Origin of the sequence: Virgibacillus litoralis (genome assembly GCF_017873675.1) — a bacterium.
Classification (GTDB): Bacteria; Bacillota; Bacilli; order Bacillales; family Amphibacillaceae; genus Lentibacillus; species Lentibacillus litoralis.
Genome location: NZ_JAGGKK010000005.1, coordinates 115,343 through 173,013 on the forward strand (window position 1 = coordinate 115,343; position 57,671 = coordinate 173,013).

Genomic DNA, 57,671 nt, shown 5'->3' on the forward strand with positions numbered 1-57,671 from the left:
GGGTCCTCGTTAGGCAAAATACGGTCAGCCATTTCGACGATTTCTACCTTCGTATCGAGGCTGTTAAAAATACAAGCAATTTCCAGACCGATAACGCCACCACCAACAATTACCATATGGGATGGAACTTCACTTATATCGAAAATGGTATCACTCGTATAATAGTCAACAGTTTCCAGGTCAGGCAGCGGTGGGACAAAAGGCTTCGAACCATTTGCTAAAATAACATTATTAGCCTGAAGTTTCTCGCTGCCATTACCAGTCTCAACTGTCACCGTTTTGCTGTCATCAACATATCCAAATCCTTCTAATACAGTGATCTTATTTTGCTTCATTAAGCCTTTGATTCCATTTTTCAGCTGGTTAACGACTTTATTTTTCCGGTTGACCATTTCTTCTATTGAATAGGAAAAATCATTCACCGTGATTCCATATGTCCTGGAATCTTTTATATCTTCAATTAGTTCAGCATGCTTTAATAACGTCTTGGAAGGAATGCAGCCGCGATTCAAGCATGTGCCACCAAGGTCACGTCCTTCAACAAGCGCAACAGACAGACCTTCTTTTGCAGCGCGGATAGCTGCTACATAGCCCCCGGGGCCGCCGCCAATTATTGCTAGATCAAATGTCTTCATGGATTCCACCTCCTATACTAACAGACCATATGGATTTTCTAAGCGATCTTTTAGTTCTGTTAAGAATGCAGCTGCTGGTGCGCCGTCAATTGCTCGATGATCAAATGACAGACTGAGTACCATCATTGGTCTTACTTCAACCGACCCATCGACAATAACTGGTTTTTCAACGATTCGTCCGACGCCAAGAATTGCTGTTTCAGGCGGATTAATAATAGGTGTAAACCCATCAACAGCATACATGCCTAAGTTACTGATGCTGAAGGTGCTGCCTGACATTTCATCTGGTGATAATTTACCATCACGTGCCTTCAAGCCTAGAGTTTTACTTGCTTCAGTTAATTCAGCAAGTCCTTTTTTGTCAGCGTTAGGAACAGATGGAACGATCAAACCATTCTCGACCGCTACAGCCAATCCAATATTCACATCTTTATTCATTACGATTTCATCACCAACGAGCGAAGCATTCACTTTCGGGTGATTTCCTAATACGTGTGCTGTTGCTTTAATAATAATTTCAGTATAGGAAAGTCGATAGCCTGTCTGTTTTTCGATAACTGGCAGTAATGATTTACGAACGTCAATTACTTGTGACATGTCAATTTCACTTGTCAGCGTCACATGCGGAATACTCTGCGTGCTTTCCAGCATCTTATCTGCAACTGCTTTACGCAAGCCTTTCAGCTTAACGCGCTCAGGCTCTTCCCTTGGTTCCGTTTGAGCAGCAGCATATCCTGTGACATCTGCTTTTTCTACCTTCCCTCGAGCTCCAGAACCTTGTATCTGACTAAGATCCACACCTTTGTCAGCAGCAATTTTTTCAGCAAGCGGAGTGGCACGGTTTGTATCGATCGCTTTGATAACATCTTGTTCGTGTACACGGCTCTTAGGACCTGAACCCGATACACTGGACAATTCGATATTATTTTCCCAGGCAACGCGCCTTGCTGCTGGCGTAGCACGTACTTTATCAGTTGCAGATTCTACAGGCTGTTCAGCTGCTGGCTGCTCATCTTCCTTAGCAGATTCACCAGCCTCAGAAGGCTCTTCCTCATCCGCTAATTCTGGCGGTTCGTTCGGTACCTCTTCGTTTTCCTCGCCGACATAGCCAATAACCGCATTTACAGGTATCTCATCATCCACTTGATAATATTTTTTTAAAAAGACGCCTTCTTCATATGACTCAACTTCAATATTGATCTTATCAGTCATGATTTCAAATAAAGGCTCACCGATTTCAACAGGATCGCCTTCTTCTTTCAACCATTGAAGCAACGTACCAACTTCCATTGTACTGCTTAGCTTTGGCATGAAAACTTCTTTAGCCATTACGATCCCCCCTTACGCCTTATTTAACGTTTTCTTAACGGATTGAACAATATCTGGAACCTGTGGAACCGATGCTTTTTCCAAATCTGGATTATATGGAACCGGCACAGGTAGTGCTCCCAGGCGCTGAATTGGTGCATCAAGGTAATCGAATGCATCACTTTCCGCTATCATACTGGCGATCTCACCGCCGACTCCACCGCGTTTAACTGCCTCATGGACAACGACAACGCGTCCTGTTTTTGAGACGGATTGAACAATTGTTTCTTCATCTAATGGCACGATTGTTCGCGGATCTACCACTTCGACACTAATACCTTCTTTTTCAAGTTCTTCAGCTGCTTCCAGTGCACGATGCACCATAACCGCTGTAGCAACGATTGTCACATCAGTACCTTCACGTTTAATATCTGCTTCTCCTAAAGGAATGCTGTATTGATCCTCAGGAACATCGGATTTTGTTTTGTATAAAACTTTATGCTCGTAAAATACAACTGGGTTATCGTCATCCATCGCCGCTTTTAACAAGCCTTTTGCATCATATGCTGTTGATGGCTGTACAACCTTAAGACCTGGAACATGTGCTACCCAAGCTTCCAGACTTTGTGAGTGCTGTGCGGCTGCACCAGTTCCAGAACCACTCGGCGTACGCAATACCATTGGCACTGTAGCCTTACCACCGTACATATAGCGCATTTTGGCCGCCTGATTAACCATTTGGTCCATTGCGATGGTAATAAAATCGGAGAACTGCAACTCCACAATCGGACGCATTCCGGTTAATGCCGAACCAACAGCCGCTCCGGAGATCCCTGATTCACTGATCGGTGTGTTTCGAACACGTTCAGGACCGAATTCCTCAATCATGCCGCGAGTTACACCAAAGGCACCACCATAAACTCCAATATCTTCACCAAGTATAAATACATCATCATTCTTTCTCATTTCTTGTTCCATTGCTTCACGAACTGCTTCTGAATAGGTTATCTCTCTCATGATTATTCCCTCCTATGCGTAAACGTCATTTAATAGGTCTTCGTGTGCTGGCATTGGCCCTTCTTTTGCGAAATCTACTGAATCCTCAACAGCCTGTTTTGCTTCACTTCTTAGCGATTTTGATTCTTCTTCCGTGAAAATTCCCGCTTCAATCAACACACCAGCAAAGCGTTTGATCGGATCTTTGTCTTTCCATTCTTTCTCTTCTTCACGTGTGCGATATTTCTTCGCGTCACTCTTGGAATGACCTTTCCAGCGGTAAGTCTTCGCCTCGATTAACGTTGGGCCATTTCCGCTTCTGGCGTTTTCAACTGCTTCATGTGTTGTATTCATCATTTCAACGATATCGTTTCCATCAACCTTAACACCAGGGAAACCGTATGACTGTGCACGTTCTGAAATATCCTTCACATTAACCATATCTTTAACGGGACCTGACATGCCATATTGATTATTTTCACAAATAAACACAATAGGCAGGTTCCAGATTGAAGCAAGATTCAATGCTTCATGAAAGCTTCCCTCGTTTGATGCACCGTCACCAAAGAAACACATTGTCACATAATCCTGTTTTTTCATGTGGGCTGTTAATGCTGAACCGACTGCCAATGGAATGCCACCGCCAACAATTCCGTTTGCACCTAGATTTCCTTTTTCAACATCGGCGATATGCATTGATCCGCCTTTACCTTTACAGTAGCCAGTTGTACGACCAAACAGTTCTGCCATCATTTTGTTCACATCGGCACCTTTGGCGATACAATGTCCATGGCCGCGGTGAGTACTTGTAATTTTGTCCTGCTCCTGAATAACAGCACATGCACCGGATGCACTAGCTTCTTGCCCTACACATAGATGTGTCGTACCATGAATTTCACCTTTTGCAAAAAATTCATCAACCTTCTCTTCAAAAAATCGTATTGTCCACATTTGTTTATATAAATCTACCAATTTGTCCTTGCCAACATCAGGTACTAATTTCACGTTATTTAATTCCATTTATTTCACTCCTTTTACATTTGTTCATTATAATTACGTTTGTAACAATGATAAAATTTTCTGGCTGTTTCGTCAAGTGATTTGCTAGAAAATCTGGCTTATCGCCAAGCTTTTATGGTGAAAGTATTAGTTGCTCGTATGCAGGTATTTATACTTGCTTAATTGTTTTAAAAAAACCTCCCCACATGAAGAGTGAAGAGGTATTTATTAAGTTAGGCTGTTTTTAGAGATTATTGTTTGATGCAAAAGATATAAACTGTTACACAGTAATATTTAGTTCAGCTCTCTTACCATGCAGTTGGAATATACTCGCTTTCCGTGGGCTCACCACGAGCCTCCGACGCATAGGATGTGCTAGTGCAGACGTTGCCACAGGACGTGGCGTACATAGTCTGCCTCGCTCGCAAAGAACGCTCCCTGTGGTGTCTCTTAGGATCGCTGTCCCACAGGAGTCTCGCATATTCCAACTGCTGGTTTAGGTACAAAATCTTGTTTTATCATATCTCCAGAAGTGAACAATACCCAGCGTAGGAAATACACGGAGACTCCTGCGGGAGGACAGGCCTAGGCGAGACCCCGCAGTGCGCAGCACGAGGAGGCTCGCCAGCCGCCCGCGGAAAGCGTAGTGTATTTCCGAAGCGGTATCATAGCACTATTTATCCACATTACATCGCAGTTTACGTCACCTAAGAGCAACTTTTGTTTGCTATCCCTTATCCTGCATTGAGCGCAATTTCCAGATAGTAGATTCATCCGTTTGTACAATGTCATCGTACGTAATTATACCGCCTTTTTTAATCGCACTCTTCAGCTTCACGTTTTTATCAACCAAACCAATCGGCAACGCACCTTGTTCTTTTGCCTCATCCGCTTTCAAAAGTTTCCCGTAAACAGTAAATCCGCCAATACTATCGAGGAACTCACCTGCATCCAAGTCTTTTTTAGCTACTGCAACCGTTTCGCCTTGTCCCCCGAAATATGGCGTGATCGTAGGCTCATTGTCAAAGTAAGCTTTAGCAATCGATAGCGGGGTCTCAAGACTTGTTAAATGGTATGGGCGATATAAGACATAGTTTGGTCCGTCTCCCATTTTCAGGTATTTCATTTCCGCATTTACCTCTTCTTTATCAGAAGTAATAATGGCAAATACTCCTGGGGCAACACCGTTAACAAAATCTACTATTCTTCTTCCATTAAGCTTTCCGCCTTGTGATTTATCTTTAAAAATATTTGGAAGCTCTGCTACTGATCCTTCAAAGCCATGCATGCCTGGCTGATCCGGTGCAAAACCAATTGCATTAGCAACAGCGTTCATTTCTACCATCGTTTTTGTACCATCCTGGAATGAGGCAAGCATTTTTGGACTTGACCCTTTTGCTTTTGCTTCATCTGCTGCTGTGTCAGGATTTGCTTCCAAATTCAGTGGGTTATTCTTTCCTTTTCCAACTGCAACAATTTCAAAGCCCATTGCATCGGCAAAATCATATAATTCCATAATTGCACCTGGTTCGTCACCAGCAGTACCTGTATAAACAACACCAGCGGAATCCGCCATTTTCTTCAATAGTGGTCCAACAGTGACGTCCGCTTCCACGTTAAGCATAACGATGTGTTTCTTATTCAGAATGGTATCCCAGGCAATTTCAGCTCCAAGATTCGGAATGCCTGTAGCGTCAACCACTACATCAACATCAGGTAACGATGTAACAAGTTTTACATTTGTTGTAGCTACCACCTGATTCTGATTTACCGCTGATTCAGCTTTTGTTAAATCATCAGTCACAGCAATAGTTGAAGCACTGATTCCAGCATTTTTATAAGCATTTTCCACGTTTTCTATAGCAAGGTCTGCCGTGGCAACCACACGCATTCCTTTCATACCTTCAATCTGAGAGATCATGCCTCTTCCCATTTGTCCTGCACCTACAAGACCTACCTTAATATAAGAACCTTCATTTTCTAATTTCTGCAGTTTTCTATTAATATTAAGCATTTGCTTCACTCCATTTCTGCGTTGTAATTATCTTCTGAATGATATAATCATTTTTTCATTTACTTCAGGTATTTGTTTTTGCTCCAAGCACACAGTCCCTGGTAATTCTGAATGTGAATCGCCATTAAAATTAAATGTAGCGTGACCAAGCTCTTTCATTGTTTCGTTAGCTTTATCACCAACAAACAAAATTTTAAAAGGTTCATCGTTAATGACCATTTCGTCTCCTGCTTTTATATCTTCAGTCAACTTGTCGCCAGTATGAATAACTGAAATACTTTTCAAATCTGCTGGAACTGTATCATTAAAAAGAATCATCATTTTTTCTTCAAACATTAGTGGAGCATCTTCTCCAACTTCAACAACCTTTACTTCATAAAAAGAATTAGCCATGTTAATACATCTCCTCACCTGTGTTAAAATCATTTCTATGATGAATGTTACACGAAACAAATATGATATTCAATAACTTTTTTACAATTGTAACAATAACTTACATTTGTAAAAACACAATCATTTTTATACCCTCCTTCATTGGAAAAGAGGGTATAAATTTGTTTTCTTAGCTGTATAGGCCAAAGCTTGCAAAGTATGCAATTACAACTGCAGCTGGTCCTGTAATTAATCTGGAGAAGAGTACGGCTGGTACACCGACTTCAATCGTTTCTGGCTCAGCCTCTCCAAGTGTTAAGCCAACCGGAACAAAGTCTGTCCCTACTTGTGGGTTGATGGCAAATAATGCCGGTAATGTCATCTGTGGCGGGATATTCCCTTTACCAACTTCAACCCCGATTAGAACACCTACAACTTGTGCAATTACAGCGCCTGGTGCAAGTAATGGTGAAATGATTGGTATGGAACAAATAAGGGAAAGTATTAACATCCCCAGTAATGACGTTGCTAATGGTGTTACGGTATTAGCGATAAAATCACCAATTCCTGTATAGTTGATAATCCCCATTAACACACTGACAAAGGCCATGAATGGCAGAATGTTCTTAATAACTGTATCTATTGTATCTCTACCAGCTTGGAAGAATGTGCTGACAACGTTCCCAACCTTGTCACCGAGTACTTCAATTACCCGATTGATTATATTTTTCTTCTTACCTTGACTTTCCTCTTGTGCTGCAACTTTTCCTTTCGCTTCTTCTTTCTTCTGTTTTGCAACATTTTTATCCAATAATGACTCATCATTTCCTGATTCCTGGTCGTTGCTTTCTTCTTGCTGATTTCCTTCTGTAGAACCATCAGCTTGGCCAATATTTTCTGTGGTAACACCTGACACAAAATTTTCTTCATTAATGAATTTGGCAAGCGGCCCTGAAGGTGAATTACTGAATACATTTATCGTCTTAATCCCCATCTTCGGGTACACACCACTTCTGGCAGTCCCTCCACAGTTGATAACGGCACAGACCATTTCTTCTTTTGCTACTGACTTTTGGAAACCGTCAATCGCAATACCGCCTGTCCGATCTGCTATTTCCTGTGCAACTGGGTGAATTCCGCCACCAGTTACAGATATAATATATTTTTTATCGTCAGTCGGATGGATAACAAGTGGACCTCCCCATCCGGATGAACCTTTCGACACTTTTACTGCTTTATATTCACTCATTGATTATCCTCCTCGCCATTATTGCTATGCAGCAATATTTTCAGATTCCTGTTGTCTGTTTTTAATCATTCGATTCGTAATAAGCTCCGTAACAAAGCCTCTCAATAACATTACTACTATTCCGACAAGTAAAAACCGAAGTGCTAGTGGACCAGTAGATAGTCCAAGCTGTGTTATACCAGCTGCTACCCCTGTATAAACAAACAATTCTGCCGGATTCGCATGTGGAAAAAGTCCGGTAATTGGATGAACAAATGAAACCGCAGAGTCATAAAAAGCTGGTTTTTGTTTTTCAGGCAAGAAACGACCGAACGTATAGCACATTGGATTTGTCAGGAAAAACACTGCTAAAAATGGGAAGATCGTATACCGTAAAATAAAATATTTCGTACAATATTGGGCGAATTTAAATACCCTTTCTTCCCCGATAAATTTAATTAAAGCGTTTACAGCTGTAATCAAAACAATTAACAATGGAATGATGTCCGTTACCAGGCCCATAAATGTATCTCCGCCAGCCTGGAACATTCCAATAAAACCTTCTGCAAGCTTGATTAAGAAATCCATGCTTCATTCCCCTTTCCTTTGTTTAATTCTTTTTTAATCATATCAACGGCATTGGAAAGAGCGTGAAATTCTTTTTTAGATAAGAAATCTACAAATTTCGTCTCCTCCAACTTCATGCCTACTAATTGTTTAATATCCTTGAATCTAGCAAAAACTGTTATCCCTTTCATAACTTTTGCATCAATGATATGCGACTTTTCATCACAGACAAGTACAATGATTGCGCCATTACCTAATCTTTTCTTATAATAGCCTGTCCCTAAATATCCAGAGTCTCTTCTGCTCAGTTTTTTAATTTCAGACTTATAGTGCTTCACTTGAAAATGGGTCATTAAAAACTGCAATCCCCAAATAAAGGCAAATATGAAAATAAAAGTTCCCCACATTGTATCGCCCCCTCTTTTTACATTTGTATTCATGTGAAACTTTTGTAAATACAATGTTAAAACGCTTTCATCTCCATGTCAATATTTTTTTTAAGTTTTTTGTTTTTTCATAACACTAACTGTATTCCAGCAATGATTCCGCGGTTTTGTCATCTGTTACCAGTACATCCAGGTATTTACTTTTAAGGGCAACATGAAGTCCTTCAACCTTATATGCTCCTTCAGCAATAGCTAAAACTTCTGGTATTTCTTTTATTTCTTCCAAATCTAATCCTATTACTCTATCATTTATTGGATGCTGGACAAGTTGACCATCCCTATTATAAAAACAGGAATTAATATCGCCAACTGCTCCTGAGTCATTTAATGTTCCAATATCCTGTTCATTTAAATAGCCCATTCTAACCATTGTTGATTCACTCGATGGGCTGCTGACGCCAACGACTGCTATATCGACTTTTCTTCCCTCTTCCAGCACCGCAGCTACATCCTTAGAATTTTTAATAGCGTTTTTCAAATCAGCAGTTTCAGCCACTGCGGGAGCATACAAATAGGAAGAACTAGTATTTAACTGTTGCGCAAGCTGAAACGATAAATGATTGGAGTGATATTGCACAAACCCCTGCCCCATTCCTCCGATCAACGGGACTAAATGAATATGACTCTGCTGCTGACTTTGAAATTCTTCTACAAAAGTAGAAATAGATTTACCCCAGGAAACTCCAATTGTGTTAAATTGATTTATTTTTTTAGATAGATAGGCAGTTGCAGCTTGACCCATACGGCGTCTCACCATTTCCGGACCCTTATTAGAGACGGAAACTACTACAGCTTCATGCAGGCCATACTTTTTTTCCAGCTTTCGTTCCAGTTCCACGGTATGAACCGTTTCATCCTTCATATAAACTTCTACAATTTTTTTCTCTCTAGCTTGCTGAAGTAATTTAGAAATAATAGGTCTGGACAAGCCTACTTTCTTGCAAATTTCGTTTTGTGTCCAGCCCTCCAAATAATATAATTTTGAGACCTTTGCAATTAAATTCCGCTCTTTTGCATCCAATCTATAATCCCCCTTGTTACATTCGTAAAATTCGATGTCTTTAATATTAACAACAAATTAAGAAATCAGAAAGCGATTTCATACCTTTATTGACTAAGGATAATAAAAAAGATATACTAAATTCAAATTAGTTTACAATTGAAGTTATATAGAACATATGTAAAAAACAGCTTGATTGGAGGACCTACTATGAGCACTAAAACTTTTTCTGCATTGGACCGGAATTCCACCATTAAACAAATGGAGAACGAGCATTTTGACCTGCTGGTTATTGGTGGAGGCATAACGGGAAGTGGTATCGCATTAGATGCAATAAATCGCGGATTAAAAGTTGGATTGATTGAAAGAAATGATTTTGCATCTGGAACAAGCAGCCGCTCAGGTAAATTGATACACGGGGGTCTAAAATATTTACAGAAATTGGACTTTAACGTTATCAAAGAAATCGGAAGCGAACGTGATTTTGTCTACAACAACGCCCGTCATTTGGTTTATCCGATTAAGATGAATTTTCCATTGATCAAAAAGGAATCTTATAATCTATTAACATTAAAAGCTGGACTATCATTATATGATCGCCTGGCTGGCGTAAAGAAGGACGAGCGTCATGTGATTTACGGCAGGAAAAAAACATTGCAATATGAGCCATTGTTTAATGAGAAAACCGTTACTGGCAGCGGTGCGTATGTTGAATATCGTACAGATGACAGCCGTCTAACATTAGAAGTAGCAAAAACAGCATCTGAAAAAGGGGCAACTGTCCTGAATTATGCTGAGATGACAGACTTTCTTCAGGATGAGAATAATCATGTCAAAGGTGTAATAGCTAAGGACCTTATCCAGGGTCAGAACATTCGAATAACAGCAGCGCATGTCGTTAATGCGGCAGGTCCATGGGTCGATGAAGTTCGAAAAAAAGATCGCCCGATAACAGGAAAATACATGGTGCTTGCTAAAGGCATTCACATTGTTTTTGACCATCAATCATTGCCAGTCAAATCTTCAATCTATTTTCAGCACAAAGGGCGCATGATTGCAGTAATACCACGTGGTGACAGCACCTATGTTGGATCAACTGAATCCATCTACAAACAGGATATGGATGATATTTACGTTAAATCCAAAGAAGTAGACTATTTAATTGGCTGTCTGCATTCTATGTTCCCATCGCTGGACTTAGGAAAAAAAGATGTCGTCTCAAGCTGGGCAGGGATTCGCCCGCTTATCGGAGAAGACGGCAATTCACCTGCTGAGTTATCAAGACACGATGAAATTTTTGAATCGGATACTGGACTGATTACGATTGCAGGCGGAAAGCTAACAGGCTACCGAAAAATGGCTGAACGGGTATTACAGCATATGGAGAAAAAAGACAGTACAATCAAATCCAAGAACACAACAGACCATGTTAAATTATCTGGCGGACATTTTAATTCTCAGGAAGAAATCACTTCACATGTCCCGTATTTACAAGGCAAATTTAAACATTTGAATCTGTCTATTGAAGAGGTTAACGACTATGTTTTCCGATATGGCTCAAACACAGAAAACCTGCTTAAACTGATTGACCGGTATGACGATCGTCTTGAGGATAAAGAGTTAAGAAATATCGCAGCAGAAGTGAGATATACAGTTGAACATGAAATGGCAGCATCATTGGCTGATTTCTATGATCGCCGTACAAGCTATCTTTTATTTGACCTTGATAAAGTAAAACGCACTTTAACAGTTGTTGCTGAGGAAATGGCGCAATTACTGGAATGGACTGAGGCGAGAACGACTGACGAAATAGAAAAAATGAATTACGAGGTTGAAAAAGCATTAACATTTGTTGAATAACAAGGAGGAACCAGTTATGTATTCAGTTGCTCTTACTGATAAACAAACATTGGAATTACAGGAACGAAAATATCCTCAGATTACTAGTGATGAAATATTACTCAAGGTTCATGCAATTGGCGTATGCGGATCAGATCTTCGAGTTTACCAGCATGGTGATGCCAGGGTTGACTTCCCACGCGTTATCGGTCATGAAATCGCCGGTGAAGTGGTCGACTTGGGCAGCAACATTTCCAGGTTTCAAACTGGCGACAGAGTAACCCTTGGTGCACATATCCCATGTGGCGAATGTGTTTTTTGCCAGAAAAATGAGGGACATCAATGTGTAGAAGGAAAATCGATGGGATACCATGTCGATGGCGGATTTGCTGAATATGTTGTTTTGCCAAAGAAATTTGTTGAAAATGGCTCCATTCAAAAAATAGCTGATACAACTTCATATGAATTAGCCAGTTTGTCTGAGCCTTTTTCATGTGTATTAAGTGGCCTGTATGAAGTCGACGTAAAACCCGGAGAAAATGTCGTAGTGTACGGTGCTGGAGCTATTGGGTGCATGTATATTGCTGCATTGAAAAAAATGGGTGCTGCCAAGGTAATTGCTGTGCAAAGATCTGCACCAAGACGACAAAAAGCATTAGAAAACGGCGCCGACATTGTCATTGATCCTAATTCAGCAGACACCGCTCGTGAAATTATTGAAGCAACACAAGGGCTAGGCACTGACACTGTCATTGTCACAGCACCTTCAACCGAAGTACAGAAGGAAGCATTAGAAGTTGTGAAGAAAACGGGAAAAGTGCTCTTCTTTGCCGGTATAAAAAATGTTACCGAAGTTCCGATTAATACAAATCACTTTATCTACAAACAATTGAAGGTCGTTGGAACACATGGTGCACCACGTCACCTGCATATCGAGGCAGTAAAATGGATTGATGAAGGACTGCTTGATTTTTCATCCTTTATAACCCATACCTTTCCGTTAAACGAAACGGCCAATGCCTTTGAAACGGCGGAAAGTAAAGAAGGACTTAAATGTGTTGTGAAGCCAAGTGAGTAACAATTAGAAAAAGGAATGAAATTGGTTTTGCGGCCAACTTCATTCCTTTTATTATTCTTCCAGTAATTCCTGAGCAGTTCGGTCGTCGGTAATTAATACGTTTAAATACCCGCCTTTTAGCGCAGCTTCAATACTCTCCAGTTTGTATGAGCCCTCAACAATTCCTATTACTTCAGGAATATTTCTGATCTCATCTAAATTCAGCCCAATTACCCGATTATTTAATGGGTGATCAACTTCCTTACCAACCGCATCAAAAAAACGTGAGCTAATGTCGCCAACAGCACCGGCCTTACGTAGAGATGCTAAATCACTTTCCTCTAAATAACCTATCGTCTCCATTGTTGAACTTTTAAACGGATTCCCTAGCCCAACTAAAGCCATGTCCACATTGCGACCACGTTCTAAAACATGTGCAATATCCTTTGAGTTAACAAGCCGTTCCTTCAGCTCATCACTCTCAACCATCGCTGGCGCATAAAGATATGAACAGGACGTATTCATTTTCTGAGCCAGATTAAATGCAAGCTGATTGGAATGAAGGTGAACATAATCGCTCCCCATCCCTCCAACAATCGGAACAATATTAATATCATCCCTTCGTTCATAAGGATACTCTTCAATCAAGGAAAGGAGCGTCGTACCCCAGGAAATCCCTAGACTCTTGACACCTTTTAAATTCTTAGCAATATACGAAGCTGCCGTCTTGCCAAGCTGCCGCTTCGCCATATCTGGCGCAAATCCAGCAGTCGAAACAACAATAACCTCGCTCAATCCATATTTCTTTTCAAGTGTTTGCTCCAACTCAACCGTTTGAACTGTCTCATCTTTAATATATATCTCAACAATTCCTTCTTTTTTGGCATTGTTTAACAGCTTAGAGATAACCGGCCGGGAGACATTATTTCGTGCCGCAATCTGGGCCTGTGTCCAACCCTCAAAATAATATAACTTGGCCACCTTTACCATCAAACGGCGTTCTTCCCAATTCAACATAATATCGCTCTTTTCCTCTTAAATTCTAGTCTAAGTATAACATTATATTCGAGTATGCGCGCGTGTCGTTACATCCGTTCCGAATAATTACCCTTGTAACGAGTTTAAGGGGGATGATGTGTTGTGTCAAGCGTATTGGGAAGAGAGGTGCCACTCGATTTAAGGCTCGTCGCTCGAGTTTGGGGGTTGCTCGCTCGAGTTTGAGCGCTGCTCGCTCGAGTTTAGGTGCTGCTCACTCGAGTTTGGGGGCCGCTCGCTCGAGTTTGGGGGCTGTTCGCTCGAGTTTGGACGCTGCTCGCTCGAGTTTGGGTGCTCCTCGCTCGGGTTTATTGGAGTGCACTAGCTCGCAATCTAATCCTTTTGCGATAATTAATGATATAAATTCTTGATCTGAGTACCAATGTTTATTAATAGAGGGTAATTTTCTGCTTTAGCAGAAAATATCCTATTGAATTATTTACTTAAAAGGAAGATTTTCGGCATCTGCCGAAAATCACCATCTTGAAAAGAGGGTGCTCAATTTTGGACGCTGCTCGTTGGAATTTTGATGCTCCTCGCTCGAGTTTGAACGCTACTCCCTCGAGGTTAGGCACTACTAGCTCGAGTTTGCACGCTCCTCGATCGAGCTCGAAATCCAGCCCTCCTCACTCGACCCCAAACCACAAAAAAGAGTAAGCAACATAAAGATGCTTACTCTTCCCTAATAACACTAGTCCTGTAAATACGATTCTTTTATCGATGCTATATTACTCTTAAGGAGATTCATTAACTCTTCCTCGACACTACTATTCTCAAGGTGCTTCAGGAAATCTTCTAGATGCTTGATTGCTTGGTCTGTATCCTCGTTTTCATAATGATGGTTGGCTTGTGCTAGGCGATTTACAAACTGTTGAGCTACTGAGTGTTCAATATCTCCTGCTTCTTCAAGTGATTGCACTTGTTCTGTTAGAGATGCAGTTGTGACTTGAACTGTGATCTCAATTTTATTGGAAGCGATAGTTTCACCGTTATAGGAAACGTTCGCCTGTATCTCAGTGCTTCCCGCATTTTTAGCAGTGATTTTTCCATTTTCTATTGTTGCCACTTGTGGAGCACTATTTGTCCATTCAACGTTTGCTCCAGCTAAGTCAACATTATTTTCATTAGCCAGTGTGACAGCAAGAATTGCACTTGTTTCTTCGCCTTGAACTATTGTCTCCTCTTCAGCAGTTACGGAAGCAGTTTCTAATGGAACAGGTAATTTAAATAGATTTTCTCCGTTGGCATAGTAAATGTTACCTTCACTATCCAAGTCCATTAAGTGCACAGTGTTTCCAATAAGCTGTTTGCTCATCATTGTTTCAGGATCAATCACTGTGAGCTTTCGGCCTGCTGTGGTGTAAAGCATTCCCTGATCATCCCACCGCATGAAGAATGGACGCCATTGACTTCCTCGGTGAACACCAGAGTAAAGCTCTGTACTTTTAATAACTTCTTTTGTTTCAGGGTCCATAGCGAAAATTACACTATTTGCTATTCCTTCGCTGTCGTAACCCCATGCAGTTCCCCAAAGGTTTTTATCTGGACCAATGGATAGTTCTCCGATCATTTCAGGTGTCTGCAGTCCATCTACTTCTAAATCAAATACTTCATGTTCTTTTGTATCAGCATTATAGGCAAACATTTTTGCTTCTTGGGCGGTCGGTTCAATTCCAAGTCCGCCAGCGATGGATGAACCTCCATAAACCATTCCGTTTAGATATGTTAGTCCGATAATACTTTGATTCTGTACTATATTGCGTATACTATTCCATTCATCGGTATTTTCATCATAAATTGTTAGCGATCCACCTAGCTTTCCGTAATCTGGAATCGTTCCAACAAATAGCTTATCATCACCTGATGTGAAGGTGAATGGTCTGCTTTGCTCGTCTCCAATGTCCCGAACCATTTCAGGGTTGTCGCCTTCTCCTCCATCAGTATATTGATATGGCTTTTCTGGGTCCATCTCGTAAATGCGGGCACCACCGTAAGTTCCCATATATACATTTCCATTAAGGAAACCAATGCCTTCAATTTGATGAGGATTTCGTTCGCGTAACGTATATTCCTCTTTAGAAGTATCGAATACTCCCATTGAACCTTGGTATCCACCCATATAGACATTTTCATCTTGTCCTATTTCTAAACTTTGTATATTAAGTCCCTGCATCTCAACTTCCGGATAGCTAACTTCTACAGTATTTGTCTCTGGGTTATAGACCGAATATTCGATTTGCTGATGCAGGATTGCAAGAACTTCTGTGCCGTCTTCAGTTGTTGTCCATTCCATGGCTTTCGCTGATGAAGCGGGAAGCTTAATACGTGGCTCAACGGCCTGCGCTTCATTTGTGTCTAAGTCATACGTCCATAATTCACTTGTCCGTTTATCTCTGAAGTATATTAAACTTTCATCGTATGGTGATGGGGGTGAAATCAAGCCATCAAACGTATGCTCATCTTCCCAGTTCATCTCGTTTAACACTTCGCCAGTTGCAGCGTCTATCGTTAATAGTGATGTGCCATATGCGACAAACAGTTTACCATCATATTTCCATATGTTTGAAATGGATGTTTGAGCACCAGAAATAGGTAATTCTATTTCCTGCTTTTCACCGGTTTCCCGATTCATTTGATATAAATATGCAGTCGTACCAATTCCGACATAAACATTTTCTTCTGTTACGCCTAGCCCTCTTGCATATTTCTGTTCCTCGTGGAAGGCGCCTAAGTCTGTAAATTCGTCATTCTCAATATCGTATTCGAAAACTTTTGAATTTGGATATGTTGCTCCATAGATTTTACCATCTTCAGTAGCTTCTAATTCCCAAACCCAGCTATCAGACGGATTCTTTCCTACTGACTCAATTCGTTGTTCGTCAACAAGGTACCGGTACAATGTTCCATTATACGTACCGGAAAAATAAACATTCCCATCAGATCCAATCGTCATTCCCCAAACAACATCATTGCCTGGCATAGACTGGGAAAATATCTTTTCTCCAGTATAGGCATCTGCCGCGTAAAAAGTTGCTGGAGATCCATTTGTAGCATAGTATAACTCACCATCACCGACTGCTGCACCTTGTGTTTTAGCAGCCAATGCAGATGGACCCATATTTATTGGATCACCATATTCAAATGGTAATTCCATTTGTTTTTTAACGGACAGCTTAAAGTCATCATAATAAGCTGAACTTGTTCCTGCTAGACCAGCATATAGAAATACTTTAGCTGATACTGCATCTGCAGGCGCTTTGCCTTCAGCTTTGATATCCAGCCACTTATTGGTAGGTGTATCGTATCCCGACCGATGACTGCCTACCTCTTTACCAGCGCTATCATAGTATTTCATGTACAGACTTATACTTCCTGAATTGATATACGCTTTTCCTTCTATCGTATAAACTTTACTAGGTTCAATTTCAACAGCTTGACTATACAGACCCACCGATGCATCTGATTTTTCATCTGTTATCTTTACACTTTTCTGGCCATCAGAAGCCTTCTCGTCAGTAAGCGAAATGGATGTTCCATCTCGAGGTGAAGATGGGTACTTATCCCAGCCGGGTATATTCTCTTCACTGGATTGTTCCTCAAAACTAGCATTTTCTAAATCTAGGGCAACTGCTGATGACTTTTCCGCTAGTTGCACATTATCGTAATAGCCTTTCGTTTTTGTATTGGAAGTTTGGTAAATAAATAGTTTAACCCCAGTTGCTTTAGGCGGAGCATCCGCTTCGATGGTTACCTTTTGCCATTCGTTAAGGGTTAAGTCTTCAAAATACTTCGCGCTATTTTCAATGATTTCACCTTGATCATTAACCCAACGCAACCACATTCCCGGGTTCCCTTGAATTAGTTCTTCCACATAAATTTGTGCAGATAATCGGTAAGTATTCCCCTCGGTTACATCAATTGGCTGACTGAAGAGGCCAACGACTCCATCGTTATTAATTCTAAGGCTTTGATCACCTTCAAAGGCAAAATCACTTGCTATATTCATGCCTTCTTTATAGCCGCCGCTCCAATAATCCCAGGATGGCAGGTCTGTTTCTGAATCTGGCGCAGCCTCAAAATCACCGTTTTCCACTTGCAGTTGCTCCCATTCTTCTTCCCCTTCCGCTGATACAGTACTGTTAAATATAGAAGGCGGTAAAAGTGAAAAAACTAACAGCAATGAGAGTGTAATAGAATAAATACGTAGTAAAGCTTTACTCATTATCAAATCTCCTTTCAAAAATTTTATAAAGCTATCCTCCTTACTTATATAATTTCTTTTAAACGCTTTCAAAATCCTTTTATCCCTGGTTTATACTCACTTAAAAGACTTTACTAGGTACTAAAGAACTAGACAGGCAACATTAGAAAATTTAGCTTAGTTACACTTATGCAGTAAGGAAGACTGCAAAAAAAGAGACCATCCCAAAAGGTCACAATTGCGACCAATAATGAGACAGCCTCGTCTTTTTAATCCTATTTATCTTCTCGAATCATTTTCATTATTGCTGGGTTTTGATGTGGTGGTTTAGTATCGTTTGAGAATTCTTCTTCAACAATATTCCACCAATCGAACATTTCCAGATAAACTAAATCGAATAGCATTGTGCCATGTGAATTATCATCAACAGCACGTATCGCTTTTCGGAATTGTTCCGGATCTCCTGAGTACTGATTCAGGTAAAGTGAGCCATATACGAGTGTCGATGAATTAACTGCTTCCATCGCCAAGTTAGCGGCTCCCTCTACACTATACCAATATGGATTTCCAGATTCCTCTGCTTCTTCAACCGTTACATCATAAAAGTAATTACCGGTCATCAGGTAATCCAATGTTTCTGCATAACCTGTTTTATGATAATCTTCACTTGCCCAATCAAATTCTGGCTGGTATGTTTTACTTGCCCAGTTTACCCCTTCATTATAGTAAAGCGGGTACCAGGAGCCTACATACGTGCTGAAAAACAGATCTTCGTCATATTCATGGACAACGTTTTCAGCAGTTTGGAAAAACGATTGGATATTGTTAGCCCTAAACTCAATCCATTTTTTGTACAATGGACCTTTAACAATATTTTCATTTGTTCCCTCGATCTCTATTTCAAAAATATCTTCCGGCCAATTTGTTACTGACTTACCAATATACTCTTCAAACTTTTCACGGCTTAAATCACTAAAGTCAGCATATTGATTTGAGTATCTGGCTCTGTCTAAAACCATGCCGTCAACAGCATAATTAGTGATAATTTCTTCGATAATACTTAATTCATAATTCTTAACATCTTCACGAACTGGATTCGTAAACGTTGAAAAGGATGGGTATTCTGACGCTGGAATGATCTCACTTTTAGTCTGATCATAATCAATTGCTTCACCAACATTTAAATTGTCTAAAACCCATTGGCGTGATTCTCCATGTGCTGATAGAACAGCTCCATTCTTCGGTACTTCAAGACCGTCCGCACCACTGATTGCTCTATCTTCAATAGCTGTAATAACACCATCTTCTATTTGAACTTCAGCACCCCATCTATTTGACGGGGATACATCATATTCACTAGGTGTAAAGAGTACTAAATCATTTGTTCTTCTCTCCTGATTTACGCCAGTAATTTCATGTGTATCGCCATTTTCTGTTTCAGCTACCCTAGTTGCGGTATAGAACTGACTTTGCCATTCTGGATTTTCGAATGCTGGCCCCTCTCGGTAATCAGTGTTCCCCTCAGAGAAAACGTTTACATTCACATGTACCTCTAGTCCCTGTTCATGTGCTTCATCCAGAACAGTAGCTAATAGGTCATATCCTTCTGGAAAATCACTGTAATTCTTAATAGTTGATTGGCTCATGTGTGGTGCGATATCACTGTTATACCCTACAAAGCCGGTATAATTTTTGATATCCAATATAATTGTATCAATATTCGCGTTGGCTGTTTTAGAAACGATGTCCTCGACTTTTTCAGGGGTATCGAGATTTTCAATATTTGCTGATAAATCATACCAAAGTACCCTGGCTTTCTTGTCTTCATTTTCAATCAAGTTTGATAGAACCTGTTGTCTGCCTTTATCTGAAGCTGCTCCGACCGGCATCGCTAAAGACATAAATAAAACTGTGATTAGTAAGAAACTTATCCATTTCTTCATATTACTTTTCCCTCCATGTTTACTATGTTGGTCATTTAATACGAGTGAAGTTGAACCTATACTGATTCACGTTAAGTTGTTCCTAATGACAGCTGTTCCCTCAAATCTAGTTGAAATTTCACCAGCATATAATTGATTGACTTGTAGTTTAATGTGGTTAATAGTCTAGTAGGGTTTGTTGATCATTCATGGGGCAGGAAACATGTCACATCATGAAAAGTTACATTTGTCTCACCTCCTTAAATTTTTTAAAAAATCTTATTGTTAAAGGGGGACTTTCATAGAGCCCCATCCATTTTGATGTATTGGTTGCAAACTTCTAAAAAGATGAGCACGGTACATGCCCGCACTCCATTAACGATTAATATATTTTACTTACTACCGATTTTGCTGTTTTTTGCTGCATTTCTAATGAATGATCTTTTTCAAGTAATGCTATACCAGTACATAACAAATCAACAACAAATAACTGTGATATCTTAGCCGTTAAAGACCCACCTTCCAATGGTGATTCTTTGCTGCCGCCAACTAAGACGATATCGGCAAACTGAGTTATTGGCGACCGGGAATAATACGTTATTGCAATTACCTTTGCTCCGCTCTCTTTGGCAACCTCCAGAGATTCAATTGTGTCCCGGGTACTCCCGGTAAGACTAAGTGCTACAACAACATCGTCTTCTGATAAGGTAGATGCAGACATTGCTTGAAAATGTGGATCCACAATTGCTTCTGTACGTCTTCCAATTCTCAAAAACCTGCTTTTAGCATCAAGAGCCGTTATCCCTGAAGTTCCGACTCCAAAGAAATGGACAGATTTTGCGTTATGTAACAATTCAATAGCAGTGTTTAAATCAGCTTCACTTATCATGGCAGCTGTGTTTTCTATTGATTGCTTTGTATTGTTCGAAATCGATTGAATTAAATTAGTTGATTCAGAAGAATACTTATCCTTTTCATCGGATAAATTCTGAGCTATCCTCAGCTTGAACTCCTGGTATCCTTTTAATCCTATTCTTCGACAGAATCTCAGTACGGTTGTTTCACCTACACCAACTTGATCTGCCAAATCGGTTACAGAATAGTAAATAACTTCTTCAAGGTTATCCAGCACAAATGTAGCTACTTTTTGCTCCGAGTTCGTCAGGGATGGATAATAACTATTAATTACTCCTGTCATCGGTTTTATCATCTGATGTACCTTCCTCATTTTAGATTGTCTTTAGAACCTCAGTAAAAGATTCAGTTATATTCTGAGGCCTTGTTATTGCTGATCCAACAACAACAGAATGAGCACCATTTTTCAATAGAACTAACGCTTCCTGTGGGCTTTTAATACGGCCTTCTGCAATTACTGGAACTTCCGTTTTCTGGCAGAGAGCTTTGACAAGCTCAAGATCCGGTCCTGTACTCAAGCGTTGCGTTTCTTCTGTGTATCCAGATAATGTTGTCGAGATACAATCTGCGCCAAGTTCTACCGCAGCCAAACCTTCTTCAACAGTTGAAATATCGGCCATTACCAATTTATCATGCTTTTTTATATAGTTTATTAGCCTCTGAATTTCTTCCCCATTGGGGCGCTTGCGATGTGTTGCATCAATAGCAATCATATCTGCATTTGCCTTTAATAGTTCATCAATTTCTTTTTGAGTTGGCGTAATATAAATAGAGCTGTCAGGATAATCTCTTTTAACCAATCCGATTATTGGAAGGTTTGTTTCCTGTTTAATTGCAATAATATCCTGGTAACCATTTGCTCTAATAGCTGCAGCACCACCTATTGTAGCGGCAAAAGCCATTTTTGCCATTATGCATGATCCATGCAGTGGTTCGTCCTCCAAGGCTTGACAAGAAACAATCAGATTACCTTTTATCTGTTTTAGAAATTTTGTTTTTTCCATATTTTCCTCACCACATATGTCCATCAATATAGGCTCCCTCGTTCCTAATCATACGAAAAACCCCTTTTGTCAATTTTCAACCCATCTAAATCGTTAACTCCATCCCGTCATACGCTACGTCAATTCCAGATGGGACGAGTAATTTTTCTAAATCTTCATGTAACAATCCACAATTATGAGAAAAGTGTGTTGCGATAACTTTAGAATTCTCGTGAAGCACACCTAATTCAGTAAATTTTGCTTTCGTATCCTTAACTGCTTCTATGTTCATGTGGATTGCCTTTCTATCTATTAACCCATTTGTGCAATCAAGTATAGCAATATCTATGACACGTTTAGCCAGCCAATTAAAGGTTTCTTCAGGGAATACCCCTGTATCATGACCATACAGACAAGTCTTTCCGTCTTTTTCTATAAAATAAATAAAACTATCTTCGTCCGGTTTGTGGTCTGCCGGTAATGGTGTAATTAATTTTCCTCCTATTTCATACGTAGTAAATGCTTGAAGCGGCGCTATATTAAAATGCTCCATCTCATTTGCAAGTGTTTCACGACAACGCTGAACAACATTTTCATTTCCATATATATTAAGAGCATCCCCGTAGTCTTTGGCAAAATCAGGGGTCCGCATTCTTATGTCCTCCGGGTAAAAATGATCGTGGTGTGTATGGGTAATGATTAAATGTTCAAACTCTGACATCCTACCTCCGTCACGCAATACATGCATATAAGTGTCTGGAGGGAAATCAATTTTCAAATTGTCATCAACTAATGCTGACGTTCTCGTCCTTATGTCTTTTCCACCGAGTTCCTTAGCCTTTTGACAAAGTTCACATCGGCAAAAGATGGCCGGAGTACCTTCAGCTGCTGCACTGCCAAGCAAGCGAATTTTCACTTTTCTTCACCTCATAACTTAATTTAATCACATTCTAGTGTACTATTTAACTGAGCATACTTCGTTTCAATTTTACCATTTACAATATACGCCATGCATGTCAGCCATAGGATCACTGCACCGCCTGTTAAGAAAAGAAGCGATGCCGGAAATAAATAGGAAACAAATAATATTCCGATTACGCCTGCTAAATTAATAACCGTTAAGTGAATATAGGAAAGTCCAGAAAATAAGGCATTCTTAAATGTATCTGTTAATTGCAGATTTGACTGTGCTACGATTGGAAAAATATATAAAGTTATTGTTACCAATAGAAACAACAAAAGCACCATGAAGACAACTAAAATATTACTGAAGAATTGACTATCTATTGTCCTAAACAAACGTATATCTACATAGAGTGCCAGAAAACTTAAACTTAACAGCAAACCAATAAACTGTGCTCGCCAATATTTTACTTTAAAGGTTTGCTTGAAAGTCTTCCATATTGATACGTCACTGTTTCCTGCAGCCCACTGTTGCGTCACCGAAAACGCGGCAACAGTTGCAGGAAAAAAACTAAACATAAACAACCCAGCTAAACAGGAAATAAACCAGATTATATTTAACTTTGCAATTCGCATAAACCAATCAAACCCTGCTAGGATGACGGATGTAATGTTCATTAAGAATCACCAACTTCTGTATATTAACCTTTAACGGAACTATTATATGCTGCCTCAATAAAGTAACGCTGGAACGACACGAAGACAAAGATTATTGGAATCAATGCTATCATTGCCCCGGCTGCAATTAACCTTGTGTTTGCTGAAAAAGTTCCCTGCAACTTGTAAAGACCTAGCGTAATTGGATATGTATCTGGGTCGTCAAGTACTAGTAATGGCCACAGGAAATTGTTCCACGCAGCAATAAAACTTAAAATCGCTAGTACACCAAGCATCGGTTTCACCATAGGAAACATAATTTTCCAGAAAACCTGCCAGACATTTGCTCCATCAATTACCGCTGATTCTTCTATTTCTTTCGGAATATCAATAAATGCCTGCCGCATAAGGAAGATACCAAATGCAGTTATTGCCCCTGGCAGAATTACACCAGTATATGAGCCAATTAACCCAAGTTTATTAATGATTAAATACACAGGAATCATCGTAACCTCGTTAGGAATCATCATCGTTGCGATAATTGCCATAAACACTAAATTCCTCCCCTTAAAGTTTATTCTTGCAAGAGGAAAGGCAGCCAGTGAACATAAAAATAGGGGAAGTACTACCCCAAATACGGTTAGTATGGCACTATTGAGCAGGTATCTTGGAATCGGTAAAGTATTCCAAACCGTTACAAAGTTACTAAAAGTTGGATCTCCAGGAATGAACTTTGGCGGTATGGAGAATATCGCATCACCTGCTCCCTTTAAGGATGATGACACTGTCCACAAGAACGGAATAATCGTTATACATGTAATAAGTAACAAAAACCCATAAGATACTAGCATTCTGGTCGTTTTTTTTCTTTTGCCTGTATTTTTTTGCTTATTATCTTTAGGATCCGGATTATCTTTATTAAATTGTGTAATAGATTTTGGTTCGAAATTATCAGTTGCTGGTTGTCCCATAATAGTCCCCTCCATTAATTATTTGGGGTATCCAACAATTTTTGATTGATGACCGTAAAGATTAAAATGATCACAAACAAAATAAACGAAATTGCACTTGCGTAACCCATATTCAGCCTCTCAAACGCTTCCTGGAACACAAGTAATACGGCGGTTGTTGAAGACCCTAAAGGCCCCCCTGATGTCATTGTTAGCATTAACGTAAATTCCTTAAATGCTCCCATTGTAGATATAACAGCAACAAAGAAAATCATAGGTTTAATTAATGGTACCGTTACAAACAGATGCTTCTGCCAAAAACTTGCACCATCTAATTCACTTGCTTCATATAAATCTTTAGGCACCCCTTGCAAGGCCGCTAAATAAAACAGCATATAGTAACCAAAGCCTTGCCAAACTGTAACAAATGCTAACGCCGGCATTACGGTTGCTGTATCTGTAAGCCAACCAAAAGCATCTATTCCGATTAGTCCTAAGAAATAATTCACAATACCTTCCTCAGCAAACATCCATTTCCATAACAAAGCTGTTACAACTACAGAAACTAATACGGGAAAGTAAAATATTAATCTAAAAATCTTAATACCTCTTAATTTTTGATTTACAAGAATTGCTATCAGAATTGGTATCGTAACTAGTGCTGGTGTTACCATAAACCAATAATAGACTGTGTTCAGCATTGCTTCCCTAAAATCGTTACTCTTTAAAGCTGCTATGTAATTATCCAAACCAATCCATTCCATTGGCTGAAATACATTATACTTGGTAAAGCTTAATCCAAATGCAGCAATACTAGGCAGAAAGACAAATACGATTAATAACAAAAGTGGTATTGATAGAAAGCCCCAAGCATGTCGTGCCTTAAACATAATTCACCCTCCTGAGAAGAAGATGGGCCTCCTATGTGGAGACCCCTTATACATAGCCAATTATTCAAGTAAACTATTTACTTCTGCTTCAGCTTCTTCCAGTGCCTTAGCTGGTTCCACATCCTCCAGAATCACTCTATGAAATGCTTCGCGAATAACTTTATAAATCTCTGATACTGCTTCAACAGGCGGGGTCATATTTACTGCACTTTCCAGTTGCTGTGCAGCGTAATACTTACCACTCTCTGTTGCATCTTCTGAGTCTTTTCCTTTTGTGAAAAATTCATCATTAACTGCCTCTTTAACTGGTGGCAGCACAGCAGCTAATTTACCAAATTCCAATTGATTCTCTGCATTTGTAACAAATTTAGCAAATTCTACTGCCGCTTCTTTTGATTCACTATTTGAAGAAACTGCAATATTCATAGGATTTGCATGCTGTACTCCAGCTTTTCCTTCAAGAGCTGGTGCACCTAATGACTTTTCGTAAACTTTTGGCGCAAGATCCTTAACCTGGCGGAATAGTTGTGGCCCTGTTGACCACCATGCAACTTTTTCCTGTGCATATAGTTCAGGCAACTTAACCTGTCCAAGCATTACATCTTCTGGAAAGAGACCTTTGTCATATTTTTCTTTTAAATCCTTCCACATTTCCTCTGTTTCTGAAGTATTAAAAGCTGCCTGGGTATTATCCTCATTAAGAATATTTATACCATTTTTCGGCATCAATAAGTGCATCTCATCCGTAACAACCTGGCCATAAGCTCCAGTTTCTTCCTTGATTTTTTCAGACATTTCCCATGCCTCTTCAAATGTTGTTGGTGGTGCATCGTAACCCGCCTTTTCTAGAAGATCCGGGTTGTACAGTAAACCACTAGTTGTTGTATACCAAGGTAACGCGTAAACCTCTCCATTAACACTTCCTGTTTCCCATAGTCCTTCAAAGAATGTATCTTTTACATCTGCTGCTGCTTCGTCCATGTTAACCACAGCACCATTCGCAGCAAGCTTTTTAACAAAATCCGTATTTAAGTTCATTACATCAGGCAATTGTCCGCTTGACGCTGACGTTAATACAACCTGTTCGACTTGATCATATGGCACGTCACGTAAATTAATCGTTACATTTTCGTGTTCAGCTTCAAATTCTTCTTTTAAATTATTTAAGTAGTCATCAAAAGTTGGACTTAATGAAATTGTCATAAATTCTACTTCCCCAGATAGCCCCTCAGACTCGTCTCCAGCAGTATCTTCTCCCGAGTCATCGATAGTATCATCTGAATTAGCTGCATCGTCTGAGCAGGCAGCAATCACTAGCAACATGGCACTGAAGAGCAAAATCAAAATAAATTTTTCTTTGTTTTTGAAGATATTCAACTAAAACCCTCCTCATATCTAATTAATCAATGTAAGCGTTTACGGAATTTACCTCCTTTTTATGTATTTAAGGTGAACATTTTCTTCATAATAAGTATAAATGGGTGGAATTATTCTGTCAACACAATTTTCTGAAATTATGAATTTTATAAAAAGAAATTTCTGACAGTGTTACAGAGCACCTATTTCCGGCCAGTGAAGTGATACTCCACATTCCTGTAATAAGCGCTGAAAATCGGATGTTAGTTTCGGATTTTTATAAATATCTGCTGGCGAAAGGTTATGTTCCATAGCATAGGCAGCTAACGCACCCGCTGATTCTCCTATATTCCACTCAACGGGGTGAAGTCTAAAGCAGCCATTCGTTAACTGGGTGGATCCGATATTTTTACAGGCGGGAATCAAGTTTTTGATTTTAATTGGAATTAAACTCCCTAAAGGTATTTCAAAAGGGTAACTATTCGCATAAAAAAACCTGTTCTTAATCGTTGTCGGATGTAAATCGATACGATAAGCGCCTATCCCGACAGAATCATCCAGTTTCTTTATCCCCGCATCTCCTCGCAGGTCTGCATTAACATCCTGTTCGACCACCGTATGTAATGCTTTAATTCTGCGGGATTCCCGTATATAAGGATGCATAGCCAGACCATCATTTGTCCCTACTATGTCCGGCCTTAGTCTGAATTCAGGGTATCCTTTTCCGCCATCCTTGCGTTGCGCTTCTGTTTGCAGCCAATACAGGAGCGAAAGACTTAACTGTTTTGCTCCATGTAAATGTTTTTCTTTTTCCTTTTCAGAAACATCAATTATCGATCCTGCCCAGTAGTCATTCTGCGGCCAATTAATTAGGGAAATATCTCCTTTATAAAAACCTTTTTTAAATTTATTGGTATCTATAATTCTTCGATACTCCCAATACCCTAGAGCATTCTCGTCTGTAAACAAAGGCAGATATTTTGACTTACCAGTACCAGCATCAGGCATATATTCACTTAACTGATTGTGATTCAAGAAAGATGCGCGGTAGTTCTTCCAATAGTCATACTGCTCTGGTTTTTCAATTGTATGGTTTTCACCTTTGACGTAATCCAGGGCAAAAACGTGTGTGATTGATTGTATGTCCTGAGGGATCGCCTTGTTTAATCCATGTAATTCCCCAGTTTCTTCTTTAGACTCTGCTCCAAGAGAATAGTCCGCACCAGCTATAGGCAGAACATCCCCAAGTTCTGTTGCATCAAGAAAATAAGCAGCATCAATTGCTATTTCCTCTTCGTCTCGCGTGCTTGCAATAAATAGCCGCTTTATCTCATCATGCTCTACCTCGGCCCGTATAGCTTTATATTCCAGTAACAGTTCAATTCGCCCATTTGAAAGATAAGGCTGCAAAAAATCATAAAGGACCTTTAACGCAACTTTAGGCTCATGCGCAATTCTGCTAACCCATGCACTGCCTGGATTGAGCAAACCATCAGTATGGCTATCCTCAGCTAACGGATAATGGTTTTTATAATAGCTTCTAATTTCATTTCTGAACTGTCTGTATGTGTTTGTACATCCAAATTCCTCGATCCAGCGATGCTCATCAGGGGGTACTGCCTGACTTGTCAACTGGCCACCGATCCATTGTGTTTCTTCTGTTAGTACAACGTTCTTTCCCTGCTTAGCTGCAGTTAGCGCTGCCAAACAGCCGCCAATCCCACCGCCAATAATGGCAATATCTTTTTTCAAAAAATACCACTCCCATTACATTGATTTTTAAAAGCTATTTTCTAAAATTTGATTGAACATTTACTTGTAGTTGCTATAATGGACAACCGATTCGTAGTATTTGGTGTGGATCTCTGACCCTCGCCGTTTATATCAACTTCTGTAAAGTGTATTTTGCTTCTTTATAATCTTTATACTTTCTTGCTCGCTAATTCAACGCCAATCTCAAACGTTCTATTCCAAGGAAGGTAAATGTTTACTATGCTGCATGCAACATCAGTCCTGCCTATCATTTCAACTGCCTTTTCATAAAATAATTCGTTTACTTTTTTTCGAATAGTTTCAGCAGAGGTACTCTCTTCATTAATTTCTTTTCGTACTTCCTGCCTGATAATCGATTGATATAAGTAGTCATCTAACAGACGCAGCAATAACTGTCTTTCTTTAACTGCATTTGTATTCTTTTCTTTTTTTGCAGATAAGTGTATTAATGCAGACTGAGCAACTACCGTCCCTATCGTATTTCCTGCTGTATTCCAGGCACCAAGTCCTGCCAGATCACTTAATGAGAAGGTTTTTAACAGCTGCGGAATCATAGTAACATCTGCACCATTCGCATAAGCTACGTCTGCAATGGCTATTAATTTCCCTTTATCACGATAGTAGCTTAATTTCTTAAGCCATTCGGCAATATTACGATCATTCGTATTTACTTCATTAAGTTGTTGTTGTAATGCAAGATCCCCTTGAAGTTTACCTGGGACATTTACACCAATGATTACATCAGCATCGCTTGTTTCCTCCACCGTATGACTGCCAAAAGCATAAATTTGACCTTTGATAGATTCATCGATTGCCCTATCCTCATACATCGCTATTGACAACGAGCCTTTCTTGCCACTATAGATGGGATAAAATACAGGCGTTGGTTCCTTTTCTAAAAGGTAAATCATCCTTGCCGTTAAAACGCTGGCAACTTCATCTGCGCCCGGGTATATTAAAATTTTCTCGTATAATTCCTGTTGAGAAACTGCGTCAGCCAGCTTTTCCTGCTCCATTATATTTAAGCCATATTCACTTGTATCATCCTGTGGGAAAATTAACAGGTCGATAACTGCTTGTTCGATGTATTCAATTAAAGATAAATTCACCTGAAAGTTCCGCTCACGGGTTGTTAGATAATCCTCTAAAACCCAGTCTGGAATTTCCTTCTTCATTTCTTGAACAATCTCGTTGTCCTCATCTGCTTGAAGCTTTTGATAGCGGTGTGAATGATACGAGTATCTCCAGATCTCTTTGCCATATTGATTCCAATAGGACTTTTCTTCCTCATTGACATAGCTGTTAGACAATCGCATTGTTGAACTAAAAGCCATGATGGATAAATGAGGATTCTCTTGTTTGATTTCCAGAAATTGTTCCAGTCGATTGAATATAACTGCTTCATTTTCACTGTTAATCCTTGAAGGAACAAGTCCCCCGTACAGAATCATATCGATTGATACAATAACCCCTTCTACCTGGGTGGAAACGTCCTCTATCCATTGAAAAAGCTGAGAAAAATTTGCTGGTTCCTTTAAAAAGCCTAGATATTCCTTTGGAGGAGTAATCAGTTCCCAATCTACTAACTGCCCAAGTTCCTTTGGTAAGTCATAGGTTACTGGTCTAGCATCTACTGGTATTAATGCTATTTTTCTAGTCATGCATACCCTTCTTTCATTTCACGTGTTTAGTATCTTTCAACTCTGTTGGAAGTATATTCCACCATTTATAGTCTTCCAGATAAACCGCATCAAAGAGCATTACACCCTTTGATTTCCCCTTACACATTTGGATTGCTTTTTTAAATTGTTCTGGATTATCTTTATAGTCTTTTAAAAATAATCCGCCTACAACAGGAATACTGCCATTGATTACTTCTAAGCTTTTATCGACGGCACCTTCTACTGAATACCAGTTTTCAGGACGTTTATTATTCACCGCTTCTTCAATATAAACCTCTGGATAATAACAACCGGTCATAATAAAATCAAGCTCTTCAGCTAAACCAGAGACAGAGTAGTTATCAGAAGTCCAGTCTGATTCTGGCTGATATGTTTCACTCCCCCAGTTAACGCCCTCATTATAGTAGAGCGGGTACCATGAACCTACATAATTACCGAATAAAAAATCAGGATTGTGTAATTTCACAACCTCACGTGCTCTATGCACGAATTTTTTAATATTGAGTGCTCGCCATTCTGTCCAAAGAGAGAAATACTTACCGAACTGAACCTTTTTCTCTTCGTCAATTGTATAAATAGCTTCAGGCCAGTTTGGAATCTTCTTATCAATATAATCCTCAAAATTACTTCTGCTTAAGTCACTAAAATCCCCATAAACATTTGGATAGCGGCATCGATCTAATACTATTCCATCCAAGTCATAAGCGCACATTTCCTTTATAATATTTAATTCGTGATCAATCACCTCTGGATGAATCGGGTTAACAAAAATAGTTGCAGCATCAGCGTATTCTGCCGCATTCGATTCGTTGGAAACCACTTCATTGTAGAATTTAACTTGCCAATCCTTTTTATCGTAGGCCAATCCATCACGAGAAGTAGCGATCCCTTCTGAGAAAACATCTACATTTGCCAGTACTTGTATATCAAGACCTTTTGTTTTACTTAAAAATTCACTTAGAAAGTTACGACCTTCCCACATCTGGTAACTTCCATCTGACCAGCTGCTAATATGGTAAGCAAACTTGCTGGGATAAGTAGTCTGCCCATACGGAACCTTCGCATCAATTATTAAATGGGTCACACCTGAATTGATAGCGTTTTCAATTAATCGTACTTGTTCACTATGCTCGGCTAAACGCTGTCCATTTGCTAAAAAGTCGACCCACAAGATGTTAGCTGTTTCTGGTAATGTTTGTTTCATATTTACCCTCCTATTTATTTGCAATCCAGGATTGATATGCAGCACCAATAAGACCAGCATCATATCCTAGTTTGGATATTTGAATATCTACCGGGTTGACTAAAGCGTGCATTCCTAAGTTGCTTAAACGATCATTAATCTTTACAATCAGCCATTCTCTGTCTTCCACAATTCCTCCACCAAGTATGATTCGTGATGGGTTAAACGTATGAATGATTGTTATCATCCCATATGATAAAGCTTTTATCGCTGTGTCAATAACCTCATCAGCAATGGGGCATCCATCATGATACCATTGAAAAACTTCTTTACTTGTAAGCTTGTCTGGGTTTTCAACAAAGTAAGTTTTAGCAGATTCATTAGTCGTGGTATCCAATTCATGCAATCTCTCTTTCATCCGATTGGCAATTCCACTACCGGATGCATATGTCTCGACACAGCCATGTGATCCACAATTACATTTGGGTCCATCCATATTAACTGTTATATGACCTAATTCTGCAGCGCCTCCCCATTCACCCCGAATAACATTTCCACCTGAAATAATTCCTCCACCTATTCCAGTACCTAGCGTTAGACAAACAACATCACTCATTCCTTTTCCACTGCCAAGCTGGTGCTCTGCAATAGCAAAAGTCGTTGCATCATTGTCTAAAAAGATAGGCAGATCTGTATACTTAGATAGGTAATCCGATATGGCCACGTCATTCCAATCTTGAATGTTATCTGTACCTGTCAGGATTTTCCCTTCTTTATAATTGATTTGACCAGCCGATCCAATGCCAATACCAATTAAGTGCATCCTTTCCTTTTCAGCAATACTTATGTAAGAAGAAACTATATCTTTTAACAACTCCAGTACACGCATTTTCGTTTCTTTTGGCGTAGGAGTAACTTTTCTATGAAAGACTTCTCCAGTTTTATTTACAATCCCTGCTGCAATTTTGGTTCCCCCAATATCGATCCCAATACTAAAGTCACCCATCTAGAACCCCCATTCTCCTAAGTAACGGAAAATATTTTTATAATTATTTCGTTAAAAGGATATTTTCTCCTAAATAGATTATAAAATATTCAAAAATTTTCTGCAATGGTTAATTTTCGTGTTATTACCGGCCGACCTGTCTTAGGAGTGATACGTAAAGTAATGCAGCACATTGGGAAGATCTCTTCTCCAAAAATCCCACAAATGATGTTCTTTACATTCTATATAGCGGATTTTATGAATCTTTAAGGCTAAAAAGGCACTATATAGTTCACGGTTACGGCTCAAGATATAAAGCTTCTCATCTGTTATCGGTGAGATAAATTCATCTTCATATAGGCCGACAGTTTGGTAGATATTCCAGTTAACTTGTTGCATATCACTTAGTGATTCAATATCATGCTTACTGATGGCTGCGGATTGTAATAATAAATGCGTCCACAAACGAGGTTTACTCACCGCAATATTTAAGCTAATGTTCCCTGCCAGCGAGTCCCCCAGCATCCCTCTTTTAACTATTTTGATACCTGAATCGGATAATTCCTGTTCAACCTCTGGAATAAGTTCTTGGTTCATAAAATCAATATAGTTATCAAAGTCCTTTCCTCTTCTATGATAGGAATTCCATCGCTCACTAGAAGAACCAGGTGAAATTAACACAAATACTAGTTTCCGGGCACGGTTATAATCGTGTTGCAGCAGCTTTTGATAACTCTTCTCCAGTTCGCCTAACTCTAAATAGTCCCCACCATCGTGCACATATAAAAGATAGGCTTCTTCAATTGTGGTATTTGAGCGTAGCACATAGTATTCAATATCCTTATTTAGAAAATTGCTCTTTTTAAACTTTTTGTTAATTCCCAACTGTAACAGCTCCTGGAATTTTTAAATTTCCAAACTTATATTAAAAAGTGAAGGGAGATAAATATATCCCCCTTCAGTCTTTTCTTATTCTACAATAAATTCCCTGATTTGAGCCCATCCTGTCTGATCTGTTTGAACTTTAAAACGGATAAATCTAGCTTCTTTTCCTTCAGTTAAATTAATAGATATCTCAGGTTGGTCTTCATACTCTCCTAGTTCTTCCCAATTTGAACCGTTTGTTGAAATTTGTATTTCACCGTGATATATATAATCTTCTGGCCTTGGAACAGAACCTGAAGTGGATGCCATATATAATTCTATTGTATCAATTTTCTTTACTTCTCCTAAGTCAATTCCGATATAATCACCTTGCTTTGGGGCACCTTTAGTCCAATATAGTGTATCTAAATTGCCATCATTCATGTTTTCAAGTACATAGGAACTGTAGTGGTCAATTGTAGAAAAAGGGCCTTCATGTTCACGGCTTCCAAGCCAATTATCATTCAGTTGTATTGCCTTGTTTATAAATGGTTCAGTGACACCATATGCATAAGTTTTCTCGTTTGGAATATGATAGACTCCCTCTTCCGTTATAAGCGTTGCAATGGAGTCATCAATTGAAACTTTGCTTCCAACAAGGGAGTTATGTTCAAGCCATTGCCCATCACCTGCAGAATGCACACTTAAGACAAATCCATTATCTGGGATAACAGTATCGTTACCTCCTACTGCTATTACTTTTCCATCGACAACAGTGATTTCATAGCCCCATTGGTTTGTTCCTGTTGTTTCACCATATTCCGATGTATACATCACGAGTTCCGCTGACCCTCTTGGTTTATTTATCCCATCAAGAGATCTTGAAGCTGTTCTTCTTTCCGGTATGGTAATATCCGTTAAATCATTATCCATGGCTTCATTCAAATTTTCACGGTAGACCTGTGCCTTCTCCTTATCACCTTTTTGTTGTGCCAGGAGCATGTTAGTGGCAATACTTCCAGTTATTCCGTAATATTCCATTTTATCTAACCATGGATTAACTTCCTCGAGAAATACCTTATTATTAAAATTTTCTTCTAATATTTTTGGAACATCTTTAAACTTTTTAAATTCCTCTAATAGGGCATTTCCTTCATCACCTATTGTTTCGGTATTGTAAGCTTGCCAGAAGGAATCTATTAAAGGGCTCAATGTTGGTGATTCATTTTGGTTTAATGGAGATGATAAGGCATTTTCACTAAACGTTTGCAACTGCTTTTTGTAGTCTCCACCAAATGAATGAATACTTTGTTCCCATGACTTTGCGGGGTTATAGTCATCAGAATTCCACGTATAATCTGCTACAGTGAATAAAGGGATTTTAGAAGCTTCACTATGTTCCATTGGGTTCGCCGTTAATCCATTAACACCATGTTCTGTCAGTTCAGCATCTCTTCCAGTCAATGGCCCAAGGAACAAACGATCTCGTGCAAAGTCGTTTACCGGAAAATTGTCCCAAACCAGCAATTCATGTTTAAAGATGTTTGACATTTTTTCAGCATCTTCATTTGTAATTGTATCCGTTGTAATACCTATCCCTGTCCAGTAAACAAGTATGTCTGGATCAACCAGCTCGGCAAACTTTTTCTTATATGGACTTGTACCATCTTGATAATACTCAGTTGGAACAGTAATTAGACGGTTAGCTCCTTTATGTGTTTCTATAAACTCTTTCTGGAATTTATTAAGTAAATAAGCTTGAGCGGAAGCAAACGGACTTGAGGACGAGCCAAATTTTTCAACGTCCTTTTCACAATTCATTTCCTGAAAAATATCATCCAATAAAATCGCAAAGTCACGCACACCAAGATCCCACATTGCCTGTGCTTTTTCTGTTAGTTTCTCAAAGTCCTTCTCACTAGAATAACAGATATCAAGACCAGGTGAGATAGTAAAGATAAAATTCACATGTTTTTCATCTGCCGCATTAACCAATTCCCCTATCTGAGAGAGCTTCTCTTCAGGATAGGGTTCTCTCCATTTATCACGGTGGTACATATCATCTTTTGGTGCATAAACATACGTATTCATTTTGTTCTCACTGTAAAAATCTATCTGACTTAACCGTTCTTTTTGTGACCATGGTTTACCATAAAAACCCTCGATAACTCCTCGTAATGGCATTTCCGGCCAATCACGGATTTCAACGGAAGTTACCCAATCACGGCCTTCTCTTGAGGTGACAAGTTGCTTGAATGTTTTTGCTGCATAAAAGGTTCCTGCTTTATCCTTTCCCGAAAGAACAATCTGCTTATTGCTATTATCTCCTGAAACGAGGACATAACCTTCATTCTTTAATTCCTCTGGTCCTTCCACTCCAAGTTTTTTCAGCACTGGTTCAGAAGCATTATTTTCTGATGGTCCACCTATCCAAATAGTTACTGGCGTATTTGGAGCAGGTTCACTATCACTTTTTTTAATAATTTGTTCAACATCCGCTTCATTTAATGTTTTTACTACTTCATTAACAGCGGACGCATCAGTACCTTCTCCTACTACTATCCCTACTTTCGGTGTAAGCGGAAATCCATTCCCACTAGATTTCACCTCTTGTGGTGAGGGATTAATCACTGGATTTGTTCCGTTTTCTGCATAAACTTCTTGCATTTGATTAGACGGTAGGAAGAGTGAAGCTACTACCAGAACTGAGAGGACGATCGAAAAAACACCTAAAAATTTTCTGCTCATTATTGAATCTCCTTTCAAAATTTATTTAGCATATGCTAACAAATTTCTGCTAAATTCTACCTTCTTCCTTTAATCTCAGGTTTCTACTCCATTAAAAGACATAAGAAGGTACTTAAGAACTAGAATTTTTAGGGCTATATAGATAGCTTGGCATTTGTTAAGGGGATTCTTATAAAAGCATGTTTTGAATTATTATTGAACCCCCTCTTAATAAAGATAAGCCTAAGTTGTACATGCAGTAAGACAGTTTATATACACTTTTTTAAAAAAGTAGCTGCTTACTCCTTGCTAAATTCATCACACATAATGAATACCAAACGTATTTGGCAATGGAATGGGAAACAATTTTTGTATTTCGCCCATTTGTGAATCAACATTAAAATCAAATAATACCTTAACAAACTCTTGAGGAGACAGGGTCATATCCGATTTATTATATTCAAGGGTCACACCGGCCTTTGCAGTTACCGTTAAACGCTCAGCCACATCTGGATCTTTATCCGCCAAATACGGCATTACCTGTTCTATTAATCTCTCAGCATTAACAATATGTACGGTGCCACCATTCTGCTCGACCTTGAACGGAAGATCTCTTAACTTATCATGAAGCGACTCCTGCCAAGGGACAGTTAAATCTATTTTCGGTACAACATTGTTGGCCAATAAATCCGTTAATATCCCGCGGATTGCTGCTGGATTACCACCCCAGTCCGTTACAATAGCAGATTCATTCTCCGGCAGTCCAATTACCACATATGCTTCGATTGCTCGGTTATCTTCAGCAACATATAACGCTTGTTTCTGCTTAAAAATACTTGCATAACCGCCTGCATCAAGAAGCATTGCCCACTCCCATATATTAGTTTCATAGCGAACTTCTTTTGCTTTTATTAAATCATCAACTTGAAAGAGATCTGTCGCAGAACCTTTCCTTACCGATCCTTTATAATTTTGTTCCCCAGAGATTTTATCGATTTTATAATTGTACATTTTTCCAAAATGATAACAGTCATTTCGCCTATACAATCCGCGATCACCAGACACAAACAACAATGATGCTCCGGCCTGATCGATGAATTCATATACTTTATTTAGAATAGCAGTTGATATGCCCTGCCCCTGGTAATCAGAATGAGTACAAACAGACCCAATTGAAAAAGTATTTAATACAGCATTTCCAATAATCATTTTCGATGGAACCAGTCCAATAAAACTCACCAATTGATCACCATCAAAGGCAGCGAATGACTGGTTTAATTGTTTAGAGAAAACCTGCGGGAATGCATCTCCCATTGACGTATGATCTTCTTCTCGAAACGTTTGATTGGATAAGTCTATCGCCTGTTCAAATTCCTGTTCTTTTAAATGGCGAATATCCATTTATCATGCACCTCCAGCGTAAACTGTTTCCCCATTAACAATTGTCTTCTCAACAGTTAAATTGTTGTCCAAAATCATGATGTCCGCTTTATATCCTGCAGCAATTCTACCTCTATTTTCTCCTTGAGCTATTGTATTCAGCGGTGTCTGTGTTGCCATGTAAACAGCTTTTTCCAATGGAATATTGCACTCTTCCACAACATACTTAATCCCTTTATCCAAGGTTATTGCGCTTCCTGCTAATTGACCGTTATCCAATGTTACTTTATTGCCGGTCTTTATAAGGTTCTTTTCCCGGAAAAAATATTCTCCATTAGCTAATTCGTTATATCCCGTACAATCAGATATAAGGACCATCCTTTCACCGCCCTTCACCTTATATAGAAGCTCAATCATCCTGGGATGTATATGAATACCATCCGTAATAATTTCGCATGTTAGGTTATCATAATACAAAGAAGCAGCAGCGGTACCGGGTGTTCGATGGTGCACTGGACTCATCGCATTGAATGTATGCGTTATTTGTGTCAGCCCAGATTCTATTGCTAATCCAATTTCTTCAATTGTTGCGTTTGTATGTCCAGCAGAAACGTATATGCCGTTTGTATGTAAATGATTTAATATCGCATAATCTTCCATTTCCTCTGGAGCCAATGTAATAATAGAAATGATATCTAAAAAAGGATCCAAAACATTATCGACATCATTCCAGGTGAGTTGCCGTATATAGGACTTACTTTGTGCACCGCTATACTTCGGACTAATCCAAGGTCCTTCCAGATGAACGCCAAGGCAGTTAGCACCAACAGCTGGATTATCCTGATACGACTTGGCACCCTCAAGAAACTTCTTCACATCGGTAACTGTACCTGTTCTGGAAGTAGCTAAAAAAGATGTTACCCCGTAACACGGCAGGCATTTTGAGATTTCAGCAAATGCTTCCTGATTGTCCATAAAATCAGACCCATTTACACCATGAATGTGAATATCTGTTAATCCAGGACAGATAAAACCATTCACTTCATATACGGCACCATTATTAGCTGCTTTCTTGCTACCAACGAAGGTTATTTCGCCATCTGTTATTTCAACAAAACAATAATTTATAATACGCCCATCCGTGATGACATCACCTTTTAAATAGTACATTTAAATCCCTCACTAACCTTGTTTGACTAACGAACTTGCTCCGATCATGCTCGCATTATTTTTCAGTTGTGCCTGCTGTAATGCTACCGGAATAGATGCTGTTGCTGCCATTTTTTCTTCCAATTGATTCCACCAATACTTGCTGGAATCAATCACACCACCACCGATAACAATCATTTCCGGATCGAATACATATTGCAGGTTAATAAGCCCGATTGACAGATATTCTAAGTAGTGGTCAACAACTCGTTCACAGGATACATCATTATTATAGTTTTCAAATACATCTTTTGGCTGGTAATTATTCGAAGCCAATTCAGGATCATCTGAAATCATTCTTTCCAGTGCTTTACCTGAAGCATATGCCTCCCAGCAGCCTTTGCGCCCGCACCCACATACTATTCCATTCGGAACAAGTGTCATGTGACCAACTTCGCCGCCATACCCGCTATTTCCATGAACCAACTCATTGTTATGAACAATTCCACCACCAATACCTGTTCCCAATGTGATACAAATATAACTGCTGACAGCCCTTGCAGCCCCTGCAGTTCCTTCTGCCAAAGCTGCACAATTCGCATCGTTACCCACCACAACAGAGACCTGAAAAGCATCTTCCAGCATAGCTTTGATTGGCACATTTGCTAAGGCATGTAAATTAGGACAGCTTTTTATTACGCCATTATGAAAATCAACTATCCCAGCTGAAGCAACCCCAATACCTTGAATTTTTTCATCCTGGATAAGTTCTTCTAGCGCAACAATCATATTTTCAACAATTGCTTCCTTAGGCGTTTTTATTTGATCTTCTTTAACAAGCTGACTATTTCCATCAAACATGCCGAACTTAATTTTGGTACCGCCGATATCAATTCCAATCGTGTACACTGGCTGTTACCTCCTTCTTATAAAAGTGGACACCTTATACAGGTGCCCGCAATGTTTATAAATTTACTGCTGATTTCTTTTCACTCGATTTATACGCTGCTAAAGCAACTTCCAGCGCCTTTAAACCGTCCCTACCAGTTATGGATGGTTTTCTTCCCTCTTCTACACAGTTAACAAAATCTCGAATCAGTCCAAGGTCCATGTCATTTCCATAAAAAACATGACTTAGCGATTTGGACCCGCTAGTAAACATTCTAACATGTTCTTTAAAGGCATCCGCCTTCACTGTTTGCTTTGTGCCGACGACTTCAATTGTTGCATCACCCCAGATTGGATATTCTTTAAATCGTGACCAACTGGCGTCATGGGACGCGACAACACCATTTTCAAATTCCAATGTGAGCAAACCTGCATCATCAATAGCGATGTCATGAAAATAAGAGTCTACAATCGCATGTACCTCCGTAATTTCCTTTCCTAAATACCAGCGCATAATGTCAACCATATGTACTGTATGATCTAATACAGCACCTCCACCCGATTGCTCTTTATCGATAAACCAGCCACCGGGATTTTGACCTCTGTTTGTGGTGCGAAAAGCTACAATGTCACCAAGATCTCCATCATTTATCATATTTTTAAGCTGACGCATCGGCGAGCTGAATCTTACTGGAAATGCTGTTTGTAAAACTACGTCATTCTTGTCACAAACGTTAATCATTTCTTGCGCATCTTCAACTGTTGTGGCAATAGGCTTTTCGCATAAAATATGTTTATTGGCTTTGGCAGCATTTATGACCATTTCTTTATGGCGGAAGTTTTCACTGCAAATAATGACAGCATCCATATCCATCGCAAGAAACGATTCCTGATTGTTGAAATACTTTGTACGATACTTTTCAGCCACTTCTTTTCCTCTATCTGAATCATCATCAAAGATTCCAACTAATTCAACATTGGGCAGTTTCATCAAACCGTCCACATAACTGTGTGCATGCATATGCGCGAAACTCATCATTCCAATTTTCATTAATTAGTACCTCCGTTTACAAGCTGACTGAAATTGTTCAAACGTTTGATCAAACTCTGATCTGCTGGATGAGCAGTATCGATGATGGAGTCTACGGAATAAACTAACGATGGGTCAGTTGGATTCATCGTTTCACTATTGAATTCCAGAATAGTTTTTATCCCGCTCCACTCAAGTTCAATGCTTTCATCCTGCTCAGAAAATGTATATTCCAGATGTGCCATTGTTCCACCGCCAAAATTGACAGTAACAATCACATGGCAGGGAGAAACTGTCTGATTTGTATGCTTCACTTGAATATCCTGCGTTTCACCTAATAGTGAGGAAAGAACATATAAATCACCTGCAATCAGCTCTTTGCTTTCACCATTACCAATGATCCTCCTTAAACGAAAAACACCCTTTGGCTTATTTTCTTTTTCAATAACCTCTTTTATTTTTTGGAAAAACGGATAGTTTTCCAAGTCAAAATAAACATTTACCCCTTCTGCAGCGTTATCCAGTAAGGTCGATGGAATAAAAATGTTATTATTTTCATTTAAAACAGCATCCAGTTTAGTCTTGCTTAAAGATAATAATGCCGTTTCATCTTGTTTTGCCTGTTGTTCAACGGAGTCTACGATGGTTCGTAAGGTAGCTTGATAATCAATTTTATCTAACCTTGCAAATACAATATTCCCCATTCTTCTCCCTCCTACTGAAGTAAATTCCTTAGACGATTTACCGCTTCTTCATTGGCTTCCTTAGCATCGTCCTTACCTTCGTATTCGATTGAAAGCCATCCTTGATAATCCATTTCTTTTAGACCTTGAACAATGTAAGCTAAATCCACCTGTCCATCTCCAGGAATAGTACCAATCAATTCCGTACCTTGTGTTGAACGAAATCCTTTGATATCTTCACTGGCTTCTTTTTCCCGGAAGTCCTTAAAGTGAACATGGACAATTTTATCTTTCAGTCGATCAAAAGCTTGTTGAGGTTTCTCATGTACTAATAAAAAGTTACCTGTATCAAATGTGGATTTCACATACGGGCTATTAACTTTTTCAATGATCTCTTCAACCTGCTCACTCTTTCCAGCTAATAGACCATGGTTTTCAATTGCTAAATAAATCTGCTCTTTTTCAGCTGCTTCAGCACATTGCTTTAAGCCATCAACTATCCAGCCCTGACCATCGTCATAAGTTAAGTCATCATGTATGTCCCCGCAAAACACACGGATTATATTTGTGTTTAATTGCTTAGCTACTTGAATAGCATCTTTTACTTTAGTGACTTCCTTTGCACGATCTTCACTTGATTCTTTTACAAAATTATTTGTGACGTCATAGGCAGAAACTTTTAAGTTATGTTTCTTCAGTGCTTTTGTCACCTGCTCGAGTTCGTTACTAATATCGTCTTTATTTTGCCAGAAAATATCGAGCAGTTCGACGCCGTCTAGCGAAATACGATTGGCATAATCAATAAAATCGACAGTAGACCAATTTTCCTTTTTTACGGTTGAGACTAAACTGTACATGCTGACACTAATATTCATAATTATCCTCCTTGTATTTAGGTGCTTTAAATTGGGCTTTCTAGTTCTTTTTTTCGTAGGTTTTGTGGCTTTTTAAGCTTTTAGATAATACTGCGACGTAAACTAAAGATAATAGATTCCTAGTATTTAGTATAGCTCTCTAATCACGCAGTTGGAATATACTCGCTTTCCGTGGGCTCACCACGAGCCTCCTCGTTCGCAAAGAACGCTCACTGTGGGGTCTCTTAGGCTCGCTGTCCCACAGGAGTCTCGCATATTCCAACTGCTGGTTGTTTAGAACCTTGTTTATATTCAATCACAATATACGTTTATAAATTAAGTGAGCAAAGCCCAGCGCAGGAAATACACGAAGACTCCTGCGGGAATAGCAACAGCTGAAGATCCCGCAGGAAGCGTTTTTTGCTTCCGAGGAAGCTGAAGCGTTGCCCGCGGAAAGCGAAGTGTATTTCCGCAGCGATGTCATAGTACTCATATTATTTTTGATCTAGTAAGCTACGTCCTGGAAACTATACTTTACAAATCAAATAGTTGTTCCTTACCTATTCCTGGTATGTCATGGGGCTTATTTTCTAATTGTCTGCTCAAGAATTCGAGCTTTTTTTCGTCGTGAAACGGGTTAAGCTCATGGGTGAACTGTGGATATACCTCGATTTTTTTGCTGGATGACTTAATGTGGTTAAAGGCTGCAAATACTGTTGATGGTGGTGTGATTGCATCCTCTAACCCTGCTGCCATTAAAGTTGGGCAGTTAATAGATTCACAGAAATGAACACAATCAATATAGCCTAATGTCTCAGCAACCTGATCGTAAGTATTGTACTGTGGGTCATTCCACTTGAAATAGTTTACAACTTCCATATAGGGACCAGACAAAGCAACATCCATTGCCCGTTCAAAGTGTGCAAGAAACGGCCAATCAGCCAACACAAAATCCATATCTCCATCCAATCCTGCTGCACTAAGTAGCCAGCCCGCCACCCTGCGAAGAGCCCATAACCCCCATTTTCGTTGGCGTAATGGGAGAATCCTCAGACCTGATCCATTTTATTTGCATTAAAATATCACGGTATACGTTGGTAAAGTAATAGTTTTCAGGGTCATAAATTCCTAGTAACATCCAGCCGGGAATTCTGCTTCCATTCTGATACTTTCCATAATCAGGTGATGACCCTTGCCCACGAACATCAAATGAATAGACCGCGAATCCAAGTGACACCCATTTCAAGTAATCAACGGGCAGCCCGCAACTTCCTGTATACCCGGGAAAACAAACAATTACCGGACATTCCGTCATGTATTTTGGTTTTACTAATATTCCATTCAGCGGCGAATCATCCCAGCTTGAAAAGACAATATCCAAGACTTCTATAGATGGAACAGGATATTCTCGTAAATCTGTTTCAACCTTTGAACGCTCATTTTTCAATTTATTCTTTTGCTCAGTCCAAAATGCGTCAAAATCGTGTGGTTTATTTCCTAATGCCGGACGGTAATCACGAAGCTTTTCGAGTGGAAAGTCCCCAACTTGCCTTCCCATAACAGCTCACCTCATTACTCTTTATAAAATTCATCAGGCCATTCAAGCTCAAAGCCGCTTTCCCTTAACTCACTCTGAAATGCTGCTAACAATTGTTCATTTTTACGAACTGTTTTTGGATTTGTATCATTGTTAATACAGAATCCAATCAATGCACCGCAAGCCTCACCAATATTCCATTCCACCGGGTGAAGACGGTAGCATCCATTCGTAATATGAGTCGTACCGATATTTTTACACCCGGCCAAAACGTTATCTGCATCCTTTGGAATCAGTGCGCCCAACGGTATATGAAAAGGAAGCGCTTTAATATCAAGATAGGTTTTTCCAGCCATACTTGGGTGTAAGTCAATACTATATGATCCGACCCCGACACTATCTTTGTATCGTTTACCAGCTTGACCAGCGTTATAATCTGGCGACACATCCTGCTCAGTGATGGTATATTCCGCCTTAATCCTTCTTGATTCCCTAATATAGGCAGCTTTTGCCAACCCATCTTCTGTGCCAAAGATGTCCTTTCGGAGCTTTAATCCTGGATACCCCTGTGCCTCATCAGATCTTGGTGCCTCGGTTTGCAGCCAGTATAATAGAGAAAGACTCAGCTGTTTTCCCTGATATAAATTTTTGTCTTTCTCTGACTCTGTAACATCAAAGATATTCCCTAAAAAGTAATCATTTTGCGGCCAATTCATTAATGAGACATCGCCTGGATTATAAGGATTTTCGTATTGGTTCTTATCAAATATTCGGCGATACTCCCACAGTGGGAATCCTGTTTCCTCCCGAAATAATGTATATTCACGCTTTTCTTTTGTAATAGGATGTGGTGCAAAAAAACTTAATAGTCTATCCGGCCAAATAGATGGATGGAACTCCTTCCAAAATTCATACATCGCAGGTTTTTGGATGGTGTGGTCTTCTCCCTCTCGATACTCCATACCCAAAACATAAGTGAACGCTTGAATATCATCAGGATCAGCAACATCCAATGCGTGTGGCTCACCAGTGTCCTTCTTTGCTTCTGCACCTGTTACATATTCCATTTCGGCTAATGGCAGTACATCGCCCGCTTCTGTTGCATCGATAAAATATTGCGCAGTAACCTGCTTCTTCACACCTGTCTGCATATGTTCAAACGTCATATCATGAACCGTATTTTCGGGTTTTTTTACGGATGTAACCTTTGTGTTTAAATCGATTGTTAACTGATTCGTCAGTACATAAGGCATTAACATTTCATTTAATACATGCAGCGTCACACGGGGATCATGGCATATGTTGCTCACTAATCCGTTTCCAGGGTTAAAGATCGCTTCATTTGACTTTACCTTCATATTACGCGAGTAGGTATCTCTTACTTTATTACGGTAATCACGATATCTCTTTGTTGAACCAAACTCCTCTATCCACTTATGTTCATCGGGAGGAACCCCTTGAGATGTTACCTGGCCGCCTATCCAATCCGTTTCTTCTGTTAACAGAACGTTTAGTCCACTTTCGCAGGCGGAGAGTGCTGCTGCACAGCCACCCAATCCGCCTCCAACAATTACAAGCTCGGCATTCGTACTATTCATCTACAAGTAAACCTCTTTGCAGTTTTCTGCTGACTCATAAACAGCATTGAGCATTTTCATCACCTGGACACCATCTGCAACAGGCGCGATTGTTTCTTTTCCATCTTTACAGCACGTAACAAAATGGTTGATCTCATTCACGAATGCCTTATGGACATCAAATTTAAGTGTATCCAGCTGTGGTGTAACATTCAAAATGGTATTATGCTTCTCCGTAACTAAAGATAGCTCGGGTTCAATTTCCGCTCCGCCCTTATCGCCATACAGCTTAACATTTACTTCATCCTTTTTTGCTTGCAAGGTAAAGCTAACATCTACTAAAAGGGAAGCACCATTTTCAAAACGTATTAATGCATTTGTTAAATCTTCTACATCATTCAATGTTGGATCATAATCAGCAGCCTGGTAGAATGATAGATTCTCAATGTGGCTGCGATTCCCTAACTTTGAATACGTATTGCCGCTGACTGATACTGGGCGTGGTTTCCCCATCATGTACCAGCAGATATCAATCATATGAACGCCTAAATCGATTAATGGACCGCCACCAGATTTTGAAATATCACTAAACCAGCCTCCAGGATTGCCAAGTCTTCTTAAGCATGAGGCCTTGGCATAATAAATTTCACCTAGCTCATCATTATCAATAAACGTTTTTAATAGTTTTGCATTATCACCATGCCGTCTAACAAAACCAACCTGCAATACTTTTCCTGACTTTTTGGCTGCCGCCTCGATTGCTAGAGCTTCCTCGGTTGTCATGCTTAATGGTTTTTCCACCAAGACATGCTTACCAGCTTCTAACGCTGCGACAGCAATTTTTGCATGGGTATTATTCCATGTACAAATACTGACAGCATCGATTTCATCATTTTGCAATAGCTGCTGATAGTCACTGTACAACTTGGTCACTCCATACAATTCACCTTTTTCATTCAGACGGTTTTGATTGGTGTCACATAGCGCAACTAAATCTGCTTCCTCACTTTCAAGATACGGTTTAATATGAAACTCTGATATCGATCCTACACCTATAACTCCAACTTTCAACATTTGGTAAACTCCTTTCTTTTTTTAGCTAACTATTCAAAAATGACTTCCTTATTCTGATCGGATGAATCATAAATTCCGTGAATCATTTTCAAGACTTCATACCCATCATTGCCATCTATTAATGGAGTTGTGTTTGTTTGCACACATTCAATAAAATGCTCGATTTCAGCTTTAAATGGTATGCTGCTCTCGTATAATGGACTTGTCTTGCTGAGCAATCCGTTCTCCTCTTTAAAAATAGTAAGTGGTGATAAGGTTGCACCGCCTTTATTGCCAAATAATTCGATGTCGATATTACCGTCCTGCTCCCCATTCACGGCCCAAGCAATTTCAAGTGATAAAACAGATCCGTTTTTAAAGCGGATCCAGGCGGAACTGAAATCCTCTACATCAAATACATGTTCTGCATTTAATTTCTTGTTTTTCGATTCCCAGCTTGAGGTGTACTTTGTTTGATAATTCCCTAATCCATTGAGCGTTTTTCCTGTAATCGATTGAACCTGTGGATTTCCCATCAGCCACCATGCCAAATCAAGTGCATGGACACCGATATCCATCATCGCACCACCACCAGCTAACGCTTTATTGGTAAACCAGCCCTTTGGTGTTCCTCGACGTCTGAACAACTTTGCTTTTGCATAGTAAACATCGCCAAATGCTTGCTGTTCTGCATATTCTTTTAAAATACCCGTATCACGACGAAAACGATGGGTCATTCCAACCATCGTCAATACTTTCTTTGCTTTAGCTAATTCCAAATAGTCGTTTACATCCTGTAAATCAGTACCGATTGGTTTTTCCATAAATACATGTATTCCCATTTGGGCCGCCAGTGTAGCAATCGGAATATGAGTTTGGTTTGGTGTACAGATAATAACTGCATCGATTGTAACTTCGTTAAACATCTCTTCAGCTTCTTGAAAAGAATGTGGGATTTGATATTTTTCAGCTATATCCTTTGCCCTATTGATATCCAAATCCGCAACAGCAGCTATCGTTACATTTTCAGAGTCGTTTAAATGCAGGATATGGCTCGTTTCCGCAATTGCACCAAGTCCAATTATCCCTACGTTGACATTTTCCACTTTTGATCATCACCTTATTTTGAGAAATTTATTACCTTTGTTAACGTGGTTGATTTTTTATCTACTAGTTCATCAAATGCAGCAGATACATCACTGAAGTTAATTTCTTCTTTAATGAAAGAGCTTACATTAATTCGTTTTTCGCTTACTAGTCTGATATATTCTTCTATATTTCTTCCTTCTGTCCAGCGAACAAATCCATATGGATAGTCATTAGCCTGTGCTTCGTAATTCTTGTCGTACCTGCCTGGGCCACCTGCTCTTGAAATAAGAATTTGGGCTTCTTTGCTGAACATCAGGTTTCTTGGGAAATCTGGTTCAATGTCACCGACAATAACAACTTTCCCTTTATTTCTTATCCATTCGAGACTTTGTGCTGTTAATGGCGATTTCTTTCCACCCGCACATAGAAGTACAGCATCTGCACCATTTCCGCTTGTACCATTTTGTATCTCATGTTCCATAGCATTAATCGTAGAAAATGACTTTATATTCGTTTCTTCTTGCAGCATTGATGCCCGTTCTTCATGAAAGTCATAAGCAATAACATTGTAGGCTGCGGCGTCTGCAATTTTAGCAATCATTTGACCAAGTAATCCCAGCCCTACTACAGATACTGTTTCACCAAATTGAAGATTCGCAACCCGCAGTGCATGAATGGCGATCGCACCAATACCAGCGAGCGCTGCTTCTTTCGGTTCAACATTTGAAGGAACTTTTGCAGAGAGAGTTTTCGGAACTAATAAGTACTCGGAATGCTGCACATACGGGGCACCATAAACAGCTACCAAATCCCCAGGCTTCACATTGGTTATATCACTTCCGCACTCCTCGACTACTCCCATCGCGCTGTAGCCTAACGTAATTTTTTTATCGGTACTATTTTCGATAATTGTTAATTCGGTTCCTGGTGAAATAATAGAGTACATTGTCTTGATTAATAAATGGGAAGGTTTTACTGCAGGTGAATCATCCTCAACTATTTCAACTCGTTTGTTGTTTGCAATAATTTTTTGCATTGTTCGTTTACTCCTTCCAGAACTTCTTAATTAGCTGAACCATTTTGAAAGATTTGTTTCCACGAATTCATCATCATGTAAATGCGGGTATGCTGCATATACACGATTTATCTCTTCCATTTGATTAGGCCCAAGTTCTTCTTTTTCCAGCAGGCACCAACGTCCTTGCAGCAGGCCTTGTCTGGCTAATACTTCATTAATTCCGGCAATACTCCCTTTAAATTGATTTTTAGCATCAAAGAAGGCAGCATTTGCATCGGTAATCTCCTGTGCCAATGTTAAATACGTACTTGGAATATGGTCGTAATGTTGTACTTTCTTTATTTCATTAAATACTTCTACAGCTTTTTTTGTCCAAACTGACCAGTGTCCCAGTAATCCTCCAACAATCTTTTTTTCTACTTTTTTCCCATCGACATTTATATTGTAAGTAGTCAACAGGTCATTAACGATATTGTCATCATTCCCGGTATATAAGGCAATGTCCTCATTTCTTTGCGAATTGCATACTGCCCTTACCACATCAAGTGAAAGATAGCGGTTAAACGGTGCAATTTTAATGGCATGTACATTCGGAATATCCGCAAATTTCCTCCAAAAATCATAGGAAAAGACTCTTCCACCAACAGCAGGCTGCAGGTAAAACCCGAAAACAGGGATAATTTCAGCTACCTTTTCTGTTCTATAAAGTAACTCTTCTTCTGTAAGAGACTGCAATCCTCCCATACTTAGCAATCCAAGGTCATAGCCTATTTTTTTAGCAAATTCTGCTTCTTTAACTGCTTGTTCGGCAGGACCACAAATTCCAGCAATCTTAATAAATGAATCTGGTACCTGGGCCTTTTCAATCTCTTCAATCGCAAGTGCTAACACCTTTTCAAACAGATTAAACGCAGGATCACGAATTTCAAACTGTGTTGTATGGACCCCAACTGCCAGTCCCCCTACTCCCGCATCAATATAATACCGGGTAAGTGCTCGCTGACTGCGCTCGTCAAGTTTTCTTTCTTCTGTTAAAGCTAATGGATGTGCTGGTATAAACGCTCCTTCATGCAAATAATTTTTCACCGGACTTTTTAACATTTAAAATGCCCCTTGCCGCTCTTGGAAATGAGTTGGTTTGTCATATGTAGAGCCATCATTCTTCAGCCAATCTGCAGTCATATCAATCATTTGCTGTATCGTTACTTTTGGATATCCAAATAATTTATGTGCATGTGAAGCGTTATTTAGTAAAGCAGTAGGATTTTCCTCATTATAAAAGTTAGCATCTGTATCAAATCGTTTAGCAAATTCCTCAGCAAGCCAGCGAACGGATACTGTTTCTGGTCCAGTGGCATTTAATATTTTCGGTGGGGCTTCTGTATGTAATAATGAGCGAACAGCATATTCGTTTGCATCACCCTGCCAAATAACATTGACGTTTCCCATTTCAAGATCAATGGACTGACCATTATAAACTTGTTTAGCAATTTCAAGTAACACACCATATCGGAGATCAATTGCATAATTTAGCCTGAATAGCAGCATAGGTGTTTTATTTTTATGTGAGAAATGGGTGAGAACACGTTCCCTTCCTAAACAGGACTGTGCATATTCCCCAACCGGACTAACAGGTGTGTCCTCAGAGCAATTGCTGCTTAATACATTTACAAAGGGGTATACATTCCCAGTTGAGAACGCGACCATACGGGAATCGGCAAATTTTTCAGCAAGCCTGCCTGGCAAATACGCATTCATAGCCCAGGTGAAATGCTCATTCCCGACAGTTCCAAACTTATTCCCGGCCATATAAATGACATTTTTAGCCGTTGGAAGTGATTGGAGGTCGGACTCATTTAGCAAATCAGCTGCGATTGTTTCGATGCCGAAATCTTCTAGCTCTTTTTTTAATGATCCGGAAGAAAATCTTGATACACCAATTACTTTTTTATTTAATCCGCCTTCATCTATAGCTCTTTTCGTTAATTTTGCCATTGAAGGTCCCATTTTTCCGCCAATACCTAATATCATAATATCACCTTCCAATTTTGAAAGGTCTTCAATTAATTCTTCAGATGGTTCTGTCATAAACTTTTCCAGCTCTGAGATCGTTTTCATTTAACCACTCCTACTTTGTGTTTTTTCTCTTTTCGATTGAAATTTCAGATAATATACTTATTATTCTATGAACAATTTCATTAAAAGACAAGTCTTGAATGTGTCTTTATTAGATAGACTCTTGAAATTCATCCGATCATTGAATTTTGACAATTCTAATTATAAAAAGTATTATAAATATAATGATGACTAAAAGACATGTCTATACATTTGTCTTTCTAAGGGAGATGATTTTATGCAAATTAATAAACGAGTTGATGATAGTTCAGAAATTAATATTGGCATTATCGGATCAAAGTCCCTCCTAGACCAAACAAAAGAAACGTTAAAATCTTTTCCAAACTTTAAACCAGTCTTTGGTGTTGTTGAAGCTGACACTGCAATTACAGATTTAGCAATAGAGTTAATGCATGATGTTGATGTTCTAGTGTTTACAGAGTTCCATTTATACAATCTCGCCAAGCAATCGTTAGATTTTTCAATCCCTGTTCATCATGTTCCATTAATGGGTACTGGATTATATAGATCATTATTTCTTATCAAAAGCAACTATGGCTTAAAACGTTTATCAGTCGACACGATTGAAGAAAAATATGTCGAAAAAATACTCGTCGAATTAGGTGAAGAAAACTATGAGTTCAAAGTATTTCCAAACCACTCCAAGCCAAAATTGATTGAAGACATTATAGCTTTCCACATTGAAAACTATAAGTCTGATGAATCAATTGTACTAACAGGAATACAGGAAGTTTCTATTAGATTGACAGAAATGAATATTCCAAATGAGTGGGTAACACCTACACAACAGGACATGATTGTTTCCTTAGAACGTGCTTTACTTGCAACAAATACCCGCCGGAACAAAGAGTCACAAATTGTTTTTGGGTTAATAAACGTTGATGATTTTAAAAGAGTCACTGAAAAATATAAATCAGAACATGATATACAACTACTAAAATTAAACATCCAGCAGATTCTCCTCGATTACATAAAACAGCTTGATGGACATTTAATAAATCTAGGAGGAGAAGAATATTCATTCATCACAACACGCGGCATTTTTGAACGCGAAACCAGAGGATATAAGTTCATACCCTTACTTCAAGATACCAATAATGCTATTGGAATTACGCTAAGTATTGGTGTCGGCTTTGGAAGTTCTGCTGCCGAGGCAGGCACTCACGCGCGATTAGCATTACGTCAGTCAAAAGAACTGGGCGGCGATGTCTGTTATATTGTCCGCGAAGATAAAAGTGTCTTAGGTCCGGTCGATATTACTACCAATACACAATACGAAAGATATGATTTAGCTATTACAGATGCACAACTGCTAGAGCGAGCTGAAAAGGCTGGTATGTCTGCATCCTATATGACAAAGCTAATGGCACGTGTTGCCCGCTACGGAATCATTGACTATACTGCACAAGAACTGGCTACAACTCTAAAAATAACGATTAGAAGTGCACACCGGATCTTGTTAAAATGGATGGATGCTGAACTAGTCGAGATTATCGGCGAGGAAAAAGTAACCTATAAAGGCAGACCCCGCCGAATCTATCGTCTTACTTTTATAATGGATGAACAGCTGAAATAACTCCTTTTCATGTGTGTTGTCGTTCGAGTTTGCGTGTTGCTCGCTCGAGTTCGAGTGCTCCTCGCTCGAGTTCGAGTGCTCCTCGCTCGAGTTTGGGCGCTGCTCGCTCGAGTTTGCCCGCTCCTCGCTCGAGTTTGGGTGCTACTCGCTCGACTTTAGTGCGCTCTCGCTCGAGTTTGCCCGCTCCTCGCTCGAGTTCAGCGTACCCCCTCGCTCAATTCAGCGTGCCCCCGCTCGGCCAAGGAACTTCCTTCCACCTTTAGGACACTGCTATACTGATAGTCTCTCCAGCTTAGCAGCATCAACTTCCCATCCTATTCCCAACCCGCTAGGCAGTGTAACTTCGCCTTGTTCAATCTCAGCTTTCACCTTAGAGGGGTCATCTGCCAGAAATAGCGGACCATTCAAATCGACTGGTGATGTAATCCCTAACGCATGAAACAGCTGTGCACTTGCATAGAGTCCTAATGATGATTCCGTTAACCCTCCACCGATTAATTCCAATCCAGCAGCTTGAGCAATTTCACCACATTGTTTCGCTCGTGATAGGCCACTCATTTTCGTCACTTTAATGACAATAGCGTCACATGCCTCTAACCGGATAGCTCGAACGACATCTTCAGGCGTCCATATACTCTCATCTAAAGCGATAGGAATGGTTGTAAACTCCCGAAGCTTCGCATGTCCTTGTAAATCACCAGCTATTAATGGCTGTTCAAATACATTGACTCCTATTTTCTCCATTTCTCTGCTTAAACGCATTGCCTCTTTTAGTCGGTAAGCTTGATTGGCATCTACACGAAAATAAGCTTCAGGTATTACTTCCTTTACAGCTTTTATTATTTCGATATCTTTCTCAGGGTTTAATCCTATTTTAACGTCAACGCCTGTATACCCCTGGTCCTTCGCAATTCGTGCCTTTTCTGCAGCATCTTCCACATTTGTGGCACTAATTAAATAGGAGAGTGCAATCTTCTTTTGCTGAGGAGACAGCCATACATGTGCAAGTGGTTGCCCTGTGCTTTTTCCGACAGCATCCATAACAGCCATGTCAATTGCAGCCTTCGCTATCGGTTGCCCGCGAGTTATTCCTGATGATATCTGCTGATCCATTACACTGTGAATTTCCTCAAGATTAACTAATTCCATGCCCCTTAATGCCTCAGCAAAATAATTTTGGATCGTACTTACGACTGTTTCCAATGTTTCATAACTCCAGCGATGACTTGGCCGTGCTTCTCCCCAGCCTTCCTTGCCATCATCAGTCGTTATACGTACATACACATGTGGTGCACCTGCATTCTTGCTCCCAACTTGCCCACCGGAAATGGAGAAGTTTTGCAGCATCGGTAAATTTAAAGGAAAAACATCGATAGCAGTTATACGCATAAATTGATTACTCCTTTTAGGATGACATTTCATTATCAAGCCATTTATCCAAAAACTGATATGCAGATTCTCGTATGTGTGGTGGAAATTCGTGCCCTTCTGCACCAAATAATGATGTAAAGTGGTCATGATAACCCAGCTTTTCATATAACTGGTACACATTATGCAATCCGCTGGCAATCGATTTCCAATGCGGAAAAATTGAATCACTTTGCCCGCTCCAATTGAACACTGGCTTCGGTGCTACAAGAGCCAAAATTTCGTGAAATTCAAAAGGGATATCACCTTCTGCTATCATTGGTGTTAATTTTGGAAAATGTGTATACCAATCCCGGTCAGCCCAACGCTGCGGCCGATAATCCCCAGTAAACATAGAAAATCCGCAGCTGGTTACAACAGCCTTTACCCTGTCATCTATTCCAGCCAAATAATAAGCATTGTAGCCACCGAATGAATGACCAATAGCTCCGATACGATTCGTGTCTACAACCTGATGGCTTTCGAGTAAATCTATACCTTGCCGATGATCCACAAGGTTCTTGGCGGTAATCGATGAATATTGCGGGAAATCACGATAAAAATAAGCATTATAAAACGGCTTCTCGCCTGTTTTGATCCGTTCGCCAGCAGTTAAAGCATCTGGCACTAGTACAACATAGCCTCTTTTGGCGAGTTCAGTCGCATAATTTTTAAAATGTTTGGCATTATTTGTACTAATCGAATCCTTCCCCATTTCATCTGTACCATGCAGCGCAATTACTGCTGGCAGCTTTTTTTCTACTGCTCCCTCTGGAATCAGTAAGTATGCCGTAACAGTATCATCATCGGCTGTATTGTATGTGATATGCTGTCTGATAAAGCTCTCTTCTTTTAACTCTGCATGAACTTTTAAATCTAACGGTACCCTCTCCGGAAGTTTTCCTAGCATATCCTGCCACCGCTTAAAGATATCTGACCTTTGTTTCAACCAATCTTCTGTAGAATCAATACCCTCAATAAGGGATGGGATTCCTTGTTCATTTAACATATGCAGCTTGTAAGTCAATCAAATACCTCCTCACGTTTTAAAAGGGTGGAAATCCGATAGCACTACTTCACGACCTGAGCGAGCTGATTCATATATTGCCAAAATAATTTCAACTGATTTCCTTGCTTCAATTCCGGATACCATTGGTTCACGACCCTCTAAAATAGCTTCAACCATGTCACCAACTATAATGGAGTGTCCGTCATGATCAGCCTCGGGCAATTGTGGCTTCTTAAGTTCTCTATCATTGTTCATGAATTCCCAAATGTCCACAGTAGTATCGGAAACTTTTACTGTTCCTTTGTCACCATTAACTTCAATGGATGTCTGCTGTTCCGGGAATACGGAAGTCGCACCTTGAATTGTCCCGAATCCACCATGTTTAAACTTCACCACAGCAACTGCAGTATCCTCGACCTCAATATTTTGGCGAGCTAATGTATCATTATAAGCAAATACACTTTCAATCTCCCCGCCAATCCACTGTAAAAGATCGATACCATGAACACCCTGATTCATCAGTGCTCCGCCGCCATCAAGTTCCCATTTACCACGCCAGCCAGCACTGGCATAATAGTCATCATCACGAAAATACTTCAAATAAGCGTGAATCATCATCATATTTCCAAGTAGCCCGTTTTCCTTGGCGTTCCTTGCAGCAATAAAATGCGGTAATGTCCTCCTTTGGAAAACAGCACCTAGTTTTACGCCCGCACCGTTACATGCGCGGATCATCTGGTCCATCTGTTCGAACTTAATATCTAAAGGTTTTTCGCATAAAATATGCTTTCCCATTGCGGCACAAGTGAGAGCAAATTTTGCGTGCATGCCACTTGGCACACAGATACAAACGACATCAATCTGTTCTTGAAGCATTTCCTGGTAATCTGTAAATGTTTTTGCTACGCCAAATTCCTCAGCTAAAACAGCAGCCTTTTGTTGATCAATATCCGATATCGCCACAAGTTCAGCCTGGGGATTTGATGTAATTGCTTTGGCATGCAATGGTGCTAATACACCTGCACCAATGATGCCAAATTTTACTGACGTCATATTTTCACTCACCTCAAATTAAAACCTGTTTTCCAGTAGTTCTACTTTCGTTCGCCGCTTCAATAAATCGAATTATCTCTTTCGTTTCTGCTAACGATACTCTTGGGATTCCATCTTGAAAGAAATCCATTATCTGATCTAGTAAGCTGGCATAATAAGGCTTTGCACTGGTGTTTATATCGACATATTCGGTACCCCGTTCAAAGTGAACTACGGCTCCAAATTGCTTGTTACCTTCACGGTTGCCCCGAACAGTTCCAAAAAGCCCATCCCGACGCTGTCCAACAATAACATCATGTTCACCGTTTGTTGTGGTGGTTACTGACTGGAACCCTTCACCTAAAATCGCAAACAGCATTTCAATCGAATGGATTCCATACCAAAAAAAGCCTGGTTGCTTCTCCTGCAGTTCCATCGGGCCAAAGCAATCAGCACCTATTATTTCTCCTTTATCAGACATTGATAATACTTCTACCAATGCATCTGCATAACGAAGAGCAGACGTACTCATAACTGGAGTCTGGTAAACTGAAGCAAGTTTAACCATTTCAGCAGCCTTTTTTGACTTCAGACTGAACGGTTTATCGATAAAAATTGGTTTCTTATAGGAAATAATTCTTCGCAACTGCTCCAAATGGACTCTTCCATCCACTGATTCTAATAAAATTGCATCACTTTCTTCTGCTACACGTTCAATAGAGTCAGTAATGTTGACATCATATTTACGCTGAAGTTCCTTTGTAAAACCCTCTACACGAGATATACTAAGGTCAAAATCAGGGGAACCTCCAGGAAAAGCTATCACAACTTTTCCACCAGGTACATGATATTTTTCCAAAGGGGCATTAAGTAATTTTGTAAAGGCTACAGCATGCGATGTATCTAACCCAATGATGCCGACCTTCAAGTTGTCTGACATATTTTGCCGCCTTTCAGTTTAGCGATAATACCTTTTATTTTAGCCCTGACATCTGAATTCCTTCTGTGAAATAACGCTGGAAGAACAGGAATATAATGAAGGTCGGAACAAATGAAAGTGTCGATCCGGCCATTTCAATACCGAAATCCCCTTCTTTACCAAGCAACGATGCTAAACCAACTGTCACAGGAAACATCTCTTCTTTTGTCATATAAATCAATGGCTGGAATAGGTCATTCCAATTTGATATAAACGAGAAAGTCCCCACTGTTGCAACTACTGGTATTGATAAGGGTAAGATAACTTTAAAGAATACTTTAATATCATTAGCACCATCAATACGTGCAGCCTCTTCCAGATCATTCGGGATATTTTGCAGGAATTGCCGTACTAAAAATACTCCCATAATCCCCCAAAGTTCAGGAATAATTAAAGCCCAATACGTATTAATCCAACCGAAATCTGCAAACATAATATATTTCGGAATAATTAATAGTTGTTGCGGAATCATTATTACGGCCATAAATACCCAAAATATGACCTCTCTCCCTGGGAATTTTTTCTTGGCAAAAATATACCCTAATATTGCACAAAATAACATCTGACTAAAGACAGGAATGATGGTAATAACTAACGAGTTAAAAATCCACCTAAGAAAAATTCCGTCATTAAACAGGTATAAATAGTTACTAAGGGTAGGATCTTCTGGTATCCAAAAAAGTGGATCCAGCAATGCATATTTCATATCTTTAAACGATCCCAAAGCCATAATGATAAACGGCAGGAGAAAACTAAAGGCTAATAGAAACAATAAGGTATATGTGATCGTTTTTTTCAATTTTCTAATCTCCCTTCCAAAAAGGCCTGATGATTAATAATGATTCGTGTCTTGTCCTAGATACTTTCTTTGGATAAGTGAAATAACCAAGATTATAAAGAACAATACATAAGACAGAACAGCAGCATAGCTTAAGTTAAGCCCTGCAAACCCTTGTTGATATAGGTAAAATACAATTGTTGTTGTTGAGTAGTTTGGTCCTCCACCTGTAAGTAAAAATGTGGAATCGAAAATTTGGAACGAACCTATCGTTGTAATAATTGCCACGTAAAAGTGAATCGGCTTTAGCAACGGAAAGGTTATTGTCCAAAATATTCGTAAAGGTGATGCACCATCAATCCGAGCCGCTTCATACAATTGTTTATCTACTGATTGAAGACCTGCGAAATAATAGATCATTGTACTTCCGGCAACCTTAAATATACTTAAACCAGCAAGCACCATTAGCGCCTGATCAGAGTCTGCTAAAAATAGTTGTGTATCTATTCCAATAAAACTTAACAGATAGTTCACCATACCTGATTCTGTACCTCGGAATAACCATCCCCAGATACCAGCTATAATTACAAAGGATGTAACTACTGGTAAGAAAAAGATTCCTTTAAACAACCCTGATGCTTTAACACCTGAGTTAATGATTAATGCTAAGATCAGTCCAAGTGCCATAGTAGGTACGATATAATAGATGGAAAATAGTACTGTATTCCAAATTGCCTTCCAAGCTAATCCATCATTCATAAACGCTATCCAATGCTTAAGTCCTACAAATTCCGGATCCCCGATTACTTTCCAATCCAAAAATGTCAAAACAAAACTGAATGCAAATGGGAACACCTGAAAAACAAAAAAGTGAAGTAATGTAGGCACAAGAAAAATATACACTATTGCATTGCGATCCCATTGCCTCTTGACTCTTTCTTTAAAAGGCAGCTTTGGCTTTTTGGAATAAGAACTATCACCTTTTTTTCTCTTCATTCGATCTTTTAAA

The 57,671-nt window shown here is 39.5% G+C and carries 49 protein-coding genes (1 of these 49 cut by a window edge); 3 read left to right on the top strand and 46 right to left on the bottom strand.

Annotated features, from left to right (window positions below; all coding sequences use genetic code 11):
• The 10 genes from lpdA to J2Z82_RS06475 all read right to left on the bottom strand — a co-directional run.
• Positions 1-635, bottom strand: partial view of a dihydrolipoyl dehydrogenase gene (gene lpdA / locus J2Z82_RS06430; RefSeq protein WP_209479958.1) — the 5' end (the start) only. It extends 745 nt beyond the left edge of the window; 635 of the gene's 1,380 nt are visible here — the first part of the coding sequence; the start codon lies at positions 633-635; its stop codon lies off the left edge, out of view.
• A gap of 12 nt (positions 636-647) precedes the next feature.
• Positions 648-1,964 carry a dihydrolipoamide acetyltransferase family protein gene (locus J2Z82_RS06435; protein ID WP_209479959.1) on the bottom strand — a complete coding sequence of 439 codons (1,317 nt, stop codon included), beginning with the start codon at positions 1,962-1,964 and terminating at the stop codon, positions 648-650.
• Between the two features lie 12 nt (positions 1,965-1,976).
• Positions 1,977-2,960, bottom strand: coding sequence for an alpha-ketoacid dehydrogenase subunit beta (locus J2Z82_RS06440; RefSeq protein ID WP_209479960.1), 984 nt, complete (start codon positions 2,958-2,960; stop codon positions 1,977-1,979).
• A 12-nt stretch (positions 2,961-2,972) separates the two neighbouring features.
• Entirely contained in the window at positions 2,973-3,959 is a 987-nt protein-coding gene (pdhA, locus tag J2Z82_RS06445) for a pyruvate dehydrogenase (acetyl-transferring) E1 component subunit alpha (RefSeq protein WP_209479961.1), read from the bottom strand.
• A gap of 706 nt (positions 3,960-4,665) precedes the next feature.
• Entirely contained in the window at positions 4,666-5,952 is a 1,287-nt protein-coding gene (locus tag J2Z82_RS06450) for an NAD(P)H-dependent oxidoreductase (RefSeq protein WP_209479962.1), read from the bottom strand.
• Between the two features lie 27 nt (positions 5,953-5,979).
• On the bottom strand, positions 5,980-6,345 hold the full coding sequence (locus J2Z82_RS06455) for a PTS glucitol/sorbitol transporter subunit IIA (RefSeq protein ID WP_209479963.1): 366 nt from the start codon (positions 6,343-6,345) through the stop codon (positions 5,980-5,982).
• Between the two features lie 169 nt (positions 6,346-6,514).
• The gene (gene srlE / locus J2Z82_RS06460) at positions 6,515-7,573 is read right to left on the bottom strand and encodes a PTS glucitol/sorbitol transporter subunit IIB (RefSeq protein ID WP_209479964.1); all 1,059 of its coding nucleotides are present in this window, start codon (positions 7,571-7,573) and stop codon (positions 6,515-6,517) included.
• 24 nt (positions 7,574-7,597) lie between these two features.
• Positions 7,598-8,140 (bottom strand): PTS glucitol/sorbitol transporter subunit IIC, encoded by a 543-nt coding sequence (gene srlA, locus J2Z82_RS06465; protein ID WP_209479965.1) that lies wholly within the window; start codon positions 8,138-8,140, stop codon positions 7,598-7,600.
• A complete protein-coding gene (locus tag J2Z82_RS06470) occupies positions 8,128-8,526 on the bottom strand; it encodes a transcriptional regulator GutM (RefSeq protein ID WP_209479966.1) in 399 nt (132 codons plus the stop codon). The genes srlA and J2Z82_RS06470 overlap by 13 nt, the downstream gene beginning before the upstream one ends.
• Before the next feature lie 115 nt (positions 8,527-8,641).
• The gene (locus J2Z82_RS06475; protein WP_209479967.1) at positions 8,642-9,586 is read right to left on the bottom strand and encodes a sugar-binding transcriptional regulator; all 945 of its coding nucleotides are present in this window, start codon (positions 9,584-9,586) and stop codon (positions 8,642-8,644) included.
• A 189-nt stretch (positions 9,587-9,775) separates the two neighbouring features.
• On the opposite strand from J2Z82_RS06475, the gene J2Z82_RS06480 reads away from it, so the two are divergent.
• Both J2Z82_RS06480 and J2Z82_RS06485 read left to right on the top strand, forming a co-directional pair.
• The gene (locus J2Z82_RS06480; RefSeq protein ID WP_209479968.1) at positions 9,776-11,425 is read left to right on the top strand and encodes a glycerol-3-phosphate dehydrogenase/oxidase; all 1,650 of its coding nucleotides are present in this window, start codon (positions 9,776-9,778) and stop codon (positions 11,423-11,425) included.
• 16 nt (positions 11,426-11,441) lie between these two features.
• On the top strand, positions 11,442-12,482 hold the full coding sequence (locus J2Z82_RS06485; RefSeq protein WP_209479969.1) for a zinc-dependent alcohol dehydrogenase: 1,041 nt from the start codon (positions 11,442-11,444) through the stop codon (positions 12,480-12,482).
• Positions 12,483-12,533: 51 nt separating this feature from the next.
• Here J2Z82_RS06485 and J2Z82_RS06490 read toward each other — a convergent pair whose 3' ends face one another.
• The 30 genes from J2Z82_RS06490 to J2Z82_RS06635 all read right to left on the bottom strand — a co-directional run bounded on the left by J2Z82_RS06490 (position 12,534) and on the right by J2Z82_RS06635 (position 49,863).
• A complete protein-coding gene (locus tag J2Z82_RS06490; RefSeq protein WP_209479970.1) occupies positions 12,534-13,478 on the bottom strand; it encodes a sugar-binding transcriptional regulator in 945 nt (314 codons plus the stop codon).
• Between the two features lie 709 nt (positions 13,479-14,187).
• Positions 14,188-17,718 (bottom strand): FIMAH domain-containing protein, encoded by a 3,531-nt coding sequence (locus J2Z82_RS06495; RefSeq protein WP_209479971.1) that lies wholly within the window; start codon positions 17,716-17,718, stop codon positions 14,188-14,190.
• Between the two features lie 254 nt (positions 17,719-17,972).
• Entirely contained in the window at positions 17,973-19,640 is a 1,668-nt protein-coding gene (locus J2Z82_RS06500; RefSeq protein WP_209479972.1) for an alpha amylase family protein, read from the bottom strand.
• A gap of 361 nt (positions 19,641-20,001) precedes the next feature.
• Entirely contained in the window at positions 20,002-20,829 is an 828-nt protein-coding gene (locus J2Z82_RS06505) for a MurR/RpiR family transcriptional regulator (RefSeq protein WP_245251153.1), read from the bottom strand.
• A gap of 19 nt (positions 20,830-20,848) precedes the next feature.
• Positions 20,849-21,562, bottom strand: coding sequence for an N-acetylmannosamine-6-phosphate 2-epimerase (locus J2Z82_RS06510; RefSeq protein ID WP_245251154.1), 714 nt, complete (start codon positions 21,560-21,562; stop codon positions 20,849-20,851).
• A gap of 61 nt (positions 21,563-21,623) precedes the next feature.
• Entirely contained in the window at positions 21,624-22,433 is an 810-nt protein-coding gene (locus J2Z82_RS06515; protein ID WP_209479973.1) for an MBL fold metallo-hydrolase, read from the bottom strand.
• Positions 22,434-22,456: 23 nt separating this feature from the next.
• Positions 22,457-23,098 (bottom strand): YesL family protein, encoded by a 642-nt coding sequence (locus J2Z82_RS06520; RefSeq protein WP_209479974.1) that lies wholly within the window; start codon positions 23,096-23,098, stop codon positions 22,457-22,459.
• 23 nt (positions 23,099-23,121) lie between these two features.
• Complete coding sequence (locus J2Z82_RS06525; RefSeq protein WP_209479975.1) at positions 23,122-24,048, bottom strand: carbohydrate ABC transporter permease; 927 nt, start codon at positions 24,046-24,048, stop codon at positions 23,122-23,124.
• Between the two features lie 14 nt (positions 24,049-24,062).
• Positions 24,063-24,917 (bottom strand): carbohydrate ABC transporter permease, encoded by an 855-nt coding sequence (locus J2Z82_RS06530; RefSeq protein WP_209479976.1) that lies wholly within the window; start codon positions 24,915-24,917, stop codon positions 24,063-24,065.
• A 60-nt stretch (positions 24,918-24,977) separates the two neighbouring features.
• On the bottom strand, positions 24,978-26,294 hold the full coding sequence (locus J2Z82_RS06535; protein ID WP_245251155.1) for an ABC transporter substrate-binding protein: 1,317 nt from the start codon (positions 26,292-26,294) through the stop codon (positions 24,978-24,980).
• A gap of 171 nt (positions 26,295-26,465) precedes the next feature.
• Positions 26,466-28,025: an FAD-dependent oxidoreductase gene (locus J2Z82_RS06540; RefSeq protein ID WP_209479977.1), complete on the bottom strand. Its 1,560-nt coding sequence runs from the start codon at positions 28,023-28,025 to the stop codon at positions 26,466-26,468.
• Between the two features lie 170 nt (positions 28,026-28,195).
• Positions 28,196-29,707 (bottom strand): DUF4127 family protein, encoded by a 1,512-nt coding sequence (locus J2Z82_RS06545; protein ID WP_209479978.1) that lies wholly within the window; start codon positions 29,705-29,707, stop codon positions 28,196-28,198.
• A gap of 13 nt (positions 29,708-29,720) precedes the next feature.
• A complete protein-coding gene (locus J2Z82_RS06550) occupies positions 29,721-30,932 on the bottom strand; it encodes an alpha amylase family protein (protein ID WP_209479979.1) in 1,212 nt (403 codons plus the stop codon).
• A gap of 10 nt (positions 30,933-30,942) precedes the next feature.
• Positions 30,943-31,917 carry an ROK family protein gene (locus J2Z82_RS06555; protein WP_209479980.1) on the bottom strand — a complete coding sequence of 325 codons (975 nt, stop codon included), beginning with the start codon at positions 31,915-31,917 and terminating at the stop codon, positions 30,943-30,945.
• 141 nt (positions 31,918-32,058) lie between these two features.
• Positions 32,059-32,781, bottom strand: coding sequence for an alpha/beta hydrolase (locus tag J2Z82_RS06560; RefSeq protein WP_209479981.1), 723 nt, complete (start codon positions 32,779-32,781; stop codon positions 32,059-32,061).
• Positions 32,782-32,865: 84 nt separating this feature from the next.
• Complete coding sequence (locus J2Z82_RS06565; RefSeq protein ID WP_209479982.1) at positions 32,866-35,508, bottom strand: glycoside hydrolase family 84 protein; 2,643 nt, start codon at positions 35,506-35,508, stop codon at positions 32,866-32,868.
• A 297-nt stretch (positions 35,509-35,805) separates the two neighbouring features.
• Positions 35,806-36,888, bottom strand: a complete 1,083-nt coding sequence (locus tag J2Z82_RS06570; RefSeq protein ID WP_209479983.1) for a GNAT family N-acetyltransferase — start codon at positions 36,886-36,888, stop codon at positions 35,806-35,808.
• Between the two features lie 3 nt (positions 36,889-36,891).
• Positions 36,892-38,037, bottom strand: coding sequence for an N-acetylglucosamine-6-phosphate deacetylase (gene nagA, locus J2Z82_RS06575; RefSeq protein ID WP_209479984.1), 1,146 nt, complete (start codon positions 38,035-38,037; stop codon positions 36,892-36,894).
• 12 nt (positions 38,038-38,049) lie between these two features.
• The gene (locus J2Z82_RS06580) at positions 38,050-38,925 is read right to left on the bottom strand and encodes an ROK family protein (RefSeq protein ID WP_209479985.1); all 876 of its coding nucleotides are present in this window, start codon (positions 38,923-38,925) and stop codon (positions 38,050-38,052) included.
• A gap of 55 nt (positions 38,926-38,980) precedes the next feature.
• The gene (locus J2Z82_RS06585; RefSeq protein WP_209479986.1) at positions 38,981-39,955 is read right to left on the bottom strand and encodes a Gfo/Idh/MocA family protein; all 975 of its coding nucleotides are present in this window, start codon (positions 39,953-39,955) and stop codon (positions 38,981-38,983) included.
• Complete coding sequence (locus J2Z82_RS06590) at positions 39,955-40,638, bottom strand: hypothetical protein (RefSeq protein WP_209479987.1); 684 nt, start codon at positions 40,636-40,638, stop codon at positions 39,955-39,957. The genes J2Z82_RS06585 and J2Z82_RS06590 overlap by 1 nt, the downstream gene beginning before the upstream one ends.
• A gap of 11 nt (positions 40,639-40,649) precedes the next feature.
• Positions 40,650-41,492: a sugar phosphate isomerase/epimerase family protein gene (locus J2Z82_RS06595; protein WP_209479988.1), complete on the bottom strand. Its 843-nt coding sequence runs from the start codon at positions 41,490-41,492 to the stop codon at positions 40,650-40,652.
• Between the two features lie 513 nt (positions 41,493-42,005).
• Positions 42,006-42,470, bottom strand: a complete 465-nt coding sequence (locus tag J2Z82_RS06600; RefSeq protein ID WP_209479989.1) for an acetylxylan esterase — start codon at positions 42,468-42,470, stop codon at positions 42,006-42,008.
• Positions 42,451-43,029, bottom strand: a complete 579-nt coding sequence (locus J2Z82_RS06605) for an acetylxylan esterase (RefSeq protein WP_209479990.1) — start codon at positions 43,027-43,029, stop codon at positions 42,451-42,453. The genes J2Z82_RS06600 and J2Z82_RS06605 overlap by 20 nt, the downstream gene beginning before the upstream one ends.
• A gap of 14 nt (positions 43,030-43,043) precedes the next feature.
• A complete protein-coding gene (locus J2Z82_RS06610) occupies positions 43,044-44,606 on the bottom strand; it encodes an FAD-dependent oxidoreductase (protein ID WP_209479991.1) in 1,563 nt (520 codons plus the stop codon).
• On the bottom strand, positions 44,607-45,659 hold the full coding sequence (locus J2Z82_RS06615) for a Gfo/Idh/MocA family protein (protein WP_209479992.1): 1,053 nt from the start codon (positions 45,657-45,659) through the stop codon (positions 44,607-44,609).
• A 29-nt stretch (positions 45,660-45,688) separates the two neighbouring features.
• Entirely contained in the window at positions 45,689-46,744 is a 1,056-nt protein-coding gene (locus J2Z82_RS06620; protein WP_209479993.1) for a Gfo/Idh/MocA family protein, read from the bottom strand.
• Between the two features lie 14 nt (positions 46,745-46,758).
• The gene (locus J2Z82_RS06625) at positions 46,759-47,763 is read right to left on the bottom strand and encodes a zinc-dependent alcohol dehydrogenase (RefSeq protein WP_209479994.1); all 1,005 of its coding nucleotides are present in this window, start codon (positions 47,761-47,763) and stop codon (positions 46,759-46,761) included.
• 30 nt (positions 47,764-47,793) lie between these two features.
• Positions 47,794-48,846 (bottom strand): dihydrodipicolinate synthase family protein, encoded by a 1,053-nt coding sequence (locus J2Z82_RS06630; RefSeq protein WP_209479995.1) that lies wholly within the window; start codon positions 48,844-48,846, stop codon positions 47,794-47,796.
• On the bottom strand, positions 48,847-49,863 hold the full coding sequence (locus J2Z82_RS06635) for an NAD-dependent epimerase/dehydratase family protein (RefSeq protein WP_209479996.1): 1,017 nt from the start codon (positions 49,861-49,863) through the stop codon (positions 48,847-48,849).
• Positions 49,864-50,098: 235 nt separating this feature from the next.
• Between J2Z82_RS06635 and J2Z82_RS06640 the strand changes: the two genes are divergently transcribed.
• Entirely contained in the window at positions 50,099-51,457 is a 1,359-nt protein-coding gene (locus tag J2Z82_RS06640) for a GGDEF domain-containing protein (protein ID WP_209479997.1), read from the top strand.
• Positions 51,458-51,727: 270 nt separating this feature from the next.
• Here the strand turns inward: J2Z82_RS06640 and J2Z82_RS06645 are convergent, their stop codons facing one another.
• From J2Z82_RS06645 to J2Z82_RS06670, 6 genes are read right to left on the bottom strand one after another with little or no spacing between them, the layout of a single operon-like run.
• Positions 51,728-52,846: a mandelate racemase/muconate lactonizing enzyme family protein gene (locus J2Z82_RS06645; protein ID WP_209479998.1), complete on the bottom strand. Its 1,119-nt coding sequence runs from the start codon at positions 52,844-52,846 to the stop codon at positions 51,728-51,730.
• 16 nt (positions 52,847-52,862) lie between these two features.
• Positions 52,863-53,891: an alpha/beta hydrolase family protein gene (locus tag J2Z82_RS06650; RefSeq protein ID WP_209479999.1), complete on the bottom strand. Its 1,029-nt coding sequence runs from the start codon at positions 53,889-53,891 to the stop codon at positions 52,863-52,865.
• A gap of 12 nt (positions 53,892-53,903) precedes the next feature.
• On the bottom strand, positions 53,904-54,926 hold the full coding sequence (locus tag J2Z82_RS06655; RefSeq protein ID WP_209480000.1) for a Gfo/Idh/MocA family protein: 1,023 nt from the start codon (positions 54,924-54,926) through the stop codon (positions 53,904-53,906).
• 13 nt (positions 54,927-54,939) lie between these two features.
• Positions 54,940-55,845, bottom strand: a complete 906-nt coding sequence (locus J2Z82_RS06660; RefSeq protein WP_209480001.1) for a Gfo/Idh/MocA family protein — start codon at positions 55,843-55,845, stop codon at positions 54,940-54,942.
• A 34-nt stretch (positions 55,846-55,879) separates the two neighbouring features.
• Entirely contained in the window at positions 55,880-56,683 is an 804-nt protein-coding gene (locus tag J2Z82_RS06665; protein WP_209480002.1) for a carbohydrate ABC transporter permease, read from the bottom strand.
• A 33-nt stretch (positions 56,684-56,716) separates the two neighbouring features.
• Positions 56,717-57,658 carry a carbohydrate ABC transporter permease gene (locus J2Z82_RS06670; protein WP_209480003.1) on the bottom strand — a complete coding sequence of 314 codons (942 nt, stop codon included), beginning with the start codon at positions 57,656-57,658 and terminating at the stop codon, positions 56,717-56,719.
• Positions 57,659-57,671 lie beyond the last annotated feature (13 nt).

Bases quoted from the DNA above. Each gene is read 5' to 3' on its own strand.
- J2Z82_RS06490 (WP_209479970.1), bottom strand. From the start codon at position 13,478: ATGTTGAATTGGGAAGAACGCCGTTTGATGGTAAAGGTGGCCAAGTTA.
- J2Z82_RS06645 (WP_209479998.1), bottom strand. From the start codon at position 52,846: ATGCGTATAACTGCTATCGATGTTTTTCCTTTAAATTTACCGATGCTG.
- srlE (WP_209479964.1), bottom strand. From the start codon at position 7,573: ATGAGTGAATATAAAGCAGTAAAAGTGTCGAAAGGTTCATCCGGATGG.
- J2Z82_RS06605 (WP_209479990.1), bottom strand. From the start codon at position 43,029: ATGGGAAGGCAAGTTGGGGACTTTCCACTCGAAAAGCTTCGTGATTAC.
- J2Z82_RS06625 (WP_209479994.1), bottom strand. From the start codon at position 47,763: ATGCAAAAAATTATTGCAAACAACAAACGAGTTGAAATAGTTGAGGAT.
- J2Z82_RS06635 (WP_209479996.1), bottom strand. From the start codon at position 49,863: ATGAAAACGATCTCAGAGCTGGAAAAGTTTATGACAGAACCATCTGAA.
- J2Z82_RS06595 (WP_209479988.1), bottom strand. From the start codon at position 41,492: ATGAATATTAGTGTCAGCATGTACAGTTTAGTCTCAACCGTAAAAAAG.
- J2Z82_RS06530 (WP_209479976.1), bottom strand. From the start codon at position 24,917: ATGTTTAAGGCACGACATGCTTGGGGCTTTCTATCAATACCACTTTTG.
- J2Z82_RS06655 (WP_209480000.1), bottom strand. From the start codon at position 54,926: ATGACGTCAGTAAAATTTGGCATCATTGGTGCAGGTGTATTAGCACCA.
- J2Z82_RS06510 (WP_245251154.1), bottom strand. From the start codon at position 21,562: ATGGACATATGTGGTGAGGAAAATATGGAAAAAACAAAATTTCTAAAA.
- J2Z82_RS06615 (WP_209479992.1), bottom strand. From the start codon at position 45,659: ATGTTGAAAGTTGGAGTTATAGGTGTAGGATCGATATCAGAGTTTCAT.
- J2Z82_RS06470 (WP_209479966.1), bottom strand. From the start codon at position 8,526: ATGTGGGGAACTTTTATTTTCATATTTGCCTTTATTTGGGGATTGCAG.
- srlA (WP_209479965.1), bottom strand. From the start codon at position 8,140: ATGGATTTCTTAATCAAGCTTGCAGAAGGTTTTATTGGAATGTTCCAG.
- J2Z82_RS06670 (WP_209480003.1), bottom strand. From the start codon at position 57,658: ATGAAGAGAAAAAAAGGTGATAGTTCTTATTCCAAAAAGCCAAAGCTG.
- J2Z82_RS06455 (WP_209479963.1), bottom strand. From the start codon at position 6,345: ATGGCTAATTCTTTTTATGAAGTAAAGGTTGTTGAAGTTGGAGAAGAT.
- pdhA (WP_209479961.1), bottom strand. From the start codon at position 3,959: ATGGAATTAAATAACGTGAAATTAGTACCTGATGTTGGCAAGGACAAA.
- J2Z82_RS06555 (WP_209479980.1), bottom strand. From the start codon at position 31,917: ATGGGTGACTTTAGTATTGGGATCGATATTGGGGGAACCAAAATTGCA.
- J2Z82_RS06435 (WP_209479959.1), bottom strand. From the start codon at position 1,964: ATGGCTAAAGAAGTTTTCATGCCAAAGCTAAGCAGTACAATGGAAGTT.
- J2Z82_RS06590 (WP_209479987.1), bottom strand. From the start codon at position 40,638: ATGGGGAATATTGTATTTGCAAGGTTAGATAAAATTGATTATCAAGCT.
- J2Z82_RS06640 (WP_209479997.1), top strand. From the start codon at position 50,099: ATGCAAATTAATAAACGAGTTGATGATAGTTCAGAAATTAATATTGGC.
- J2Z82_RS06630 (WP_209479995.1), bottom strand. From the start codon at position 48,846: ATGTTAAAAAGTCCGGTGAAAAATTATTTGCATGAAGGAGCGTTTATA.
- J2Z82_RS06495 (WP_209479971.1), bottom strand. From the start codon at position 17,718: ATGAGTAAAGCTTTACTACGTATTTATTCTATTACACTCTCATTGCTG.
- J2Z82_RS06500 (WP_209479972.1), bottom strand. From the start codon at position 19,640: ATGAAGAAATGGATAAGTTTCTTACTAATCACAGTTTTATTTATGTCT.
- J2Z82_RS06440 (WP_209479960.1), bottom strand. From the start codon at position 2,960: ATGAGAGAGATAACCTATTCAGAAGCAGTTCGTGAAGCAATGGAACAA.
- J2Z82_RS06520 (WP_209479974.1), bottom strand. From the start codon at position 23,098: ATGAACATTACATCCGTCATCCTAGCAGGGTTTGATTGGTTTATGCGA.
- J2Z82_RS06610 (WP_209479991.1), bottom strand. From the start codon at position 44,606: ATGAATAGTACGAATGCCGAGCTTGTAATTGTTGGAGGCGGATTGGGT.
- nagA (WP_209479984.1), bottom strand. From the start codon at position 38,037: ATGTACTATTTAAAAGGTGATGTCATCACGGATGGGCGTATTATAAAT.
- J2Z82_RS06550 (WP_209479979.1), bottom strand. From the start codon at position 30,932: ATGAAACAAACATTACCAGAAACAGCTAACATCTTGTGGGTCGACTTT.
- J2Z82_RS06480 (WP_209479968.1), top strand. From the start codon at position 9,776: ATGAGCACTAAAACTTTTTCTGCATTGGACCGGAATTCCACCATTAAA.
- J2Z82_RS06570 (WP_209479983.1), bottom strand. From the start codon at position 36,888: ATGGATATTCGCCATTTAAAAGAACAGGAATTTGAACAGGCGATAGAC.
- J2Z82_RS06450 (WP_209479962.1), bottom strand. From the start codon at position 5,952: ATGCTTAATATTAATAGAAAACTGCAGAAATTAGAAAATGAAGGTTCT.
- J2Z82_RS06565 (WP_209479982.1), bottom strand. From the start codon at position 35,508: ATGAGCAGAAAATTTTTAGGTGTTTTTTCGATCGTCCTCTCAGTTCTG.
- J2Z82_RS06660 (WP_209480001.1), bottom strand. From the start codon at position 55,845: ATGTCAGACAACTTGAAGGTCGGCATCATTGGGTTAGATACATCGCAT.
- J2Z82_RS06525 (WP_209479975.1), bottom strand. From the start codon at position 24,048: ATGGGACAACCAGCAACTGATAATTTCGAACCAAAATCTATTACACAA.
- J2Z82_RS06485 (WP_209479969.1), top strand. From the start codon at position 11,442: ATGTATTCAGTTGCTCTTACTGATAAACAAACATTGGAATTACAGGAA.
- J2Z82_RS06585 (WP_209479986.1), bottom strand. From the start codon at position 39,955: ATGAAAATTGGAATGATGAGTTTCGCGCATATGCATGCACACAGTTAT.
- J2Z82_RS06505 (WP_245251153.1), bottom strand. From the start codon at position 20,829: ATGATAAAACCGATGACAGGAGTAATTAATAGTTATTATCCATCCCTG.
- J2Z82_RS06545 (WP_209479978.1), bottom strand. From the start codon at position 29,707: ATGACTAGAAAAATAGCATTAATACCAGTAGATGCTAGACCAGTAACC.